The sequence below is a fragment of the Bacillus sp. URHA0034 genome, assembly GCF_056280405.1.
In genome coordinates, this window is the sequence record NZ_JBWCDK010000002.1 from 3,513,624 (window position 1) to 3,571,294 (window position 57,671).

53 protein-coding genes (1 of these 53 only partly in view) are annotated in these 57,671 nt (G+C 42.4%); 45 read left to right on the forward strand and 8 right to left on the reverse strand.

Translation table 11 applies throughout. From position 1 onward, the window contains the following. Positions 1–8: 8 nt before the first annotated feature. The 11 genes from ACZ9EE_RS18910 (at position 9) to ACZ9EE_RS18960 (ending at position 10,927) form a co-directional block, all read left to right on the forward strand. A complete protein-coding gene (locus ACZ9EE_RS18910) occupies positions 9–800 on the forward strand; it encodes an SDR family oxidoreductase (RefSeq protein WP_476029465.1) in 792 nt (263 codons plus the stop codon). A 25-nt stretch (positions 801–825) separates the two neighbouring features. Further along, on the forward strand, positions 826–2,514 hold the full coding sequence (locus tag ACZ9EE_RS18915) for a thiamine pyrophosphate-binding protein (RefSeq protein ID WP_476033010.1): 1,689 nt from the start codon (positions 826–828) through the stop codon (positions 2,512–2,514). Between the two features lie 12 nt (positions 2,515–2,526). After that, a complete protein-coding gene (locus tag ACZ9EE_RS18920; protein WP_476029467.1) occupies positions 2,527–3,972 on the forward strand; it encodes an aldehyde dehydrogenase family protein in 1,446 nt (481 codons plus the stop codon). A 15-nt stretch (positions 3,973–3,987) separates the two neighbouring features. Then, positions 3,988–4,773, forward strand: a complete 786-nt coding sequence (gene nadX / locus ACZ9EE_RS18925; protein WP_476029469.1) for an aspartate dehydrogenase — start codon at positions 3,988–3,990, stop codon at positions 4,771–4,773. Positions 4,774–4,902: 129 nt separating this feature from the next. Then, positions 4,903–6,207, forward strand: coding sequence for an aromatic ring-hydroxylating oxygenase subunit alpha (locus ACZ9EE_RS18930; RefSeq protein WP_476029471.1), 1,305 nt, complete (start codon positions 4,903–4,905; stop codon positions 6,205–6,207). A 49-nt stretch (positions 6,208–6,256) separates the two neighbouring features. After that, positions 6,257–6,766 (forward strand): aromatic-ring-hydroxylating dioxygenase subunit beta, encoded by a 510-nt coding sequence (locus ACZ9EE_RS18935; protein WP_476029472.1) that lies wholly within the window; start codon positions 6,257–6,259, stop codon positions 6,764–6,766. Further along, complete coding sequence (locus ACZ9EE_RS18940; protein WP_476029474.1) at positions 6,766–7,578, forward strand: SDR family NAD(P)-dependent oxidoreductase; 813 nt, start codon at positions 6,766–6,768, stop codon at positions 7,576–7,578. The genes ACZ9EE_RS18935 and ACZ9EE_RS18940 overlap by 1 nt, the downstream gene beginning before the upstream one ends. A 32-nt stretch (positions 7,579–7,610) precedes the next feature. Next, positions 7,611–8,429 carry a VOC family protein gene (locus tag ACZ9EE_RS18945; RefSeq protein WP_476029476.1) on the forward strand — a complete coding sequence of 273 codons (819 nt, stop codon included), beginning with the start codon at positions 7,611–7,613 and terminating at the stop codon, positions 8,427–8,429. Beyond that, a complete protein-coding gene (locus ACZ9EE_RS18950; RefSeq protein ID WP_476033011.1) occupies positions 8,410–8,574 on the forward strand; it encodes a VOC family protein in 165 nt (54 codons plus the stop codon). Before ACZ9EE_RS18945 ends, ACZ9EE_RS18950 begins: the two co-directional genes overlap by 20 nt. A 102-nt stretch (positions 8,575–8,676) precedes the next feature. Beyond that, on the forward strand, positions 8,677–9,945 hold the full coding sequence (locus ACZ9EE_RS18955) for a LysM peptidoglycan-binding domain-containing protein (protein ID WP_476029478.1): 1,269 nt from the start codon (positions 8,677–8,679) through the stop codon (positions 9,943–9,945). 184 nt (positions 9,946–10,129) lie between these two features. After that, positions 10,130–10,927 (forward strand): EcsC family protein, encoded by a 798-nt coding sequence (locus ACZ9EE_RS18960; RefSeq protein ID WP_476029480.1) that lies wholly within the window; start codon positions 10,130–10,132, stop codon positions 10,925–10,927. 52 nt (positions 10,928–10,979) lie between these two features. On the opposite strand, the gene ACZ9EE_RS18965 is transcribed toward ACZ9EE_RS18960, so the two are convergent. Further along, entirely contained in the window at positions 10,980–11,183 is a 204-nt protein-coding gene (locus ACZ9EE_RS18965; protein WP_476029481.1) for a hypothetical protein, read from the reverse strand. Between the two features lie 229 nt (positions 11,184–11,412). Here ACZ9EE_RS18965 and ACZ9EE_RS18970 point away from each other — a divergent pair, with 229 nt between their 5' ends. Continuing rightward, complete coding sequence (locus tag ACZ9EE_RS18970) at positions 11,413–11,832, forward strand: hypothetical protein (RefSeq protein WP_476029483.1); 420 nt, start codon at positions 11,413–11,415, stop codon at positions 11,830–11,832. 65 nt (positions 11,833–11,897) lie between these two features. On the opposite strand, the gene ACZ9EE_RS18975 is transcribed toward ACZ9EE_RS18970, so the two are convergent. Then, complete coding sequence (locus ACZ9EE_RS18975; protein WP_476029485.1) at positions 11,898–13,340, reverse strand: L,D-transpeptidase family protein; 1,443 nt, start codon at positions 13,338–13,340, stop codon at positions 11,898–11,900. Positions 13,341–13,835: 495 nt separating this feature from the next. Between ACZ9EE_RS18975 and ACZ9EE_RS18980 the strand changes: the two genes are divergently transcribed. From ACZ9EE_RS18980 to ACZ9EE_RS18990, 3 genes are all read left to right on the forward strand, one after another. Beyond that, complete coding sequence (locus tag ACZ9EE_RS18980) at positions 13,836–16,169, forward strand: YhgE/Pip family protein (protein WP_476029487.1); 2,334 nt, start codon at positions 13,836–13,838, stop codon at positions 16,167–16,169. A gap of 113 nt (positions 16,170–16,282) precedes the next feature. After that, positions 16,283–17,344, forward strand: coding sequence for a tellurite resistance/C4-dicarboxylate transporter family protein (locus ACZ9EE_RS18985; protein WP_476029489.1), 1,062 nt, complete (start codon positions 16,283–16,285; stop codon positions 17,342–17,344). Positions 17,345–18,004: 660 nt separating this feature from the next. Then, a complete protein-coding gene (locus ACZ9EE_RS18990; protein ID WP_476029491.1) occupies positions 18,005–18,337 on the forward strand; it encodes a hypothetical protein in 333 nt (110 codons plus the stop codon). Between the two features lie 228 nt (positions 18,338–18,565). Here the strand turns inward: ACZ9EE_RS18990 and ACZ9EE_RS18995 are convergent, their stop codons facing one another. After that, complete coding sequence (locus tag ACZ9EE_RS18995) at positions 18,566–19,888, reverse strand: gluconate:H+ symporter (RefSeq protein WP_476029493.1); 1,323 nt, start codon at positions 19,886–19,888, stop codon at positions 18,566–18,568. Between the two features lie 514 nt (positions 19,889–20,402). On the opposite strand from ACZ9EE_RS18995, the gene ACZ9EE_RS19000 reads away from it, so the two are divergent. The 8 genes from ACZ9EE_RS19000 (at position 20,403) to ACZ9EE_RS19035 (ending at position 29,152) form a co-directional block, all read left to right on the forward strand. Further along, positions 20,403–21,734 carry a GH25 family lysozyme gene (locus ACZ9EE_RS19000; protein WP_476029495.1) on the forward strand — a complete coding sequence of 444 codons (1,332 nt, stop codon included), beginning with the start codon at positions 20,403–20,405 and terminating at the stop codon, positions 21,732–21,734. Between the two features lie 406 nt (positions 21,735–22,140). Continuing rightward, positions 22,141–23,397, forward strand: a complete 1,257-nt coding sequence (locus ACZ9EE_RS19005) for an MFS transporter (protein WP_476029497.1) — start codon at positions 22,141–22,143, stop codon at positions 23,395–23,397. A gap of 206 nt (positions 23,398–23,603) precedes the next feature. Further along, entirely contained in the window at positions 23,604–24,626 is a 1,023-nt protein-coding gene (locus ACZ9EE_RS19010; RefSeq protein WP_476029499.1) for a zinc-binding alcohol dehydrogenase family protein, read from the forward strand. A 19-nt stretch (positions 24,627–24,645) separates the two neighbouring features. Then, positions 24,646–25,755, forward strand: coding sequence for a mannonate dehydratase (uxuA, locus tag ACZ9EE_RS19015; protein ID WP_476029501.1), 1,110 nt, complete (start codon positions 24,646–24,648; stop codon positions 25,753–25,755). Beyond that, entirely contained in the window at positions 25,724–27,361 is a 1,638-nt protein-coding gene (locus ACZ9EE_RS19020) for a mannitol dehydrogenase family protein (RefSeq protein ID WP_476029503.1), read from the forward strand. Before uxuA ends, ACZ9EE_RS19020 begins: the two co-directional genes overlap by 32 nt. A 105-nt stretch (positions 27,362–27,466) precedes the next feature. After that, on the forward strand, positions 27,467–28,117 hold the full coding sequence (locus tag ACZ9EE_RS19025) for a bifunctional 4-hydroxy-2-oxoglutarate aldolase/2-dehydro-3-deoxy-phosphogluconate aldolase (RefSeq protein WP_476029505.1): 651 nt from the start codon (positions 27,467–27,469) through the stop codon (positions 28,115–28,117). Between the two features lie 51 nt (positions 28,118–28,168). After that, the gene (locus tag ACZ9EE_RS19030; RefSeq protein ID WP_476029506.1) at positions 28,169–28,354 is read left to right on the forward strand and encodes a hypothetical protein; all 186 of its coding nucleotides are present in this window, start codon (positions 28,169–28,171) and stop codon (positions 28,352–28,354) included. Between the two features lie 93 nt (positions 28,355–28,447). Continuing rightward, positions 28,448–29,152, forward strand: coding sequence for a GntR family transcriptional regulator (locus tag ACZ9EE_RS19035; protein ID WP_476029509.1), 705 nt, complete (start codon positions 28,448–28,450; stop codon positions 29,150–29,152). 89 nt (positions 29,153–29,241) lie between these two features. Here ACZ9EE_RS19035 and ACZ9EE_RS19040 read toward each other — a convergent pair whose 3' ends face one another. Further along, on the reverse strand, positions 29,242–30,507 hold the full coding sequence (locus ACZ9EE_RS19040) for an MFS transporter (RefSeq protein ID WP_476033012.1): 1,266 nt from the start codon (positions 30,505–30,507) through the stop codon (positions 29,242–29,244). 109 nt (positions 30,508–30,616) lie between these two features. Then, positions 30,617–31,630, reverse strand: a complete 1,014-nt coding sequence (locus ACZ9EE_RS19045) for a zinc-binding alcohol dehydrogenase family protein (protein ID WP_476029511.1) — start codon at positions 31,628–31,630, stop codon at positions 30,617–30,619. A gap of 274 nt (positions 31,631–31,904) precedes the next feature. On the opposite strand from ACZ9EE_RS19045, the gene ACZ9EE_RS19050 reads away from it, so the two are divergent. Then, a complete protein-coding gene (locus tag ACZ9EE_RS19050; RefSeq protein ID WP_476029513.1) occupies positions 31,905–32,771 on the forward strand; it encodes a helix-turn-helix domain-containing protein in 867 nt (288 codons plus the stop codon). 6 nt (positions 32,772–32,777) lie between these two features. On the opposite strand, the gene ACZ9EE_RS19055 is transcribed toward ACZ9EE_RS19050, so the two are convergent. After that, entirely contained in the window at positions 32,778–34,208 is a 1,431-nt protein-coding gene (locus ACZ9EE_RS19055; RefSeq protein ID WP_476029514.1) for a sigma-54 interaction domain-containing protein, read from the reverse strand. A gap of 202 nt (positions 34,209–34,410) precedes the next feature. Between ACZ9EE_RS19055 and ACZ9EE_RS19060 the strand changes: the two genes are divergently transcribed. The 18 genes from ACZ9EE_RS19060 to ACZ9EE_RS19145 all read left to right on the forward strand — a co-directional run bounded on the left by ACZ9EE_RS19060 (position 34,411) and on the right by ACZ9EE_RS19145 (position 53,373). Next, a complete protein-coding gene (locus ACZ9EE_RS19060; protein WP_476029516.1) occupies positions 34,411–35,196 on the forward strand; it encodes an SDR family NAD(P)-dependent oxidoreductase in 786 nt (261 codons plus the stop codon). Then, a complete protein-coding gene (locus ACZ9EE_RS19065; protein ID WP_476029518.1) occupies positions 35,189–35,968 on the forward strand; it encodes an SDR family NAD(P)-dependent oxidoreductase in 780 nt (259 codons plus the stop codon). Before ACZ9EE_RS19060 ends, ACZ9EE_RS19065 begins: the two co-directional genes overlap by 8 nt. Before the next feature lie 13 nt (positions 35,969–35,981). Beyond that, positions 35,982–36,452 carry a PPC domain-containing DNA-binding protein gene (locus tag ACZ9EE_RS19070; RefSeq protein ID WP_476029520.1) on the forward strand — a complete coding sequence of 157 codons (471 nt, stop codon included), beginning with the start codon at positions 35,982–35,984 and terminating at the stop codon, positions 36,450–36,452. Between the two features lie 7 nt (positions 36,453–36,459). After that, positions 36,460–37,938 carry a class I adenylate-forming enzyme family protein gene (locus ACZ9EE_RS19075; protein ID WP_476029522.1) on the forward strand — a complete coding sequence of 493 codons (1,479 nt, stop codon included), beginning with the start codon at positions 36,460–36,462 and terminating at the stop codon, positions 37,936–37,938. Then, a complete protein-coding gene (locus ACZ9EE_RS19080; protein WP_476029524.1) occupies positions 37,935–39,071 on the forward strand; it encodes a thiolase C-terminal domain-containing protein in 1,137 nt (378 codons plus the stop codon). Before ACZ9EE_RS19075 ends, ACZ9EE_RS19080 begins: the two co-directional genes overlap by 4 nt. Positions 39,072–39,074: 3 nt before the next feature. After that, positions 39,075–39,380 (forward strand): Zn-ribbon domain-containing OB-fold protein, encoded by a 306-nt coding sequence (locus ACZ9EE_RS19085; protein WP_476029526.1) that lies wholly within the window; start codon positions 39,075–39,077, stop codon positions 39,378–39,380. A gap of 105 nt (positions 39,381–39,485) precedes the next feature. Continuing rightward, positions 39,486–40,463, forward strand: coding sequence for a bile acid:sodium symporter family protein (locus ACZ9EE_RS19090; RefSeq protein ID WP_476029528.1), 978 nt, complete (start codon positions 39,486–39,488; stop codon positions 40,461–40,463). Between the two features lie 18 nt (positions 40,464–40,481). Further along, complete coding sequence (locus ACZ9EE_RS19095) at positions 40,482–41,756, forward strand: MFS transporter (RefSeq protein WP_476029530.1); 1,275 nt, start codon at positions 40,482–40,484, stop codon at positions 41,754–41,756. Between the two features lie 53 nt (positions 41,757–41,809). After that, positions 41,810–42,655 carry a hypothetical protein gene (locus ACZ9EE_RS19100; protein WP_476029532.1) on the forward strand — a complete coding sequence of 282 codons (846 nt, stop codon included), beginning with the start codon at positions 41,810–41,812 and terminating at the stop codon, positions 42,653–42,655. 466 nt (positions 42,656–43,121) lie between these two features. Then, the gene (locus tag ACZ9EE_RS19105) at positions 43,122–44,867 is read left to right on the forward strand and encodes a DUF4153 domain-containing protein (protein ID WP_476029534.1); all 1,746 of its coding nucleotides are present in this window, start codon (positions 43,122–43,124) and stop codon (positions 44,865–44,867) included. 189 nt (positions 44,868–45,056) lie between these two features. Continuing rightward, the gene (locus ACZ9EE_RS19110) at positions 45,057–45,482 is read left to right on the forward strand and encodes an OsmC family protein (RefSeq protein WP_476029536.1); all 426 of its coding nucleotides are present in this window, start codon (positions 45,057–45,059) and stop codon (positions 45,480–45,482) included. 589 nt (positions 45,483–46,071) lie between these two features. Next, on the forward strand, positions 46,072–47,040 hold the full coding sequence (locus ACZ9EE_RS19115) for an SIS domain-containing protein (protein ID WP_476029538.1): 969 nt from the start codon (positions 46,072–46,074) through the stop codon (positions 47,038–47,040). Positions 47,041–47,056: 16 nt separating this feature from the next. Next, a complete protein-coding gene (locus ACZ9EE_RS19120) occupies positions 47,057–47,875 on the forward strand; it encodes a fructoselysine 6-kinase (RefSeq protein ID WP_476029539.1) in 819 nt (272 codons plus the stop codon). 86 nt (positions 47,876–47,961) lie between these two features. Then, positions 47,962–48,675, forward strand: coding sequence for a GntR family transcriptional regulator (locus ACZ9EE_RS19125; protein WP_476029541.1), 714 nt, complete (start codon positions 47,962–47,964; stop codon positions 48,673–48,675). A gap of 233 nt (positions 48,676–48,908) precedes the next feature. Then, positions 48,909–50,489, forward strand: coding sequence for an amidohydrolase (locus ACZ9EE_RS19130; protein WP_476029543.1), 1,581 nt, complete (start codon positions 48,909–48,911; stop codon positions 50,487–50,489). Positions 50,490–50,558: 69 nt separating this feature from the next. Next, entirely contained in the window at positions 50,559–52,010 is a 1,452-nt protein-coding gene (locus ACZ9EE_RS19135; RefSeq protein ID WP_476029545.1) for a YfcC family protein, read from the forward strand. A gap of 145 nt (positions 52,011–52,155) precedes the next feature. Continuing rightward, complete coding sequence (locus ACZ9EE_RS19140) at positions 52,156–52,785, forward strand: FMN-dependent NADH-azoreductase (RefSeq protein WP_476029547.1); 630 nt, start codon at positions 52,156–52,158, stop codon at positions 52,783–52,785. Positions 52,786–52,938: 153 nt separating this feature from the next. Beyond that, on the forward strand, positions 52,939–53,373 hold the full coding sequence (locus tag ACZ9EE_RS19145; protein WP_476029548.1) for a hypothetical protein: 435 nt from the start codon (positions 52,939–52,941) through the stop codon (positions 53,371–53,373). Between the two features lie 94 nt (positions 53,374–53,467). On the opposite strand, the gene glpX is transcribed toward ACZ9EE_RS19145, so the two are convergent. Then, entirely contained in the window at positions 53,468–54,430 is a 963-nt protein-coding gene (gene glpX / locus ACZ9EE_RS19150; protein WP_476029550.1) for a class II fructose-bisphosphatase, read from the reverse strand. 54 nt (positions 54,431–54,484) lie between these two features. Beyond that, entirely contained in the window at positions 54,485–54,949 is a 465-nt protein-coding gene (gene rpiB, locus ACZ9EE_RS19155) for a ribose 5-phosphate isomerase B (RefSeq protein WP_476029552.1), read from the reverse strand. Positions 54,950–55,326: 377 nt separating this feature from the next. Here rpiB and ACZ9EE_RS19160 point away from each other — a divergent pair, with 377 nt between their 5' ends. The 3 genes from ACZ9EE_RS19160 to ACZ9EE_RS19170 form a co-directional block, all read left to right on the forward strand. Further along, on the forward strand, positions 55,327–56,157 hold the full coding sequence (locus ACZ9EE_RS19160; protein WP_476029554.1) for a sugar phosphate isomerase/epimerase family protein: 831 nt from the start codon (positions 55,327–55,329) through the stop codon (positions 56,155–56,157). Beyond that, complete coding sequence (locus ACZ9EE_RS19165) at positions 56,154–57,050, forward strand: sugar phosphate isomerase/epimerase family protein (protein ID WP_476029556.1); 897 nt, start codon at positions 56,154–56,156, stop codon at positions 57,048–57,050. The genes ACZ9EE_RS19160 and ACZ9EE_RS19165 overlap by 4 nt, the downstream gene beginning before the upstream one ends. A gap of 137 nt (positions 57,051–57,187) precedes the next feature. Beyond that, a protein-coding gene (locus tag ACZ9EE_RS19170; RefSeq protein ID WP_476029558.1) for an MFS transporter crosses the window boundary here: on the forward strand, positions 57,188–57,671 show its 5' portion. The gene runs 827 nt beyond the window's last position; only the first 484 of its 1,311 coding nucleotides appear in the window; it begins with the start codon at positions 57,188–57,190; the stop codon falls past the right edge of the window.

A 57,671-nucleotide genomic window follows, 5' to 3' on the forward strand; every position in this document is an offset into this window, starting at 1 on the left:
GTGCCACGATGGATTTAGGATTAAAAGATAAGGTAGCTGTTATTATGGGCGGCACATCTGGCGTTGGGTTAAAAACAGCTGAGATGTTTCTTCAGGAAGGTGCCAGAGTAGCAGTTTGTGGAAGAGATCGGGAAAGAAAAGAAAAAGCTTACGCTCATCTGCTGAAATTTGGAACAGAAGATTCCATTTTTGCAGCGACATGTGACGTAACGAGTAAGGACGATGTGAACACTTTTATAAACGGAGCAGCTGCTAACTTTGGCGGAATAGATATCCTTGTGAATGCTGCCGGACAAAGTGTGATGGGCTACTTTTTTGATGTGACGGACGAACAATGGGAACAGCAGATTCAGTTAAAATACTTTGCGATTATTTATGCCGTCAAGGCGGTTCATCCTTATTTTATCAAGCGGGGCGGCGGCAGAATCATTAATATTAATGCGACATTAGCAAAAGAGCCGGAACGGCATATGATTGCGACAGCTGCTACCAGAGCGGGATTATTGAATTTAAGTAAGACTCTGTCACAAGAGCTTGCAGCAGATAATATTTTAGTCAACTCTGTAAGCCTCGGGTTGATTCGAACAGATCAATGGGAGCGGCGCAGGCTAAAAAAAGCCCCCGACATGAAACCGGACGAATATTATGCCGATTTGGCTAAAAAGAGAAATATCCCATTAGGCAGAGTAGGGGAAGCAGAAGAAGTAGCCAGTGTGATTTTGTTCTTAGCCTCAAGCCAAGCAAGCTATGTCTCGGGATCAACAATAGAAACAGCTGGAGCGTTAGGGAAAGCGCTTTAATTATAGAAGAAGGCAGGAATGAATGATGAGTGAACAAAATCAAATGCAATTTACGACTGCTGATGCAGTAGTGAAAGAACTTGTTCGTGCTGGAGTGGAGGTAGCCTTTGGAATTGTTAGTATCCATAATATGCCGATTTATGATGCGATTCTTCGTGAAGGAAGTATTCATTTAGTCTGTTCCCGCGGGGAGAGCGGCGCGGTCAATATGGCAGATGGATATGCCAGAGCGACAGGTAAATTAGGAGTTGTCATTACGAGCACTGGGACAGGAGCTGGAAATGCCGCAGGCTCCTTAATTGAGGCATGGGCAGCTGGAGTTCCTGTTCTTCATCTTACCGGTGAGGTAGCTTCTTCATACTTAGGAACTGGCAGAGGGTATATTCATGAATGCAAAGACCAGCTCGCCATGATGGAAGGTTCATGTAAAAAAGCAGTCCGCTTAAGAAGACCGGCACAAGCTGCCGCAGTTGTGAGACAAGCCATACAAGACGCGTTTGCTTATCCAGCAGGACCAGTAACACTTGAAATCCCCATTGATTTCCAATCTGCGATTATCCCTAATCATCCGATTGAAGAAATCATAACAACGGCTCCAACTAATAAAACTATTCCATCCTTGCCTGAAGAGGCAATAACTAAAATTTGTCATGCCCGCCGGCCGGTGATTTGGGCAGGAGGAGGAGTGATTTCCTCTGGCGCATCCAAAGAGGTTGAGGCATTAGCTGAAATGATTGGGGCTGCTGTCATTACAAGCCAATCTGGAAAAGGAAGTATACCTGAAAATCATCCACAATGCATCGGGCACTTTGCCGCATCTGAATTAACAAAAAACCTGCTGCAAAACGCTGACCTGTTGATCAGTATCGGTGTTCGATTCAGAGGGAATGAAACATCTAATTGGAAAGTTCCTGTTCCAAAAGAACATATAGCTATCGATGCCGACTGGCTGGCGATTAATCGTAACTATGAAGCTACCTGTGGACTCGTAGGAGATGCTAAGCAGATTTTACAAGCTTTAAACGAAGAATTATCCCATAAGTCCATTACTCCGGATCCTTCCTATCTTGATGAAGTGCAATCAGTCCGGGAAGAATTGCGGACTCAGTTAAGAGCGACACTTGGTCCCTATGAACAGATTCTTGATGGCATGAGAGAAGTGCTTCCAAAAAACACTATTTTAGTCCGTGATGTAACCGTTCAAGCAAATGTGTGGGGCAGCCGCCTGTTTGAAATCTATGAACCAAGAACCTCGATACACGCGTCGGGCGGCGGGATTGGTCAAGGACTGCCAACAGCCATTGGTGCGCAAATGAGTGATAAAAATCGTCCTGTCGTACTAATGGCGGGAGATGGAGGGTTCATGGTCAATGTCGGTGAAATGGCGACCGCCGCGCAGGAAAACCTGCCCTTGATTGTTGTGTTGTTTGATGATGCCGGTTATGGTGTACTCCGAAATATTCAAAGTGCCGCATATGGCCGTCAGGTAGCAGTTGATTTATTGAGCCCTGACTTTGTGTTGCTAGCAAAGTCGATGGGATTCGATGCCTCACGAATCGGTTCTCCAACAGACTTTGTTACAGAGCTTGAGAAGGCTGTTGATAACAAAAGACCAACGATGATTGTTGTAGACATGGAAGCGGTCGGCCCAATGGCAAAACCATTTGGAGGGCCTCCGGGAGCAGCAGATGCCTTTAAACCGAAAAAATTATAAGGAGGGAAAGATATGATTTCAACGTATCCATTTGTTTCAGGCAAATATCTGATCGGCGGAAAGTGGATCCAAGCAGAACAAACAGCAGCTGTAACCAACCCGGCTAATACGAGTGAAGTTGTTGGTGAGGTGGCTTTATGTTCAAAAAAGGATGTAGAGCAAGCCGTGTTCACTGCTGCTAAGGCTTATGAAGGCTGGTCGCAAAGTGATATTGGTGACCGGGCAAACCGGATGAGGCTTGCAGCCGAGGAAATTAAAGCAATCGTTGAAGAGAATGTCACTTTACTAGTCCGCGAGAATGGTAAGGTACTAGTTGAAGCGAAGAAGGATTTGCTCAGGTGTGTAGATATTATGAAACAAGGGGCGGAAGAATTATTAGAGTGGTGGCAGCCTGAAAGTTTACCAGGCAGTCAAAAAGTGCAAATCAGAAAGCGGCCGCGCGGTGTGGCAGCGATTATTTCTCCTTGGAATTCTCCACTGATTCTTACCTTTAAGCGGGTTATACCAGCAGTATTGGCTGGAAACACAGTAGTCGTAAAGCCAGCAACCAGCTGTCCATTAACGATTATGACGTTCTTAAAGGTGGTAGCGTCCTATTTTCCGGATGGAGTTATTAATGTGGTATCAGGTTCCGGTAGTGTGATTGGTGATGCTCTTTGCTCTGATCCAAGGGTTCGTACGATTGCGTTCGTTGGCAGTACGGAAACCGGTAAAGAAATCATGCGCCGAGCAGCCGGTACCGTAAAAAAACTGTACATGGAACTGGGCGGAAATGATGCGGCGATTGTTCTGGCTGATGCCAAATTGGATGAAGAAGCGATCAAACGCCTTCGCTTCGGAATCCTTCGTGCAGCAGGGCAAGTATGCTCAGCGATTAAAAGAATCTACGTTCATGAATCAAAGTATGAGGAAGTCATTGAAAAATTAAAAAAGGAATTCGGTCGAATTCGAGTTGGAAATGGGATTCAGCCTGATGTTGAAATGGGGCCGTTAAATAATAAATCCCAATATGAGTATGTTAACGGTCTGATCAAACGGGCAGCAGAATCAGGGGCAACTGTATGGACTGGAGGAATTCAACTCGATCCTGAATCGTGGGATCAAGGCTATTTTATTATGCCAACCATCATTACCGGAGTAGACCAAACAAGTGAAATCGTACGTACAGAACAATTTGGTCCGGTTATCCCAGTATTGCCGTTTTCAGATATGGATGAAGTCGTAAGGCTTGCAAATGATAGTGAATTTGGTTTACGGGCGTCTGTTTGGACAGAGGATGAAACACTTGCGATGAAATTAGCTGACCGCTTGGAGGCCGGGGCCGTATTTCATAATAACCATACGGTTTTCCAGGACCTTCACCTTGATTTCCCTGGATTAAAAGAAAGCGGCCTGTCCCGTGAAACGAGACATTGCGGGCTTGAGTATTTCGCAGATTCATATGGTCTGGCCAACTAAAAAGGGGGTTGCCTGATGAGAATAGGGTTGATTGGCGGAGGAAATATTGGAAAGTTCCTTCTTCAAAGCATCAATTTGGATGGTCTTCTTCCAGATGGAAAAATTGTTGGCCTTTATACCCGCAACCAGCAAAGTGCCGAACAGCTTGCCAGGGAATTTGATACAGAAAACTATTTAGATATTCAATCACTACTAGAATCTGCTGCGATTGATTTAGTCATAGAAGCGGCGAATATTCAAGTAGTAAAAGACTACGCAGCTACTATTTTAAAAAGTGGAAAAGATTTAGTCGTAAGCAGTGTGGGTGCTCTAGCTGATGGCCATTTTTATCAGCAGCTAGAAAGAATATGCCAAGAAGCCCGCTCGAAAATTTATTTACCGGCAGGGGCCATTGGTGGACTGGATATATTGAAAGCAGCAAAATCGATTGGCGAACTTGAGTCTGTTTCCCTTATTACAAGGAAACCTCCGCGGGCTTTGCCCGGCGCTCCTTCCGATCGAGAACAAGTAATGTTCGAAGGAACTGCAAAGGAAGCGATTGAATTATTCCCTAAAAATATAAATGTATCGATTATTTTGTCCTTGGCAGGGCTGGGACCGGATAAAACAGGTGTGAAAATAATTTCTGATCCTGCCGTGATAAAAAATAGTCACTTGATAGAGGCAACAGGGTCTTTCGGAGCGTTATCACTTCAAGTAGAAAATGATCCGATGCCCAATAATCCTAAAACAAGCTACTTGGCAGCCTTAAGTGTATTGTCTGTATTGAAAAATAAAGATGCAGTCGTTAAGGTGGGTTAGATGGTAGAATGAAGATAGGGATAGACATTCTAGTATTCTAGTGAAGAAAACAGGGGAAACCCCAATCTTTTTAGACAATATTCTCCTGTAAATAGGAAACACCATTTAATAGTAAGGGGGAATAGGCATATGATGAAAACGAACATCAAGCTTGAAGAAATGTCGCAGACAGACATGATTGACTATTTAAAAGAATCCGTGCAGCCTGAAAGTGGCGCAATTCCTGCTTTTCTTTTAGGTGATCCAAAGGTCTATGACATCGAACACAAAAAAGTATTTTTAAAAACCTGGCTGTTCATTGGCCACGAATCAGAAATCCCCAACAAAAATGACTTTATTACAAGAGACCTAGCAGGCTATTCCGTCATTATTTCCAGAGGTACAGATGGTGAAATCCGCGGTTTTTATAACATGTGTACCCATCGTGGCATGAAATTGTGCCGGGCAGACGCAGGAAATAAATCATCATTTACATGTCCGTATCATGGCTTTAATTTTAAAAATACCGGAGATTGTATTGGAGTACCGCTTCAAAAGGATCTTTATGGGGAGGGGTTCGATAAATCTGGGTTAGGGCTCCATAAAATCAGAATCGAATCTTACAAAGGTCTTATGTTTGGCACGTGGAATGACGAAGCCGAGCCTTTAGTAGATTTTTTAGGTGACTTTAAATGGTATCTTGATATTTTAGCAGGCCGGGCGGAAATGGAAGTCATCGGGCCGCCGCAAAGATTTATCATCCAATCAAACTGGAAAATTGGTGCCGATAATTTTGTAGGTGACTCCTATCATACCATGGTTACTCATGGTTCCATTGTTAAATTGGGAATGGTCCCAAGTTCGACTTATTCGAAAAAAGGCTATCAAATCTATACAAAAAACGGGCATGGGCTAAATCTTGGCACACCGAATCCTGATTTTGCTTTTCCGGAAGAACTTAAAGACGAGTACAAGTCTAATTTAACAGAAGAACAGTATGACGTATTAGCTAATCTAAAAAATATGATTGGCAATATCTTTCCTAATCTATCATTCTTAATTTCTCATACGAAAGTAAAAGGTCAGTTGATCTCAAATACCTCAGTCCGCCTTTGGAGACCGGTTGATGTGGATAAGATGGAGGTCATTACTTGGTTTTTAGTAGAGAAAAACGCTTCAGATGATTGGAAAAGACGTTCTCGAGAGTCGTTTATTTTAACGTTCAGTCCTTCAGGAATCTTTGAACAGGATGACACAGAGGTATTTACGGATATTACCGCTGCAGCCGCTGGTCGGATGCCATTCGTGAAAGGGCTTACCTATAATTATACGATGGGCTTACACCGGAAACCTGTAGCGGATTTTATTGGACCAGGAGTCGTTTTTGATGATAAATTCACAGAGGCCAATCAACGGAACTTTTATCGATACTGGCTCGATCTCATGACTTCTTGATTTTTTGTGAAGCTGGAGAGATTCTATTAAAACGATTGGAGGAGTCATGATGAGTTTAGAGAAGATGCTAGCAACCTATGAATTTGAACAATGGTTGTATGTAGAAGCTAAGTTGCTCGATGATATTGATTTTGATGGATGGTTTAGCTTGCTTCATCCTGACATTACCTATCAAATGCCGGTTCGAGTCAATAAGGAAGGGGTTGAACGTCCGGATTATTCCTTAGATATGTTTGCGTTTCATGATGATATTGAATTGTTGAAGATCCGCGTAGACCGTTTGAAAACAGATTACGCCTGGGCGGAAATTCCACCTTCACGGACACGTAGATCCGTCAATAATGTCCGGCTAATTGACTACATTCCAAATGAAAAAGCCGTTGTAAATAGTTATTTGACGATTTATCGAAGCCGAAGTACAGATATCCATCACGATTTAATTTCTGGGGAACGTCAGGATGAATTCACGTATGTGGATGGGGAATGGAAGCTGTCGAAGCGCGTATTCATTGTAGACCAAACCACATTAAATACAAGAAATCTCGCTATTTTTGTTTAATGGTTAAAGAGAAAGGGGCAGACTTGATGGCTCAGCTTAGCGGCAAATCTATTTATTTGACCGGAGGTGCCTCCGGTATTGGAAGGGCTGTCACCGAAGCATTTATCAAAGAAGGTGCAGCTGTTACGATCCTTGATAAGTCGGCAGAAGGATTACATGAATTGAAACAGCAATTTGGTGAAAAGGTTCAATGTATCGAAGGGGACGTAACGGTATATGAAGACCATGTTCGTGCAGTTGAAACTGCAGTAGAATCCTTTGGGAAGTTAGATGTTTTTGTTGCCAATGCAGGTGTTTTTGATGGATTTGCCAAGTTTGAACATGTTACCGCGGAAGCGATGTCAGCCGCATATGACCTGCTGATGGATATCAATGTGAAGGGTTATTTTAATGGGGCAAAAGCTTCGGTTGCGGAGCTTAAGAAAACATCCGGGAATATGATTTTTACTGTTTCTGGGGCAGGATTCTATCCAGATGGAGGCGGAGTCTGGTACACCGCGAGCAAACATGCTCAAATTGGTTTAATGCGTCAGCTTGCGTTTGAATTAGCTCCTGAAGTTCGAGTAAATGCGGTGGCCCCAGGTGGTACATTAACGGCATTACATGTTATTCCACCACTGCAGCCATTCGTAAAGATCGTTGATAATGAAACGAAAGAGAAGAGCATTAAAAAACGGAATCCACTGCAAATTGCGATGAAATCTGAAGATCATGTGGGAGCCTATATCCTGCTTGCTTCAGAACAGGCGCGTGCTATCACGGGTGAAGTGATTTCTAGCGACGGAGGATTGGCTGTTCGCGGGCTTGGTTAATTAGTGAAATAACTAACTGAGGGGATGGTTAAATGACTGAATCATTGACCGAAAAAAAACCGTTAGCTGGAAATAACGTCATTAATCAAATTGCATTTGTTGTTCGGGATATTGAGCTGGCATCAGAAGCATTTGCTCACCTTCTGGGTATACCGAAACCAAACTGGTTCTTAACGGGTAATCGTGAAATTTCAAAAGTCACTTTTCGCGGTCAGCCAAGTGATTCCCGCAGTAAGCTCGTATTCATGAATACACCCACAGTGCAAATTGAATTGATTGAACCAGATCAAGAACCTGGGGTCATGCGTGAATTTTTGGATACGGTAGGTGAAGGAATTCATCATTTCGCCTTTGACGTGGATTCCATTAAAGATAAACTTCCTGTTTTTGAGGAAAATGGTTATCCATTGCTCCAAAGCGCAGAATTTACTTCCAGTGATGGAAGATATGTATATGTCGATACCTTAAAGAGTCATAAGACACTAATGGAGCTCTTAGAAAGTGCTGAGCCGAGAGACACGGCTCCTAAAACTGGTGTCTTCTCCCCGTTATTAGGAACGAATAAAATAGAGCAGCTTGCTATTGTCGTAAAGGATCTTGATGCTGCTGCAGAAGAGTACTGTAAGTTATTAGGTGTAAAAAAACCTCCTGTTATTAAGTCGGGTCCAAGTGAGCTTACTCAAGTTGTTTTTGAAGGAAAACCAACTGAGGGTAAGTCCAAATATATGTTTATTCATACCCCTTTACTTCAACTTGAATTAATCGAGCCAGGGGATTCACCAAGTACGTGGAAGAAGCACCTGGAAACACAAGGAGAAGGGGTTCCACCATATTTCATTTTTGGTAAATGATCTGGATGAAAAAGTGAAGTTAATGGAAGATATGGGCTATCCAATTATTCAAAGGGGAAATTTCTGGAATGGCAAAGGAAGGTACGCTTATATGGATACCACCTCTACATATAAAGTAATTATTGAACTGCTTGAAAGATTTTGATTGGCAAGAAAAACGGACTTGTGACAAAAGTCCGTTTTTCTTTTACATCCACCAGTATAATAATTGCACTCGCTAATATGATGTTAGGGAAGAGGTGATTGAATGACGGTACATGTCGTTGGTACTGGTGAAAATCTATGGTCTATTTCCCAAAGATATAATGTGTCACTTCATACCATCCTAAGTGTAAACGGGTTACCATCTCCCACAGCCCTTGTTCCCGGTCTGGCTCTTTATCTTCCGGATAATTCTCTGCCAACCAGAGCTTATCAAATAAAAGCTGGTGATTCCCTGTGGGAAATAGCCCAGCGATTTAATTCGAATCTTTCCTTGATTGGTACAGCTAATCCGGGTATGAATCTAAATCAACTTCACATCGGCCAGATTATTAACATTCCTTCCCCGGTCAAATTAGCCGTCCGGACGATTGGTTTTTTTGTTCCTTCGGGGCCTAACCTTTCCCTATTGGATTCATTATCCAATCAACTCTCTTACGTCGCGGTCGTGAACTATGCGTTTACCAATGAGGGATACGCTTTTTCTCAAATAGATGATACTGCCATTGTAACAAAGTGCAGGCAATTAAATATGACCCCATTATTAATGATCCGGAACTATATTGCCAGTGGCTTTAGTGCTGAGTTGGCAGGAGGGGTTCTTGGAAATCCAGCCTATCGACAGAATTTAGTTGCTAGCATCGTCAATCTTACAATTAGTAGAGGGTTTGGAGGGGTAAGCCTTGACCTTGAATTTATTCCTCCGGCAAGACGAGATGATTTTACTATGTTTTTACAAGAATTAAAGAAACAATTAGGAGATTTACTATTAAATGTTAACGTCCACGCCAAAGCAGCCGATTTACCGACCAATCGGATTGTGGGGGCTTATGATTACGGGGCAATTGGAACTGTGACAGATCTTATGTCGGTCATGACAATCGATTATGGCTACCCTGGAGGCCCGCCTGATCCAATCTCACCCTACGGATGGGTAGAACAAGTGATTAAGTATGCCCTTACGCAAGTTAGCCCGAAAAAATTGTTAATGGCTCTTCCGTTGTATGCCTATGACAAAGTGGTTACTACCCATGCCACGCAAGGATTGTCTGTACTTAGTGCGCAAAATAAAGCCATTTCAGTCGGAGAATCAATTCAGTTTGACGAAAAAGCGAAATCACCATGGTTTCGTTATTGGTCCGGCAACGAGGAGCACGTTGTTTGGTTTGAGGACATCCGCAGTTATTTGGAAAAGTATAAGCTGCTCGATATATACGGCTTATCTGGAACAACTTTCTGGCAAATCAGTTTGCCGGCACCTCAGAATTGGGCATACCTAAATAGGAATCTAACAATTATAAAAAGTACGATTTAGTTTTACGTTTTCATAAAAGTGGTATACAGCTAACTAAATAAAAAGTTAGTTATAGTAAACAATAAACAAAATAGATGCGAGAATCTGTTCCCGCTGCCCGCCCATTTTTCCATTTTGAAACCAAACATGTTCGAGTTCGTATATAAATCAACTATCGATAAGAAATAAAGGTGATGTAGTAGTAATGGAAACAAGAGATGAATTATTGAATCAACTATCCGTCATAGAAAAATGGGAAAAAGACCAAAGTGGTTTGTGGATTTGGGAGCGGCTGGGACGGCTTCCGTTTAAGCTGCTGGATAAAATCACTCCGACATTCATTCACAATAAAGTGGGGAGCTTGCTTGAAGAAATCGGTTCCTATATCCAAACGGGCGGCAGCTACCTAATTAAAAAAGAGACGATTTTCAAAAAAGTAGAAGAAGAAATAGGGAAGCCGATCAACGATGTAGCAGATATCAAAGATATCCCTATAACGACTATGTCTAAGTTGAGCCAAGAGCTTACAAAGCAGAGGAAGAAGTTTGCTGCCATTCAAGGAGCGAGCACAGGTATCGGAGGGATTTTTACACTTGCTATTGATATCCCGGCTTTAATCGCTATTTCCTTAAAAACACTGCAGGAAATTGCCATTATTCATGGTTATGACCCAAACGATCAAAGTGAGCGGGTGTTTATGGTGAAATGCCTGCAGTTTTCTTCAGCTGATATTGTTGGAAAACGCGCCATCCTGAATGAGCTCTCCAGCTATTCTGGGCAAGGAAGCAGATCGGATGAAACGATTTCTCAGCTCCAAGGCTGGCGGGAGGTTGTCTATACGTACAGAGATCAGTTTGGCTGGAAGAAGCTGTTTCAAATGGTCCCGATTGCAGGGATCATTTTCGGAGCGTTTACAAACAGATCGATGATTCATGATTTAGGGGAAACAGGGATGATGCTGTATGGGAAAAGAAGAATTCTTGAGAGGTTAGACCAGGTTTGAGACAGTAATAGAGAGGTGCCCCATAAAGTTGATACTTTAGGGACACCTTTTGTTATTTTTGATTGTCCCGGTCGTTGTTGTTCCCAGTTACACTGTTGACCGCGTTGCTCGTAGCATCGACTGCTTTCATGGCAACATTCTCAGTTGTTTCTAAGGCATTATGAACCGTTTCAAATGCAGAACCGGCGGTATTCTTTAGGCTGTCCGCAATACTATTGTTGTTTTGTTGATTTTCTTTATTATTTTGATTCGTCATGATTCTTCACCCCCTAAACAGAAATAGGATGTGTAGGATTTGATTATTTATTCAAAACTAATTAAACGAAAAAATCGATGGATGTGGTTCGGTTGCATCGTATTTTTATGCAAGGAAATAAAGGTTAGTAGAATAAGTAGTGTTGTTTTACAAATAATAACAAATCCAATGAGCATATTTGCCTAAGGTGTGGCGTAGCTATCTGAGAAAAAAAGAAAAGGAAAATTGGATGAGGACTATCGCAGCTTTATTTTCATTACTTATGCCAGGGTTTGGTCAAATCTATAATCGGCAATTTATAAAGGGAGTTATTTTTGTTATCATTGAACATTTTGATAATATGACCGGGAAAATAAACAAAGCCATTCAGCTTGATTTAAATGGCTTTCACCATCAAGCACTAGAGACGGTTATATATGATGGTATGTTATTTTATCCAGGCTTTTATGTATATGCCATATGGGATGCTTGGTATTATGCAAAAAATGGTGCCGATAAAACCAAAACCTCGATTCCCTTTATTATTGGCGGGTTTTTAGGAGAATTCGGTGCTCTATTTGCTTCTAAACTGGCATATCCTGCTTTAACAGTAGGATTGCTAATGATTATCCCGAGCCTGATCGGGATAATCCTTTTTTGGAAGGAATAGATGCAAAGGGACGGTTCTTCTGCTTCTAAGAAGCAAAAGAACCGTCCCCGTGATTCCGTTATTCGTTAATAAATGACAACCGGCTCATGTGTGCTGAGATTGTTATAGACGGTTTTCATGATACTAGATGGTGTATTGACGCAGCCGCCTGAACCTGCATTTAGGTAGGCTTTGCTTGACCAGTTTGTCCGCCAGCTGGCATCGTGGAACCCTTGTCCGCTGTTGGTGAAAGGCGCCCAATATTGGACTTCCACTTCATATGAGCCACTGCCTACGTGGGAGCCCCTGAGTGTAGATGGTGTTCGTTTGTAAAGAATGTACCATACTCCTTTTGATGTATCTTCACCCGTGCTGTGTTTGCCGGTCACGACATTGGTTGTAACGACTAATTTTCCATTTTTGTAAATCCAAATCTTCTGTTCGGCAATCGATACTTCAGCGTAGGTATCGCCAATGCCATTGTTTGAGGTCGTATTATAACCATAGCCTTCACCACTCCAGCCATGCCCAATAATATTAGAAGCAGAAATGGATTTCTCTCCCTTTTCGAAAGCATCCTTAAGCCGGGCCGCTTCCTTGTCCTCATCTAATGCCCAGCCATAGCCTTCTCCTTTAACCGAAATGACTGAACCTGAATGGGTCTTGAATTGGAAATTTTTATCTAATGTCGATTGAGTATTATTAATGTCGGAAATCTTGTTTTTGATATCAGATGCATCAATGGAAACCTGCAAATCTTTTGTCACCGCAGCGGTTTTAATTAAATCGCTCGCTTTTAAGGAATAAACCTGGCCTTGTACCTTATAATCCACGTTTCGCTGCAGAAGTTCCTTGAGCTTGTTCTCTTCATTTTTTATAACTTGACTGTCTTCTTTGATTGGCTCCTTAAAGACAGGATTCAAATGGATATCACGCTTATATTCCTGTTTTTCATAGTCCTTTAATAGACTAGCAATCTCATATTGCTCTCCACTCATGCTTTTAGAGACGACAATTTTACCTTGCTGTAAATGAACTTCGGCATCTTGTGGTGCTTTTAAACTTTTGTTCATGGATATAAGCTTTTCTTCGACTTGTTTCTTCATTGTCTGGCTGCGATACTGATCCATTTTGCTGGGCATTAATGAATAATTTTTGGCCTTTGAAGAAGGAAATAGCGTCTTCTGGTTTGCTAATATTTTTTTGACAGCTGGCAAATCTTTTTCTGTAAATTCCATTTTCGTATCTTGTCCATCTAAAATTTGCTGCTGTCCAACGTATACTTCATTGGTTAATACAGAAGTTTTTAATGTTTTTAATGCTTCGTCTGCCGTTAGTCCACTGACTTTTATGTCATTAATCTTTATATTTGCATTAAAGTGGTTTGCCTGATAATAGCTGATTCCGCCCAAAATAATCGCCATGATTACGATGACACCTGGTGTGATAAACTTCCAGTTTTTATACCATTTAACTGGTTTTAACCGTTGCCTATCAATTTCCACTGTTTCGCTTACTGAACTTTCCATAAAGATTCCCCCTCAACCGGTGACCCAGCAATCAACGTCAACCGACTTTACTTTTCGCATTAAATCAAACATTACAATTATATTACAACTTTCTTAAAATAACCTTAAATATTTATTACTAACATTCTACAAAATTTTTTTGTGTAAAATTGTCGTAATTTGTAAATTTCGTCAAATTTTTCTGTTTTTTTATAAAAACACCTATAAATATGCAGTAACTCCTTGTTTTATGACTAAAAAATAGTCCGACTTACCATATTTGTGACATAGGAGATTATAGTTGAATCTGACCATAAGCCGTGGTATAGTAATACAGTCAAATAAATGACCATAATACTAAAACAGTCAGTCAGATGTAATGTTTATAGCAACGACCGTCTTTTACAATGTTTCTATCGGTCTATCAGAAGATGTTTTCTTTTTTTATTCCAAATTGACCGAATGGTGATTTTGGTCAGAATGATTTAAAAAAATACTATCAATGAGGTGAATACGATGAAATCTTTCACATCGGTGAAAAGTGAATTTATGAGGATCCTTCGCACGCGCAAATTGCTAATCGCTATTATCGGTGTGATGACGATTCCGGTGCTTTACAGCGGAACCTATTTATGGGCCTTTTGGGATCCATACGCTCATTTAGACCGAATGCCTGTGGCGATTGTCAATAACGACCAAGGTGCGGACTATAATGGGGAGAAGTTAACGATTGGTAAGGATTTAGTTCAAAATTTAAAGGAGAAAAAAAGCTTTAATTGGGAGTTTGTCAGTGCAAGCAAGGCAAAACAAGGCCTGGAAAAGCAAGATTATTATTTAGAAATCGAAATTCCTAAAGATTTTTCAAAAAATGCGACCACCCTGCAAAGTGATCATCCTGAAAAATTAAATCTGATTTATACGGTTAATGAAGGGAATAACTATTTATCATCGAAAATTGGTGATTCCGCGATTGAAAAAATAAAAGAGGAAGTGTCGAGCTCTGTCACGAAAACCTATGCCGAGTCCGTTTTTGACAGTTTAAAAGATGTCGCTAATGGGTTGAACAAGGCGAGTGATGGTGCTGGAAAGCTTTATAATGGTATTTCCGATGCTAAAGATGGTGCCGGAACTTTAAGGGATGGAATTACCACTGCCGGCAGCGGTACTGCAAAATTAACGGATGGAGCAAAATCCGTCGATGATGGGGCCAAAACCATTAAGGGAAACCTTGAAGTTTTAGCAGAGAAGTCGGTTGCTTTTTCAAATGGAGTGGCTTCAGCTTCGGCTGGCTCTAAACAGGTTCAAACCGGATTAGAGCAATTTAGTACTGGTCTCACACAAATGAAGGATGCCAACACCAAGTTATTGACAGGTGCGACTCAAGCAGAAGCGGGCACGAAGCAATTATCGGATGGGTTAGCGTCAGCCGCTGCCAATCTGCCTAGTCTGCAAACTGGTTCAAAGCAGCTGCAAGATGGTTCTTCGCAACTCGCTGCATCCATCGATAAATGGAAGACCGGGGCAGACCAAACAAAGGCTGGCGCAGATACTGTAAGCCAAGGACTGGAGCAGCTGCTCGGTCAAGTAAGCAGCATGGAAGCTAGTACGACTGACCCAACTGAAAAGGCACAATTGACTGCTTTAAAGGACAGCTTGACACAACTGTCACAAGGCAGCCAGCAGGTGGCTGCGGGTGTAGGCGGTTTGTCTAGCAGTGCTGAGCAAATTAAGCAAGGCGCAGGTTCCTTAGCAGCCGGTGCAACCCAGTTGAATCAAGGACAGGGCCAATTAGCTGATGGGATTAACCAATTGTCCGTTGGAGCCAAACAGGTACTAGACGGCCAAGGACAGTTAAAGCAAGGTTTGGCTCAGTTTGGCTCTAAGCTTGATGAAGCGCAAACAGGCTTCGGCCAAATTGTGAATGGCTCAAGCAGCCTGACATCTGGTTTAGGACAATTAGCATCAGGCTCTACACTTTTGAAAAATGGAACAAGTCAGCTGGCCCAAGGGGCGAATCAATTAGCTGCCGGTACCACATCGCTTTATACCGGTCAAAAAGACTTAAATACCGGAATGACCAAGCTTGCGGATGGTTCATCAGATTTAACGAGCGGTATGGCTAAACTGGCGGATGGCTCAAAAGAATTGAGCAATCAATTGGATAACGGGGCAAAGGATGCCAGTGATGTTAAAGCGAATAACCGTGTGTATGATATGTTTGCTAAACCCGTTAGTCTGAAGGATACGAAGATGAATCACGTTCCAAACTACGGCAGCGGCTTGGCACCATATTTCTTGTCACTAAGCTTGTTTGTCGGTGCGCTAATGTTGTCGGTTATTTTCCCAATGTTTGATCCGGCTACCGAACCGAAGAGTGGATTTGGCTGGTTCATCGGAAAAGCAGGGGTTATTTTAGCTGTGGGGATTGGCCAGGCGCTGTTAGCGGATGCCGTGTTATTGATGGGTCTAGGGCTCGAAGTTAAGAGTGTTCCCTACTTTATTATGTTAAGTATCATTACAAGCTGGACCTTTATGGCAATTATCCAGTTCCTTGTTACAGCACTTGATAATCCTGGACGTTTCTTAGCGGTTATTTTCTTGATCCTGCAGTTAACAGGCAGTGCGGGAACGTATCCAATCGAACTTAGTCCGAATTTCTTACAACATATCAATCATTACTTGCCAATGACCTACTCCATTTCTGGTTTTAGGGCGGTCATTTCAACCGGCGACTATGGATTTATGTGGACTAATATCGGGCATCTTGCCGTATTCTTTGTTTTATTCCTAGCAGCTACATTGACATTCTTTATCGTGAAATTCAAACGTCAGCCTCAAAGTGCAGTGTGATGCATGGGGACGCATGGGGACGGTTCTTCTGCTTCGGAAGCAGAAGAACCGTCCCTTTGTTTTTTCATTTTTATGATAAAATGATAGAAGAAATACGAAATGGGGGTGGGGAAGTGTTTTCGTTTTTAAAACAAAAAGCAGTTCATCTTTTTCCGGGTTATTTTGCACTGGTTATGGCTACGGGGGCACTCTCTATCGGAACCTATCTGCTTGGTATGGATTTGATTGCGAAGATTTTACTTTATTTTAATGTGGCCGCTTATATTAGTTTATGGGTCCTAACGCTTACTCGGCTAGTTTGCTATTTTCCTAGGATGGCTGCCGATTTGATGAGCCATTCGGTTGGCCCTGGCTTTTTTACGTTAGTCGCAGGAACCAGTATGTTTGGCTGCCAGCTTATTATGATGACGAATCTTTATACGGTTGCCATGTATTTATGGGGGCTCGCGATTCTTTTATGGGTCGTGATTATGTATACTTTTTTCTCAGCGGTTACGATTCGCAAGGATAAACCAGCGTTAGCTGAAGGAATTAATGGGGCTTGGTTGATTGTTGCAGTTGCAACTCACTCAATTTCCATTCTGGGTACGCTGCTGGTACCCCATTTGGAGCGTGGCCATGATGTTGTCTTGTTTTTTACGTTATGTATGTATTTTCTTGGTTGTATGTTGTATCTAAATATTATTACGTTGATTTTTTACCGCTTTACCTTTTTAAAGCTTGATCATTCAGCCCTGACACCTCCCTATTGGATTAATATGGGGGCGGTTGCGATTACTACGTTAGCAGGTTCTTCGCTCATTTTGAATGCCAAGTATTGGCCATTGCTAGTTGAAATTACTCCTTTTTTAAAAGGGTTCACGTTGTTTTTCTGGATTATGGGTACCTGGTGGATTCCGTTGATGTTTATTTTGATGATCTGGCGTCATCTTTATCATCGTTATCCTTTATCGTATGATCCACAGTTTTGGGGAATGGCGTTTCCGCTGGCGATGTATACGACGAGTACCTATCAGTTGTCTAAGGCACTGGGGGTTCCATTTTTAACGGTGATTCCTCGGTTTATGGTTTATATTGCACTGGCTGCCTGGGTATTCGTGTTTTTGGGCATGATATATCATTTGTTTTTTCGTAGTATTCATTACTCCAAGTCAGTGGAGGAGAAAAGCTTGTAGAGCGGTGCTTCTACGAGCTTTTTTCAATGGAATAGATTCATTCTCATTTACTTTAAGATACGGTGAACCGTCGCATAAATAACGGCAGCTTAAAATATCAGTTCAACATCGGACAAGGCAAAGCCAAAAGAGCGAGGTATTGTCCGAAGTGGAGCCAACTTCAGACAGGGAAGAGCCAAAAGAGCGAGGTGGTGTCCGAAGTGGAGCCAACTTCTGACAGGGAAGAGCCAAAAGAGCGAGGTGGTGTCCGAAGTCGAGCCAACTTCTGACAGGGAAGAGCGAAAAGAGCGAGGCGTTGTCCGAAGTCGAGCCAACTTCAGGCAGGGAAGAGCCAAAAGAGCGAGGTGGTGTCCGAAGTCGAGCCAACTTCAGACAAGGAAAGAGCCAAAAGAGCGAGGTGGTGTCAAAAGTTGAGCCAACTTCAGACAGGGAAGAGCCAAAAGAGCGAGGTGTTGTCCGAAGTGGAGCCAACTTCAGACAGGGAAGAGCCAAAAGAGCAAGGTAGTGTCCAAAGTGGAGCCAACTTCAGACAGGGAAGAGCCAAAAGAGAGAGGCGTTGTCCGAAGTCGAGCCAACTTCAGACAGGGAAGAGCCAAAAGGGCAAGGTGGTGTCCGAAGTCGAACCAACTTCAGACAGGGAAGAGCCAAAAGAGCGAGGCGTTGTCCGAAGTCGAGCCAACTTCAGACAGGGAAGAGCCAAAAGGGCAAGGTAGTGTCCGAAGTCGAGCCAACTTCAGACAAGGAAAGAGCCAAAAGAGCAAGGTGGTGTCCGAAGTTGAGCCAACTTCAGACAGGGAAGCGCTAAAAAAGCAAGGTGGTGTCCGAAGTCGAGCCAACATCGGACAAGGAAGCCAAAAAAGCGAAGTGTTGTCCGAAGTTGAGCCAACATCGGACAAGGCAAAGCCAAAAGAGCGAGGGGTGTCCGAAGTCGAACCAGCATCGGACAAGGGCAAACCAAAAAAGTGCGATGTTGTCCGAAAAAATACCAAATAAGCAAATACTCCGTTAAAAGTTGCCCCGTATTTTTTATGAAAAACTGCCGGTTAAATAGGTGCGGTGAACCTTACCACAAGAGAATGAGGTTTTTGGGAGCTAAGCTGGTTCCCAACTAGCATGATTGAACAGCAGTTTCTTAGAGCAAGTAAATGAATAAAATAAAAGACTGTCGAAGGTTTTTCGACAGCCTGGCAAGAGAACGTCTCTTGTCTTTTTTTGGTTTTTTTAGTGGATAAAGATACTTAAGATTAACACAATGATTAATCCGACAACAGAGTTGGTTAATTCAGATAATCCCCATGTTTTAAATGTATCCTTAATTGATAGATTAAATGTTTCCTTGAACAGCCAGAAAGCTGCATCGTTAACATGTGTAATCGTATTACTTGCAGATGCCGTTGCCAGTACCATTAATTCAGGACTTACATGGAAGGTTGGGATAAGGGGCCCAACGATACCTGCCGCTGTAATGGCGGACACTGTTCCTGCTCCGGTAGCTAGCCGTAAAATAACGGTAATAATCCATGCAAGGATAAACGGAGAAAGTGATGAATGACTCATCAAATCTGCAATATAAGCACCGATTCCTGTATCTGCAATAACTTGTTTAAAAGCACCACCTGCGCCGATGATAAAGACAATCATTGCAACCGACGAAATAGCAGATGAGAAGGAACCCATTATTTCATTCATGGTGCGTTTACGCTTAATACCAAAAACGTAGACTCCTACAAATACAGCAATCAACATACTAATAATGGCACTGCCAAAGAAACTAATAAGGCTGAAAGCAAAAGTATCCGGTTTCACCCAAATTTTCAAGATTGTTGCAATAATCATAATGAATGCTGGAATCAAAGGAACAAAAATACTAATTCCAAAGCTAGGCATTTCTTCTTCAGTAAACACCTTTGATTTTCCTAGTAAAGTTGGGATAGGCGCATTTTTTATTCCTTTAAGGAGCTTAGGCAAAATAACACCGGAACAAATAATCGTTGGAATAGCTACAATAAATCCATAGATATAGGTCAAACCTACATCTGCATTATAGGCTTGTACTAATGCTGTAGGTCCAGGTTGCGGAACAAATAGACTATGTGCCGTGGTTGTGGCAGCAATCATCGACATTGCTAATGGCAGAAACGGAATTTCTGCTTCTTTTGCAATACTAATGATTAATGGAGCTAGAATGATGAAGGCGACTTCGTAAAACATGGAAATACCAAAAATAACTCCTGCAACCATGATTGCCCACTGGATGTTTTTCTTACCAAACTTTTTGATAAGTGTTTGAGCAACTCGTTGAGCAGCTCCTGAATCTTCCATGAGCTTTCCAAGCACGACCCCGAATCCGACAATTAGTGCCAAACTGCCGAGCGTACCCCCAAACCCAGTTTGGATGGATGTAACTAATTTGTCTAAAGGTTCTCTTTCTAATATACCGAGAACTAGTGCCGCAATAAGCAATGCTAACATACTATTAATCTTAAACTTAATATTTAAGAGCAGCATTAATGCTATTGCAACTCCGACCCATACTAGTGACATGCTGTACTGCCTCCCGTTGTCTGAATTTATTTTATACTGTGAAAATTATACAAATATAGTTGGGTTTTGTAAACGCTCTTTTTACAAAAGTTCGAAAGCTGGTCCGGCTGTCAAGCACCAAGCTATCAAGTTAAGTAAGAAATTCCACCCACAATTTAAGGGATTTTTCAAATAGCTGTGTGATATAACATCATTCTTTAGTCCTAAACAATATCTCATAATGATTTAGATATTATACTGCAGTGGTTCTAGGCGAAATTTTAAAAATGTATGGAACAAGTGAATGAATAAATAGAGAATAAACATTCATTCATTACCTCTTAGATATGTACAAGGTTTTCAAATGAGATATAAACACTAATTTTGTGTTGATTATTTCCAATTTATTCAGTATTTACGCCCAAGCTATCTCTTATTATGATAGAACTATATAACTAGTAGATTTTCCTTAAAAAAAGAGAATGCTAGCACACTAGTTTTATATTCAGATATAAGGGAGAGGAAATAAACTATCATGAAACATGCAGCAAAGTGGGCTCGCTCGTTTTTTTCTGTTGTTGTGCTGATCAGCGTTCTTGCAACGGGCCATTCGACGGCTTGGGCGTATGGACTTATGCAGCCAGCGACCAGCGCAAATTTAAAAGGAATTGATGTATCACATTGGCAAGGAACCATTGACTGGAATAAGGTTAAAAACTCAGGAATAGCCTTCGTATATGCAAAGGCATCTAAAGGTGCAACCGGTACCGACGAGATGTTTTCTGCTAATGTGCAGGGAGCACGGGCAGTATCACTGCCAATCGGTGCATACCACTACGCAACTCCGAGTGCACCATATAACCCTGACCAAGCAAAGGCTGAAGCGCAAAATTTTGTTAACGTGATGAAAAATGGAGGAATGGGCGATTTTGGGGATATCATGCCTATTCTTGATTTAGAAGAACCTGCCGCAACTGGAACACTAACATCGGATGAAATAGCCAGTTGGGCCAGAGTTTTTATCGATACGGTGAAGTCACTGACGAATCGTCAGGTAATGATCTACTCTGGTGATTGGTTTGTAGAGCAGTACAACGATTTTGGAGGTAAGCTTTCAGATATTCCCGTGTGGATTGCCGCATGGACACGGTATGGGAATACTCAGCCGCCAGCAGTTGGAGGGTGGACCGAATGGACGGCTTGGCAGTATAGCGACCAAGGTATAGTACCAGGAATATCGGGATATGTGGATTTAGATTATGGTCCAACATCGATTGACGCTTTGCGGGGATACCTAACAAATACTCCTTCAGTGCCGGCTGCTCCGAGTAACTTTAGCGCTAATCAATCTGCAAATTCTGTCCAATTAAACTGGAGCCCATCCATTAACGCGACTTCTTATCAGTTGCAGCGTAATGGAAATATAGAATACCAAGGTACAGCAACAAACTTTACAGATACAGCACTCTCGGAGAATACTACTTATGCTTACACCCTTACCGCAGTGAATGATCAAGGGCAAAGTACTCCGGTAAATCTATCCGTAACAACGAAAACTACTGCACAAACCGAGACAACTGTGACGGCTGGCAGCAGCCAATATAACACCGGCAGTTATGCGAAACTAACCACGACAGTAAAAGACGGTAACGGTAATCCTTTGAGTGGTGCCACGGTAGCATTGACCGTGAAAAATCCAAGAGGCAGCGTTACATCGGTTTCTGGTAAAACGGATGCTAATGGTACGTATTCCTATAGTTACTTCATAGCCAAAAATTTACGTGGAACATTTAATGTTACTGCAACTACTACCTTAGCAAATTACAATTCAAGCAGTGCGAGCACTGCGTTCAACGTTGTAAAGTAAAGGGTAACAGGATCAGGTAATAAACATAATAAACATGACGACAGGGCTTGGGTAAACTGGTACCCAATCAAGGGCACAGAAAAAAAAGAGTTAAGAAGCACTTAAGAGATGATTCCTATTTTGAATAGGGGTCATCTTTTTTAAATTCCATTGATAACGGTAATTGTTAGAGTAAACCATATATTTTGAGAAAAGACAAAAAAAATTTAAATAATACTAGTATACTAGTATGTAAATATGGTAATATCTCTGTGTAGACGTTTTATGTAAGAAAATGAAGGTGCTTACATTTAATAACTTAAGGGAGTGATAAAAAAATTATTAGAGATCTGACAATCATAATATTTTTTTACACTAATAAGTAAGCGATTTCAATTTACTAACTACAATAATAAGGAGGAAAAACATGTTTACAAAAGGAAGAACGATTGTATTAGTATTACTTTTCTTAGCTGGTGTTGTAAACTATCTGGACCGATCGGCCCTGTCGATTGCGGCCCCTTTTATTACTGAAGATTTACATTTATCCCCTACACAACTGGGTATCGTTTTTAGTAGTTTTTCTGTGGGATATGCTATTTTCAATTTTATTGGCGGAATGGCGTCTGATAAATACGGTGCAAAACTCACTTTGTTCGTTGCCATGGTTGTTTGGTCCTTATTCAGCGGTTCAATTGCATTGGCATTCAGCCTTACCAGCTTGATTGTTATCCGTGTTCTTTTTGGAATGGGGGAAGGGCCGTTATCGGCAACCATCAATAAAATGGTCAATAACTGGTTCCCTTCTGATAAACGAGCAAGTGCAATTGGTCTTGCGAATAGCGGTACACCACTAGGGGGAGCGATTTCCGGCCCTATCGTTGGAATTATTGCCGTGAATTATGGCTGGAAAATCTCTTTCATCCTCATTATGGTGATCGGATTATTGTGGGCAGCTGGCTGGTGGATTTTTATTAAAGATAAGCCTGCCGGGGAAAGCAAGCAAACTAATGGCTCCGCAAAGCCGGGACAAGATCTATCAGGTGAAAAAATACCTTTGACTTTCTATTTAAAACAAAAAACAGTGTTATTTACTGCCTTTGCATTCTTCGCTTATAACTATATTCTATTTTTCTTCTTAACTTGGTTCCCAAGTTACTTAACCGATGCTCGCGGTCTAAGTATTAAAGAAATGAGTGTCGTAACCGTTATTCCTTGGGTGTTGGGTTTCATTGGTCTGGCTTCAGGCGGCTTAGTCTCAGATTTTGTGTATAAAAAAGTAGGGAAAGCATTATTTGCCCGTAAAGTGGTATTGGTAACTTGCTTGTTTTTATCCGCCGTTTGTATCGGTATTGCCGGTCTCGTTACGACAACGGTATCTGCTGTAAGTTTAGTAGCATTATCTGTATTCTTCTTATATTTGACAGGTGCCATTTACTGGGCCATCGTCCAGGACGTTGTTGACCAAAAGAACGTAGGATCTGTCGGTGGGTTTATGCACTTCTTGGCTAATACCGCTGGAATTATTGGACCTACATTAACTGGTTTCCTTGTTGAGAAGTCTGGTACCTATACAGCAGCCTTTTTATTGGCTGGAGGATTAGCCGTTTTTGCTTCATTGGCTGTCATTAAGTTCGTTAAACCTATTACTAAAAAATATGAGTTGACAAAGAAAGCGATGTAAAACTGTAATAAATTGACTTGTATACAAGTATGCAAGTATAATGTAATTGAGATATACGAATCGAAATTAATTTTATGCCCATCTTTGTATACTAGTATCCTATAAAAAGAATTTATGAGAATGGAAGCTAATTTTTTTTCTTCTTTCTTTTTTTCTTACTTGTATACTAGTATTTAAAGAGAGAAGGGTATGGAGGAGTATTAGTGATGAAAGCGATCCAAGTCGTTAAACCAGGGCAGCTGGAAATAATAGAGAAAGAAATGCCACAGATTCAACACGAATATGAGGTTCTGATTCAAGTGAAGATGGCTGGTATCTGTGGTTCAGATGTCCATATCTATCATGGAACCTCACCAGTCGCTACCTATCCGCGAGTAATCGGACATGAAGTCACAGGCCAAGTAGTAAAGATTGGCGCAGACGTTACCTCCCTTAAGGTAGATGATCATGTTGTCATCGAACCGATTCTCACTTGTGGGGAATGCTATGCATGCCGATCTGGACGGCAAAATGTCTGTCAGAATTTAAAGGTTTTTGGGGTGCACATTGATGGTGGTTATCAGGAGTATGTCGTTGTCCCTGAAAAAATGGCTCACAAAGTTGACCCAACATTAGCTTGGAAGGAATCAGTCTTAGTGGAGCCCTTTACAATTGGGGCACAAGCAAATTGGCGTGGGGATGTCAGGCAGGGGGATATTGTATTTATCATGGGAGCCGGCCCCATTGGAATTTGTGCCTTGCAAATTGCCAAGTATAGAGGGGCGACCTGTATCATTTCAGATTTAAGTGAAGAAAAGCTGACCTATGCCGAAAGCCTTGGTGCAGATTTTATGATCAACCCGTTGAAAGAAGATATTTTTCAAAAAGTAAATGAATTAACCGAGGGAATGGGAGCGAATGTTGTCATTGATGCCGTATGTACACCAAAAACATTCGAACAAGCTGTCCAACTTGCATCGGTTGCTGGAAGAATTGTTGTGTTAGGATTTAGTGAAGAAAAGTCAGGGATTCCGCAGCTGGAGATTACGAAAAAAGAACTGACAGTCAGCGGATCCAGATTGCAAACGAACCAGTTTCCAGAAGTCATCGATCTTTTTAATCATAGAAAAATAGATACAAATAGCTTTGTTACACATACTTTTCCTTTCGAGCAAGTGAAAGAAGCGATTCAATTAATCGAAACTAATCCAGATGCAGTTAGAAAAGTTCATTTAGATTTTTCACGATAAAATGAGAAGGAGTGGCATCATGCAAATGACATGGAGATGGTATGGTGAAGGGAACGACTCGATTACACTTGACCATATTCGGCAAATTCCGGGTGTAATGGGAGCGGTTTGGTCTCTTCATGATAAGGCTGCAGGAGAAGAATGGGAAATGGAAAGAATCCAGGAGGTTGCGGACCAAATTCGCAGCAAAGGATTCAGCCCGGCTGTAGTAGAAAGCGTAAACATTCATGATGATATCAAAATCGGATTGCCTACCAGGGATAAGTATATTGATATTTATATCGATACCATTAAGAAGCTTTCTAAAGTCGGTGTGAAAGTGATTTGCTATAATTTTATGCCGGTTTTTGACTGGACAAGAACGGATCTATATAAGGAGTTGCCTGACGGATCCAACGCCCTGTTTTATGAAAAAGCTGCGATTACCGATGATCCAAAAGATATGGTTGAAAAAATCCTGGGCGGCGCCGGTGACTTTACAATGCCTGGCTGGGAACCGGAACGTATGGCTAAGTTGGACGAATTGTTTAAAGCGTATGAGGGAGTGACCGAAGACATTCTTTTCGACAACTTGAAATACTTCCTTGAACGAGTAATCCCTGTATGTGAAGAAGTTGATGTGAAAATGGCGATCCATCCGGATGATCCCGCTTGGCCGATTTTCGGATTGCCGCGTATTATTCGCAATCGGGATTATATCAGAAGATTCCTAGATTTAGTGGACAGCCCTTACAATGGCTTAACATTCTGCACAGGGTCATTAGGAACCAATCCTGAAAACGATTTACCGGCGATGATTCGCGAATTTCATGATCGGATCCATTTTGCACATATCCGAAATGTAAAGGTTTTTGAAAATGGCGACTTTATTGAAGTCTCTCACCGCGGCCAGGATGGAAGCGTCGATGTAGCCGAAGTTATCAAAGCCTACCATGAAAATGGATTTACAGGTTATGTCCGCCCGGATCACGGCCGTCACCTTTGGGGCGAGGAGAAACACTGCAGACCTGGTTATGGGCTGTATGACAGAGCGCTCGGAATTATGTACATGCTAGGTGTTTGGGACAGCCTGGAAAAAGAGAAAGGAAGAGAGCTAGGTGCTACAGTTAAACAGAAACAGCATAGTTAATGAAGCTGAGGCATGGAAAGAAATCGGAGTCGAACTTCCGCAATTTGATTTTAACCAGATTGCCAAAAACACAATAGAGAAGCCGCAGTGGGTACACTTTGGTGCCGGAAATATTTTTAGGGCCTTTGTTGCCAATGCTCATCAAAAACTGTTAAACCAGGGACAAGCGGAGACCGGAATTATCGCTGTAAAAACGTATGATTTTGACATGATCGACCGTTTAAATAAGCCGTATGATAACCTGACCCTGCTTGTGTCCATGAAAGCAAACGGCTCTTTTGAGAAGACCGTCATTAACAGCATTGTCGACACGATTGCAGCTGATTATAACAGGAAAGATGAATTCAACCGACTTGTCGGGATATTCGAAAATCCAAGTCTGCAGATGGCCAGCTTTACAATTACGGAAAAAGGCTATACCTTGACGAATCCATCCGGGGAGTTCATAGGCAGGGTTGAGAAAGATTTTGAAACTGGATTGAATCACCCGGTCCATGCCATGAGCATTGTCACATCGCTTGTCTACCGCAGATATTTGAAAGGCCAATATCCCATGACTTTCGTCAGCATGGATAACTGTTCGCATAATGGCGACAAGCTCAAAGCTGCCGTCTTGACGATTGCAAAGGAATGGCTCGAGAGGGGACATGTGGAGGAAGGATTTATTGCTTATCTCGAAGATGAAGGCAAGATCACCTTCCCTTTCACCATGATTGATAAAATTACACCAAGGCCATCTGAAAAGGTGAAAGAAGCTCTTGTTGACCAAGGGATTTCCGGCATGGACATTATAGTCACACCAAAAAATACGTATACGGCACCTTTCGTCAATGCAGAAGTAAGTGAATATCTTGTCATAGAAGATAAATTCACAAATGACCGTCCGGCTCTGGAGCAGGCGGGAATTATTTTTACAGACAGGGAAACGGTGAACAACATTGAAACGATGAAGGTAACCACTTGCCTGAATCCGCTTCATACAGCATTGGCTGTTTCCGGCTGTCTGCTTGGCTATACCTTGATTGCAGATGAAATGAAAGACGAAACACTGAGAAAATTTGTAGAAATGATTGGTTACCAAGAAGGATTGAAGGTAGTGGTCGACCCTGAGATTATCAGCCCGAAGGCATTCCTGGATGAAGTTTTGAACGAACGCTTTTCCAATCCTTATATCCCGGATACCCCGCAGCGCATCGCCTGCGACACTTCCCTAAAAGTAGGAATCCGCTTCGGTGAAACGTTGAAGTCTTATGTAAAAAGAGAGGACCTGAATCCAGCCGATTTGAACGCGATCCCGCTTGCCATTGCAACGTGGTGCCGCTATCTACTCGGCATTAATGATGAAGGAAAGCCATTTACTCTAAGTCCGGATCCTCAGCTTGAGACACTTCAAGCAGCTCTGGAGGGTGTTGCTTTGGGGAGTCCAACATCTAACATAAGATTGATCCTGTCCAATGAAGCCATCTTCGGAGTCAATTTATATGAGATTGGGCTGGGTGAGAAGATTGAGTCCATGTTCTATGAAATGCTTGCTGGTACAGGTGCGGTCCGCCGCACTTTGGAGAAGTATATCATAATGGAAAAGGAAAAAGTTAGCGGTAGATAGGAGCAGCTGGGCCATGAAGAGTTCATCATGGCCCCTTTCCTATTAATAAGTATCGGCCGTTTGAAGAGGAGTAAATAAACAAAACAGTCACAGGTGGGGAATATAATGAAAAAATTAAATGTATTGAAGAGAATATCCGAATGTGGTGTAGTCGCGGTTGTAAGAGCGGATTCCAAGGAAGAAGCCATTAAAATATCAGAAGCATGTGTAGAAGGCGGCATTCTAGGAATTGAAGTTACCTTCACTGTACAAGGTGCAGATCAAGTCATCAAAGAATTAGCATCAATTTATGGAGAAAATCCAGATGTCGTCATTGGAGCCGGGACAGTTCTTGATGCAACAACAGCAAGGGTCGCGATTCTTGCCGGTGCACAGTTTGTGGTTAGTCCGGCATTTGATGAAGATACGGCAAAACTATGTAATCTTTATCAAATTCCTTTTATGCCAGGATGCATGACTATCACTGAAATGAAGCATGCGTTAAAAGCAGGAGTCGATATTGTTAAACTGTTTCCAGGAAATGCATTTGGCCCTGATTTTGTAAAGGCAGTAAAGGCTCCTCTTCCACAAGTGAACATTATGCCAACTGGCGGAGTCAGCCTGGATAATGTGGATCAATGGATAAAAAATGGCTGTGTAGCTGTCGGAGTGGGTGGAAATTTAGTGGCACCGGCCAAGCAAGGGCATTATGACAAAATTACAGAATATGCAAAGCAGTATGTTCAAAAAGTACAGGAAGCAAGAGGGAACTACTGATGAATAAAATTGTTACTCTTGGAGAAATCATGTTTCGCCTGTCCGCAGATAATGGTGTCCGGCTTTTTCAGGCTGAGCCAAAAAGAGGCTGCAGATACGTTTAAAACATTACTTCCATTTGTTGATATATGCTCTTGCGGTGTATTGGATGCCGTTTATATTCTCGGCATTGATCAAGCAGACCATTCCTTATCTAAAGAGGATAAATTGAAGCTGCGTTTGCGAATAATGGACTAGGAAAAGTAGTCCGTTGGTTGACTTAAATTATACGCAGAAGTAGAATTTGGTATACAAGTATACTAAAAAACACAAAGCAAAGAGGTGTCCATTTTGGGCCTAAATAGTATCTCTTCTCCCAACAGAAATACACTTGGGAAGGCAGCTTATGCCAAAATCAGAGAAGAAATTATTACTTTAAACTTCAAGCCTGGACAAATGTTATCAGAAAGCGAACTAGCAGCTGCTTTAGGAGTAAGTCGTACTCCCATTCGTGAGGCTTTTCTAAATCTTCTGCAGGAAGAGTTGCTTGAAATCCTTCCACAACGGGGGGCACGTGTTGCTTTGATATCGGTAAAGAAAGTGGAAGAAGCCAGATTTGTAAGAGAAAGTTTGGAAATAAGTGCTTTTAAATCAGTAGCGAGAAACTGGGATGCTGATGATTTACGTTATAAGGAGATTCAAGCAAAAGCGTTGGAATTAATTGAAAAACAACATAAAGCCGCTTTAAAGGGAGAAAGTATTGAATTCATGCAGCATGATGAGACATTCCATCAACTTTTTCTGGAACTAGTGGAAAACCAAACATTAATTTCTGTTGTTTCACAAATGAGAGGCCATTTGAACCGGATGCGATATTTAGAGTTAAAGACTCCAAACCATATGGAAAATGTGGTAAGTCAGCACCAAACTATTCTTAAGGCCGTTTCTTCTAAAAATGAGGAGAAAACAGAGAAATTATTGCTGCACCATTTTAGCCATAAACAAGACGAATTACCAGAAGTAATAGAAAAGTATTCAGAGTATTTTAGCTTTTAACTAGGAGAGAGGTAAAATCTGATCTAATATGTTAAATAGAAAAATCGACAGGCAGATCTGCCTGTCGATTTTTTTATTTAAATTTAAATTTAAACTGTCATTTTTACGGATCTCGTCTTCGTGCTTGGATATTTAATAGGACGTACAAAACGAATTACGGATAAGGAAGCAAAGATAGCCAATCCGCCTGCAAGTAAAAAGGCTGATGTGAATGAACCAGATTTATCAACTAGGAACCCGGTTAAAGCTGGTCCGATGATTCCAGCCGTATTTGCCAAGAAGTGCATGAATCCACCAACTGATCCAACACTGCTTTGCTCCACAACGTCCTGGACGATGGCCCAGTAAATCGCTCCAGTTAAATATAGGAAGAATACCGAAAATGCAACCAAGGTTACTGCGCTGACGGTTGTTGTGACAAGGCCAGCACCTCCGATACAAACAGCTGAAATAAATAGACAAGTGACTAGCACAACTTTTCTTGAGAATAATACACCTTTTTTTGTGAATTTTTTGAAAACAAGGTCTGAAACAAATCCGCCGGATGCAAGTCCGATGAATCCCACAATCCAAGGTATCATTGTAATGATACTCATATCCTTAACATCCATATGACGGGCATCTACCAAATAACTAGGAAACCAAGTTAAGAAGAAGAACAAAATATAGTTATAGGAAAAAAACGCAAATGCTGTAAATAAAACTGTTTTTTGTTTTAAGTAAAAGGTTAATGGGCGTTTTTCTTGTGGGACCTGCTTGTCGTTTACAACAGTTGTTTTTTCTTCTGATGCAGCTGGTTTTTCTTTAACAAATTTCCACCAAAAAACAGTCCAAACCAGACCAATCACCATAATCAGAAGAAATGAAATTTTCCAGCTGGAAGTAATGGCAATAAACCCTACAATCGGACCTGAAATGGCACCGCCAAGTGGTGTTCCGCTATTGGTTAACCCCACTGCTGACGCACGCTGATCAGCGGGAAACCAGTTATTGACCATTTTACTGATTGTTGCTGAAAGCGGGCCTTCGCCCATCCCAAATAAAATACGAATGACAATTAAACTAGCGAATCCAACCGCTAATGCAATAGCACCACTAAATAATGACCAAACGACCATGGCAACGAACAAAGTGAGTTTTGCTCCGTATTTATCAGACGCCATTCCGCCAATAAAGTTGAAAATGGCATATCCAACAGAGAAACTGCTAAAGATTAGTCCCATCTGTGTTGCTGATAATGATAGATCTTCTTTTATAAATGGAGCACCAATGGATAATGCAGAACGATCCAAATAGTTAATTACGCCTGCTAAGAATAATAGAACTAGCACAGGCAGTTTATCTTTTGTGAACATTTTTGATAACATTGATTTACCTCCCCAAAGTTTGTTAGCGCTTTCTCTTAATTGAAAGAGGAATTCCTCTTTAATCATAAATGAAACTTCTATTCAAAATCTTAAGCTATTATACTTCGACAACAGCCTTAATTACCTTGGCCTCAGGGGTTAACCATTCTTCAAATTGATTGATCATCTCATCAAAGCTTGTACGATGTGTAATATACGATTCGATATTTACTCCGCCATGATGTACGGCATTCACTACATATTCAAAATCTTCCCGTGTAGCATTCCTACTTCCCATTAAGGTAAGTTCTTTTTTATGGAAATCAGGATCATCGAATGAAATATTCCCTTTGGTTAACCCAACATAGATTAATTTTCCTCCATGGGCAGGATAGTTGAAAGCATCCGCCATAGATTTAATATTTCCTGTTGCATCAAATACAACAGTAGGCATTTCACCTTTTGTGATTTCTACCAATTTCTCCACAGGGTTATCCAATGCGTTCACAGTGTAATCCACACGGGCCCATTTCCGACAAAACTCCAAACGTTCTTCGTTAACGTCCATTGCGATCACTTTTGCCCCTTCATGCTTAGCAAAAGCCATGACCCCTAAACCAATAGGGCCTGCACCGATGACTAGAACGTACTCCCCCTGCTTGAGTTCAGAACGTCTAATGGCATGTGCCCCTATGCTTAAAGGTTCTATCATCGCTGATTGGTCCAATGTCAGCCCCTCTGTTGTAACTAAATGATTGTAAGGGACTGTAATCCATTCACTCATGCCGCCTTCAATATGGACACCCAATACTTTCATATCTGTGCAGCAATTTGTTTTTCCATTTCTGCAAGCAATACATTCGCCACAATTCATATAGGGAATGACTGATACTTGATCTCCTGGCTTTAAATCAGCAGGGTTTTCACCAATGGACTCAATTTCACCCGAAAGTTCGTGACCGAGTGTACGAGGATAGCTGAAAAAAGGTTGATTTCCTCTGTACGCATGGTAATCAGTTCCGCATAAACCAATGCGGCGGATACGGACTAAAGCTTCTCCCGTTTTAAGCTCAGGTCGTTCAACTTCAACCATTTTAAATTCATTAGGCTTTTCACAGATAATACTCTTCATTTGGAATTACACTCCTTTTTTTATGTATAATGTCAATCATGAAACATCCAATTTTGATAATCTTTTATTTTTATAGAATTACACCGTCTTTGAGCAAGCAGTAGTAGTCTCATTTATAATAAATAAATCGAGAAAACCCTTTCATTTTGAGGGGTAATTATTTCTACCATTTGCCTCCTTTTATCTTAATCAACAAGAAACGAAATATAAATTACATATTTTGCTTTATTTGTACCATTTTTTGATATACCATAAAGTTGGGTGATGAGCTGAAATGAGAACCATTCAAAAAATTTCCAACAACAACTTACTGTTTCCTTTTTCTTTTATTTACCGAGATACGAAAAGCCCTCAAAATGAACTGCCCGATCATATTCACGACTACTATGAAATTGTGTTTGTCTATAGCGGAAAAGGGACATTTTTTATTGATGATCATTTTTATGACATGCAAAAGGGTGATGTATTTCTTATCCCAAACGATACCATTCACCGTGCAATGCCTGATAAGGATGAACCTGTTACATCTACCATCATCTTTTTCAGCCCTACGTTACTTTATAATATTTTAATAGATGATGTTTTTTCTTTTTTAAATTTGTTTGAGATGGCAAAAAAAGTGGGAAATTATAAAATGGCTCTGCCATTAGAGAATCAACAAAAGATGAAAGAACAACTTTTAACCATTTATCAAGAAATGCAAAAAAGGGAGCTCGGTCATAAGCATGCTTCTTTGTTGATTGTTCATCAGATCATCCTGGACTTATATCGTGCCCACATGGATAATAAGCAGCACTTAATGGAACCAAACACCTATGGACCGGATTGGGTCAAAGAAATATTAGTTTATATTAATAACAATTTAAGCCAACCCCTAAGCCTGACCGAACTAGCAGGCCAGGCTCTTGTCAGTACCTCTCATTTCAGCAGAGTATTTAAACAAACAACTGGGATGGGATTGACAGTGTATTTGAATTCCAAAAGAGTTATTAAAGCTAAAGAACTTTTAATAGAAACAAATTATTCAGTTTCATACATCGCAGAAATATGCGGCTTTGAAAGCATGACCCATTTTCATAGAATCTTTAAAAAATATATTGATATTACACCAGCTAGTTTTCGAAAAGCACATAAAAAATGAGGCTAGTTACAGCCCAAACTTCTTTTTCTTGCGGACAAGGGTAGCGAGGTCGATTTGAAGTATCTCCGCACACCGTTTCATGGGACGATAAGTAGATAAATAGGAAGCTAATACGGTCTTTTCATACTCATCAACCATCCCTTTTAGGTTCATCCTTGGATCCCTTGCAGCCTCCATGTCCTGGGATACAGGAGATGGCTTAACCGACTTGTGCTGATCAATAGCAGGTGGAAGTAAGGATTCAGGGATGAGATCTTCATCAGATAAGATGACAAGCCGCTCCACTAAATTCTTTAGCTCACGAACGTTTCCGGGCCATGGATAAGCAAGAAGCTGATCGATGAAATGAGGGGGAAAGGCTTTTTCCCTGCCATGTTTTTCGTTAAACATCTGAAGAAAATGCATAAGCAATACAAAAATATCCTCCGTCCGCTCCCTTAGCGGCGGGACGTTGATGGGCAGCACGTTGATTCGGAAGAAAAGATCCTCGCGGAATTTTTTCGCTCGGATCAGTTCTTCCAGGTTTGCGTTCGTGGCCGCGATAATCCGGACATCGATGGGAATCGATTTCGTTCCTCCCACTCTTTGAATCTTCATATCTTGCAAAACCCCCAGCAATTTCACCTGCAAGGAGAGGGGCATCTCGCCAATTTCATCCAAAAAAAGCGTCCCATTATTGGCAACCTCGAAAAGCCCCGCTTTCCCCTGTCGTGCCGCGCCTGTAAAGGCACCTGGCTCATAGCCAAATAGTTCGGACTCGAGCAGATTCTCCGGAATGGCTCCACAGTTAACTTTTACGAAGGTGCCAGAGTCAAGCCGGTCACTGTGAAAGTGAATATAGTTGGCCAGGACATCTTTTCCCACCCCAGATTCTCCCAAAATAAGGACCGGCGTATCGATGGCAGAAACTTTTTGGGCGAGGGAAACGATTTTTTCCATTTCCTGGCTTCGGTAGATGATTTGCGTCCCATCCATACTCGGCACCTGCATTTCCTGCAGCGTTTTCCTGTAGCTTTCGGTTAGGCTGTTCGTTTCATCAAGCTGTCTTTTTAATCGATTCAGCTCGGTTAAATCTCGTATATTGCTGATTACAAAAAGTAAATTTCCCTCTTCATCCAGGACAGGAGTAGACGTAACCAAGGCTTCAATCCCTGTAGAATATTGGTTCAGCTTCGTAATCGTCTTATTTTGGATGATCGCTTCCTTCGATACCGACAGCTTGACGAAACCTCTTTCTAACACTTCATCGACCGTTAAAGTATCCAATAAATGGGGGGCCAATCCCGATATACGCAAATAGGCTTTATTGTACCAAATGATTCTTCCGGACGGATCCATGATCGTGATGCCATCATAGGAACTGTCAATTAAATGTGTAAGTAGTAATTGTGACTGGTAAAGCTTCTCAGTGATTCGAGTTTTTTCGATGTTTGTCATGAAAATCCCCCTTCTTTCTATGTCTGAATATATTTTATATTTCGAAAATTAAATAGGCAAGTATGCGCATTTATTGAAAAATATGCGCATACTTGCATATGCGGAAATGCATATATTTTTGAAAGCGCTTCATTCTCTGCGTGTGAACTTTTGGCATGATATTTGCATAGTTAATTCAGTAATTTAGAAGGGAGTTTTGCAGATGTGGGAGATAAGCCATAACCAAAGCTTGAGAGGTCAAGTGGCCATCATTACAGGAGCGGCACGGGGAATCGGTGCTGCCTGCGCAAGAGCCCTGGCTAAAAGCGGATGCGATATTGTGATCATCGACATTTTATCCAGTGAAGAAACTGTACAATCGATCCAATCGGAAATTCCTGATATCAGGGTCCTTTCGATGCAGGTTGACATACGCAAGAAGGAGGAAGTGCAAAAGGCAGTCACCGAAACGGTTGAACGCTTGGGCAGAGTCGATATCCTGGTCAATAACGCCGGGACGGCATCACGTCTGGGATTGGAGGAAATGACGGTCGAGGATTGGCAGCGCGATATCGATACGAACCTCCTCGGGACTTTTTTGTTTACGCAAGCGGTGATTTATCCTCATATGAAGAATCAAGGCTACGGCAAAATTATCAACATCAGTTCGATTTCTGGAATCATTGGGGGGGTTACGTCTGCCTTGCCTGGGAGCAATGGAGGAAGATCAGGCCCGGCTTATGCTGCTTCCAAAGGAGGCATTATTGCCCTGACGAAGTGGGTGGCCAAGGAAGTAGGGGAGCTGGGCATTTACTGTAATAGCATTGCCCCAGGATCGGTTGTCACGGAATTGACCAGAGGAGTGGACTATCCTTTGGACGGGCAGCCGATCAAGCGGATGGGCGATCCGGCCGACATTGCTGAGGCCGTTGTCTATTTGGCTTCACCTGCTTCTAACTATGTGACCGGTCAAGTTTTGAAGGTATGCGGAGGGTTGGCCATTGGATAATTTACTAGGAAAATTCATCATGATTACCGGTGCTGCCAGAGGCATCGGACTAGATCTGGCGCGCACCGCTGCCGAAAAAGGAGCGAAACTGATTCTGGTCGACCGAGATGAAGCGGCCTTAGTAGCGGCGAAGCGGGAATGTCTGAAGCTGACCGATTATGTGAAAAGTGTGGTCATGGATATTACCAATGTTCAAAAAATGAGGGAAACGGTAGACCATGTGATTGTAGAAACGGGGCAAATCGATGTTCTGATTAATAATGCAGGGATCATGCAGACAAAACCTTTTTTTGAAATGGAGGAAGAGGATTGGGACCGAGTGCTTTCCGTCAATTTAAAAGGGCTGTTCTTCCTTTCTCAAGAGGTCGGGAAGCATATGATCACAAGGCGCCAGGGGGTTATCATCCATATTTCTTCGATCGCGGCCCGCTTTCCCCGGCCGCTGGCCATGCATTATGGGGCTTCAAAAGCAGCGGTTCTCAGCTTAACAAAATCGATGGCTGATTTTTTTGGAGAATATGGAGTTCGGGTCAATGCCGTTTGTCCTGGTCCAATGGAAACGGAAATGCTGCAGGCCATTGGCCGTGACCGGGCGTCCCTATTTGGCGGTTCCGCGGAAAAGGCCATTCTTGATTATGTGGGTCCGATTCCCCTACAGCGAGTAGGGCAGCCGCGGGAAGTAGCTGAAGCTGCTTTATTCCTTGCTTCTGATCAAGCAGCCTACATTACTGGCCAGGCGCTCAATGTATGCGGCGGCGTGCAAATGTTGTAAGGGGGAGAATCATATGTCGGCCAAAAGGCAGTCGGTATTTAACCGCGATCAAGGCGTCATTTGGGGAACTCTTGAAAAAGGGCAGGATTTGATGCAAGGGCTGCTCGAGGAATGCGAGTACCATGGAATTGATACCGGCATGGTGACCTGTATCGGATCCCTTGAGCAGGCCCATTATGTATACGGGATTAAAGGCCCTGATGGACAGCCTGCCTACAGCGATTCCGTGACCGTCCAAGGCGTCATGGAAATCCTTCAAGGCACGGGAATGATCTGCCGCAATCAGGAAGGGGAACTTGACTTGCACTTTCATGGAATGTTTATTGACCAGGACGGCCAGATTCGAGGAGGTCATTTTCTCAAGGGAAAGAACATCATCTTGGTTACGCTCGAATATACGATTCTTGTTGGCCAGGAAATAGAGGCTATACGTGCGTACCGCCCTCACCTGGGCTTTCAAACCATTCAATACCGAAGGAAGTGATGACGGAATGGAAACGATAGCGAGCCTTGCTAGAAAGACCTGCCTTAGATGTGCAAATAAGGAGGCACTGACGGATGGGGGGACTACCTATTTATACAGGGAGCTGTCTGAGCGGTCAGCCCGCTTGGCCCATGCACTGCTTGACCGCGGCTTGAAGAAGGGGGATCGGGTCGCGATTCTGATGCCCAACCGCTTGGAGCATATCGAATTAGACGTAGCCATCGCTTGGGCGGGGCTGATTAAGGTTCCCCTCAATTACAGAATGCATCCGAAAGAGCATGAATACATTCTGGAGCATTCGCAGGCCAGCCTGTTGATCGCTGAACCCCAGTTGCTGCAGGGGATTGAGACACTGAGTCCTATTGTGACCACAGTGGAATACGAGGAATGGATTTCGCCCTATCCCGATGCCATCCCGGATATTGAGGTGGATGAGGACGATACATATGCCATTATGTATACATCTGGAACAACTGGAAGACCTAAAGGGGTCATGCTTACGCATCGCAACTTCATTTCAGGCGCGCTTTCTCTGATAATGGGCTGCGGGATGACTCAGCAAGATGTGATTGGGCATGTCGCCCCGCTCACCCACGGCAGCAACTTCCTGGCTCAATGCGCACTTTTATTGGGGTGCAAGCAGGTAGTATTCAATAAGTTTGAACCGAAGGATTTTCTTGAGTCTATTGAAAAAGAAAAAATCACCACCGTCTTTCTGGTGCCGACGATGGTCAATCTGATGATTCATGAAGCGAGCTTCCCTTCAAGGGATCTTTCCTCCCTAAGGACGATCAATATGGCAGGTGCCCCGATGGCCGCGGAAAAAATCAAAGACGCCTTAGAGTGGCTAGGTCCTAAAATTGTTGAAACGTATGGACAGGTCGAGGCTCCTATGACCATCACAATGATGCCGAGAGAAGAATTGGCCAATAAGCCCGATTCCTGCGGGGCCATCGGTCCTTTTGTGGACGTGAGAATTGTCGATGATCAGGGGAAGCCGTTGTCCGCTGGAGAGATAGGCGAGGTCATTTGCCGGGGATCACTCGTGATGAAGGGTTACTGGAATCAGCCTGAGGCCACAGCCGAAACGCTAAAGGATGGCTGGCTCCATACCGGTGACCTCGGGTGGCTGGATCCTCAAGGGTTTCTGCATCTTGTCGACCGCAAGAAGGATGTGATTATCAGCGGAGGAGCGAATGTGTATCCTCGGGAAGTGGAAGAAGTCCTGAATCTTCATCCGGCTGTCAAGGAAACCTGTGTATTTGGTATCCCGGATGAGAAATGGGGAGAGGCAGTTTATGCCCATGTCGTCCTGAAAGAGGGCCAAAAGGTGACAGATCAGGAACTGATTGAGCTATGCCGAAATCACTTGGCTGGATATAAAAAACCAAAAGTCATTCTCATCGTGGATACTCTGCCGAAAAGCTCGTACGGAAAAATCATGCGCAAGGAAATCCGTGCAGCGTATTGGGGGGTATCCCAATGAGAAAGGTTTCCGTAACAGGCCTCGGCATGACGAAATTCGGCAAGCATGACAAGAGCATCAAATCGCTTGCCGTGGAAGCAGGCCGGGAAGCGCTGCGAGACGCGGGCCAGCCGAAAATCGATGCGATTTTTGTGGGCAATTTTATGGGAGGAAGCTTGGCCGGACAAGAAATACTGGGCTCGATGCTGGCGAGCGAGCTGGGATTGGGTGCGATTCCTGCAGCCAAAATTGAAGGAGCCTGTGCTTCTGGTGGGATTGCCTTCCGGCAGGCCTACCAGCTGATTGCGGGAGGAATTTATGACCGGGTCCTAGTTTTGGGGGTTGAAAAGATGACGCATGCTGGAACGGTGTCAGTGACACACGCTATTAACGCGGCGATGGACAATGACTCCAATGAGGGACCGGCCGGATTAACGTTCCCTGGATTTTTCGGCATTGTGGCCAATCGCTACTTCTATGAAACTGGTGCACGCAAAGAACATTTAGCGATGGTTGCTATGAAAAACCGCCAATATGCACTGAATAACCCAAAAGCCCAATTCCAAAAAGGGACCTCTACAGAGGAGATCCTAAAGGCCCGAATGATTTGTGACCCGCTCGGATTATTTGATTGTTCCCCGATTACAGACGGCGCTGCTGCGGTGGTTCTTTCAGCAAAAGAGCCTGGTGTCCAGGTGCTTGCCTCCGGTCAAGCTTCGGGTCCGCCGCTCATGCAGGAGATTCCAGAGCTGCTGACGATATCCGCTACGGTCGAAGCGGCACGGCAAGCATATGCCCAAGCGGGATTGGGCCCTGATGATATCGATGTGCTTGAACTTCATGATTGCTTCTCGATGACAGAGCTGCTCGCCATTGAAGATCTCGGCTTTTTCGAAAAGGGGACCGGCTGGCAGGCAGCCTGGCAAGGGCTGACACAGCATGGCGGAAAGATTCCAGTCAATACGAGCGGAGGTCTCCTTTCCCGCGGCCATCCGATCGGTGCCACCGGTGTTGCCCAAATCATTCAGATTGTCTCCCAGCTTAGAGGAACAGCAGCCAACCAAGTTCAAGGAGCCAGGATCGGCATGGCGCAAAATCTGGGCGGTACGGGAGCCTATTCCGTCGTTCATCTCTTTGCCGGAAAGGGGGTTTAGCGGATGGAAATCATGGTGGTAGTTTGCCAGGAATGCGGCCATCAGGCGATTCCTCCTAAATACGGCTGTCCAAAATGCACCTCAGATGATCTTGTTGAAATGAAACAAACAGGCACAGGCATTATTTATTCCTTCACCACTATTCGCGTGGCATCAGGGAAGTATGAATCACAGCTGCCTTATATCGTCGCCTTGGTCGAATTGGACGGGGGATTGAGGGTCACGGCCCGCTTGGAAGGAGAGCAAGTTTCTATCGGACAGCGTGTGAAGTTGAACCGGGTAGAGGAATCGATTTATTGGTTTGATTAAAGGATAGGATGATTATAAGGACATTGTACTATTTAAAATAATTGGACAATTTGGAATAATTATTTTAATAAACTATCCTTGGAAATGTTTGGAGGCCCCATAACAATGAAAATCGCAACATTTGTGATCGCACGCTTAATGCCAATTTGGATCATAGCATTTGCTGGATGGGCTGTGTTTTCACCGGAGTTATTCTCTCCACTTAGTGCCCTTAGCAGTTTTGCCCTTGGTTTTGTCCTGTTGATAATGGGACTGACGCTGGATCTAGAACGTCTGAAGGTCCTGATCCAAAAGCCAAAAGCCCCTCTTGTGGGTTCAGCCGGAAAATGGGTGATAGCTCCACTTGTTTCGCTGCTTGTGGCTTATCTGTTTTTTTCATCTACACAGTTTTTTGCAGGGGTTGTCATGGCGGGTATTGTACCGAGCGGCACCTCGGCTAATCTGAACTCTTTGATTGCCAAAGGGGATCTTGCTTTGAGTATCACCATGTCTGCGGTGGACACGTTGATCGGCCCTTTAATTACGCCGGCTTTAGCCAAGCTTTTTATAGGTTCCAGTGTGCATTTTGCCTATCTGCCCTTTCTCTGGAAAATGACAAAGATTGTTTTTTTACCATTAATTATCGGAATATTTATACAATATAAATTTCCGAAGATCCAGCAGCATGTGAAACCGGCAGCACCCATTTTTTCTTCAGTTGCCTTGTATATTGTGGTTTTGGGCATTGCTTCCCAGGCCAGCAAGCCGCTGCTGGGTCATCCGGCCATTTTACCTTCATTATTTCTATGTGTCATTTTGCAAATTGTCCTGCAGATGCTCCTGGGCTATCTTTTTGCGAAATTTCTCCGCTATGACAAAGTGGAATGCCGTTCGATTGTGTTTGAAGTGGGGATATGCAATTCCGCTTTGGCGACTGTACTGGCGAATGATACGTTTGGGCCTTTGGCAGGTTTGGCCGCAATGGCGAATATGGTTTGTAATTTGACGCTGGGAAGCCTGTTGGCGGCAATCCTTGCATCCATTCCTGTCAGGAATAGCTTGAAAAAGGTAATCATCAAGGAAATACCATACAATAAATTTTAAATTGGGAGAGTGAAAAATATGAAAAAGATTCCAAAAGCCCGCTGGTACCGTATTGGACTTTTACTATTTTTAATTTATCTGACGGCTTTTGTGGACCGTTCCAATATTGGGATGGCCGCTCCTTTAATGGTTAAATCACTTGGACTTTCCACCGCTAGTGTAGGAGTTTTGCTTTCCGGTTTCTTCTGGGGATATGTGCTTACCCAAATACCGGGAGGATGGGTTGCCGGCAAATTCAGTGCCAAGTCGATGATTGTCTTTGCCTTAGTTGTTTGGGGAGCAGCTGCAATGCTTACCGGTATGGTTCATAGCTTTGCTGCCCTGATGGCTGTTCGTTTTATCATGGGATTGGCTGAGGGTGTTGTATGGCCAGCTTTTTCTATCTATTTTGTCAACTGGTATCCGGACGAAGAAAGGGCTCGGGCGATCAACTTTTCGGAAATGTCGCTTCCTATTTCTTCTATTATCATGTCCCCTTTGGCGGGCTGGATGATCCATACATGGAATTACGAGATGATGTTTATTTTACAAGGAATTCCTCCATTGATTTTAGCGGTTGTCTTCTATTTCTTGGGTGCAGATTCTCCTGCCAAAGATCGCCTGCTGTCCAAGGAAGAGCGGGATTATCTGGAGAAAAATAAGTCAACGGCCATTAAAGAGAAAGGTTCTCTTCTAGAGGTCATTGCGAATCCGAAAATATGGGTGTTTTGTGTCATTTACTTCCTATGGATTACTGGATTGTATAGCTTCGGCCTGTGGATGCCAAGCTTGATGAAACAGTTAAGCAGTTCTGGAATCCAGGCAATCGGTTTTCTATCTGCAATTCCATTTATCCTCGCCGCCATCGCTATGTACGTAACTGCGACTTTGTCAGATCGCCGCGGCGGGAAACGGAGCACGTTTGTCGCGGTTGCTTTAGCTATCGGAGGACTTGCTCTCATTGTGGAACATTTTATTGGTTTGAGTCTTGTTGCTAACATGATTGTGTTGATTGTAGCTGGTATCGGCATTTACGCTGCCATGGGTCCATGGTGGGCATGGGCGATGTCCTTCGTGCCGCGCGATCAAGCGGGGACGGCAAATGGTCTCATTAATCTGTGCGGGAATTTCGGCGGAATTGTAGGTCCTATCGTTGTTGGTGCGGTGGCACATGACGGTAATTTGATCAATGGTTTTTACGTATTAGGTTTTGCGATGGTCGCGGGTTCCCTCATTGCCGCCTTTGTCGCAGGGCGCTTTAAAGTAGCCGATTCAGCAGAACATGAAGCAAGCGGGAAGCCAGTTCAAGTGTAATTACTAAATGAAAGATCTTAGAAAAAGCGTGTCTTTAGGCACGCTTTTTTTTATTGTTACTTACAAAGGTTAGACAGCTTCGGCTTTACCGTGATGGGCTACAATTCCTTATTATTTTGCCGCTTTCCGGGTTCAACTTTACCGTGAGAGGCACAATTCCTTATTATTTTGCCCATTCCGGCTTTTGCTTTACCGTGACAGGCACAAATGCTTTTTATTGTGCCCATTCCGGCTCTCGCTTTACGGTGATGGGCACAATTGCTTTTTATTGTGCCCATTCCGGCTTCCGCTTTACGGTGATGGGCACAATTCCATATTATTTTGCCCGTTCCGGCTTTTGCTTTACCGTGACGGGCACAAATGCTTTTGATTTTGCCCATTCCGGCTCTCGCTTTACGGTGATGGGCACAAATACTTTTTATTTTACCCATTCCGGCTTTCGCTTTACCGTGACGGGCACAAATGCTTTTTATTTTACCCATTCCGGCTTTCGCTTTACGGTGATGGGCACAATTCCATATTATTTTGCCCGTTCCGGCTTTTGCTTTACCGTGACAGGCACAAATGCTTTTTATTTTACCCATTCCGGCTTACGCTCTACGGTGATGGGCACAATTCCATATTATTTTGCCCATTCCGGCTTTTGCTTTACCGTGACGGGCACAAATGCTTTTTATTGTGCCCATTCCGGCTCTCGCTTTACGGTGATGGGCACAATTGCTTTTTATTGTGCCCATTCCGGCTTTTGCTTTACCGTGACGGGCACAAATGCTTTTTATTGTGCCCATTCCGGCTTTTGCTTTACCGTGACGGGCACAAATGCTTTCTATTGTGCCCATTCCGGCTCGCGCTTTACGGTGATGGGAACAATTTCCTTTTATTTTGACAGTTGGAACTGAAACCACTTTTAATGTGTTGAACAGAAACGTTTATGCGAAAAACCTGCCTCGAGATTGGAAGTTTTTGTTAGTTTAAGATTTACACTCAAAAGAAGTGTTATTGGAGTGTTCCTTTGTTTTTATACTATATACTCACATGAATGAAAGAATTTTATCGGTCCACAAGATAATTCAAGTTTAGCAGACTCTTACTTTAAAAATATGATATAAGATGATTTAAGGATATCAGAAATTGATAGTTTTTGGAGTAAACTAGATTATCTTGTTAATTACCCGGGAAATGTGAAAGTTTTTAAAGAAGTTTGTCGAACTTCTCTTGGGAATTGATAAAGTTGGTTTGAAGAAATAGAAGTTGTCAGTTTTTGAAGGCAATCAAATAGCAGAATATACCCATATCGGGTAGCGATACATGGTATAATCTTATTAGAAAAAAATGGAATTATTTAAAAGGGGAGGGTTGAAAAGGATGAATTGGTTGAACAAGTTTAAAGTTCGGCTTACTGGGGTGACTGACGCCATTAGCCGTTTCCCTTTAACTACATTATTCTTGTTAGCTGCAGCCCTAGTTAATGCCAAATCGATTAGCCTTGAAAAGGATGATACGAAGTTACTATTAACCTTTCTATTGGGGGCGTTCCTTAGTGCAGTTGCTCAGGTTGGTTATGAACGATTCTTTTCAAAATTTTCGTCTCGACTGTCGCTTATGGGCGCGGCAGTTATCCTTACAGGAGGATACTTCTTGATTGTTAGGCCAGCTCCAACTTTAAGTACAGAGATTGAAATTCGAACCGTTGTGGCCATGTTTGCGCTGCTTTGGGCTTTTATCTGGCTGCCCGTCATCAATAGCAACATTAGTTTTAATAAAAGCTTCATGATTACCTTTAAGTCATTTTTTATTTCCCTCTTTTTTTCTGGAATTATCTTCGTCGGTATCGATATCATCCTGGTTGCTTTTAATGGGCTGATTTTTCAGATGGGTTATACCGCTTATCCGCATGCGGCTAATATTATCTTTGTTCTTTTCACACCTATTTACTTTCTTTCCCTCATTCCTATTTACTTGATAGAACAGGTTAAGAAGATTGAACAAACTGCACATTGTCCGAAGTTTCTAGAAGTCCTGTTATCTTATATCCTCATCCCATTGATAGGTGTGTTTACGCTCATCTTAGTGGTCTATATTTTCAAAACAATCGGCGGGGCCTTTTGGGATGATAACCTGCTTGAACCAATGCTTGTTTCCTATACAATAACCGTGATCTTACTATATATATTAGTTAGTGAGATTGAGAATAAGTTTACGAGATTTTTTAGAAAAGTCTTCCCCAAGGTATTAATCCCGATTGTTCTCTTTCAGATTGCCTCATCGGTCATAAGTTTAACAGATAGTGGCATTACCCATACCCGATACTATGTTATTTTATTTGGTATATTTGCTATTATCGCAGGCGTTTTATTAAGCTCTTTACCTGTTCGAAAAAATGGCATGATTGCCGCCTTGTTGATTGTTTTTTCTGCCATATCGATTATTCCTCCGGTTGATGCATTTACCATCAGCCGAAACAGTCAGAATTCCACGCTTGAAAATGAACTCTTAAAATATGATATGCTCGAAAATAAACGGATTAAACCAAACGAGACTGTCTCTGAAAAGGATAGAGAGATTATTACTGATACGGTTCATTACTTAGACCAAATGGGATATCTAAAGGAAATTGACTGGATACCGAAAAGTTTTGATGTTTATAACGACTTTGAGGATACGTTTGGCTTTCGTGAGTATCAAGCGTCGGGGGTGGAAAACCAATCTGTCTACCTGACGATGGAGCCGCCTATGTCGATAAATATTGCAGGTTTCGATCGATTTATTCAAATGGATCTTTATCCATTTGATAATGATGGTGTGAAGGAAATCAGTCATTTTGAAAAACAGGGTAAGACTTTTACCCTGCTAGAAGATACAAAAGAGAAACGTATCGATATGAAATTAGCCGATGAAAATGGTAAAGAGCTTATCAGCTTCAATACACAGGAGATCTTTGATAAGTTTGATAATTACAATGCTGAAAAGGGGACGATCAAAGCGGCCGAAGCCACATTCACAAAGGAAAATGGGCGTGCTAAACTGACTATCGTGGTGCAAAATGTTAGCATTGAGAAGCAAACTAAGCAGAACAATGCAGGGATATTTGTGTTTATTCAAATCAAATAGCGTTTAGCCCCTCTCAGTGAAGAGGGGTTTTAGTTTTTTGTATAAAGGGAATAGGGGGAAGTATGAAGGAAAGTGTCCTTCGGAAATAATCATCATACATTAACTTAATAATGAAATGCCGATTTAAATAAAATAAAACTAAGGTACGGCCCAAATGGCAAGAATAATCAAGTAGAAAGGAGAATGACGATGGATTTAACAATTAATTGGAATGGAAAAATGGCTTTTGCAGGCACAACTCCGTCAGGCCATGAAACCAAATTGGATGCCGATCCGGAGGTCGGGGGAGAAAATACGGGAGCAAGACCGACCGAGCTCCTCCTCCAGGCCGTTGCAGGCTGCACCGGAATGGATATTATCTCAATCTTGCATAAAATGCGTCTCGAGCCCAGTTCCTTTCAAATAGATGTGGAAGGCCGGCGGGCAGAGGAGCATCCAAAACGATTTACAAACATCAATCTCCATTATGCTCTAGACGGGGACTTACCTGAAGATAAAGTCATCCGTGCGATTCAGCTGTCAAAGGACAAATATTGCTCCGTTTCCCATACATTAAATGCTGAAATCACGGTTAGCTACTCGATTAATGGGGTTAAAGGGGAAAAGGCGATATAAGGTTTAAAGGTAACTGCCTTAGTAAGGGCAGTTATTTTTATAAACACTTAATTCATAACCCCCGAAGGAGAACTCCAAATTGATTTTAGATAGATAAGAAGGGTTCATAACCCCCGAAGGAGAACCACAAATTGACTTTCGACAGATAAGAAGGGTTCATAACCCCTGAAGGAGAACCCCAATTTGATTTTCGACAGATAAGAAGGGTTCATAACCCCCGAAAGAGAACCCCGAATTGACTTTCGACAGATAAGAAGGGTTCATAACCCCCGAAGGAGAACCCCAAATTGATTTTCGACAGATAAGAAGAGTTCATAACCCCCGAAGGAGAACCCCAAATTGATTTTCGACAGATAAGAAGGGTTCATAACCCCCGAGGGAGAACCCCGAATTGATTTTCGACATATAAGAAGCCATCATAACCCTCCAGGAAAAACAAATTGTATCCGACAACAGATAACCCGCAAACCACACAAACTTTTTTATATTAAAATATAAAAAATAGTCATTGACGCCCCGCATGAAAGCGGTTATATTTAAAACATAACAATAACGTCATATAACGTTATAACATAAAGGAGAGACTAAAATGAATCCAGTAAACGTCATTAACACCATCCATTCTCAAACAAAACAAGGGATTACAGAAGTATACTTAGTAGCTTGCGGAGGATCGTTGGTTGATATGTATCCGGCAAAATACTTCCTTGAAAGCGAAGCTAGAAAAATTGTAACAGGACTTTACACAGCTAATGAGTTTGTCCATGCGACACCAAAAAGACTCAACAAAGATTCCCTTGTAATTGTGTGCTCACACGGCGGAAATACACCAGAATCTGTTGAAGCAGCAAAAGCAGCAAAAGAGCACGGCGCCCATACCATCGGGTTAACCCATAACAATGAAGCAGCATTATTAAGCTATTCCGACCATGCCTTTGTCTACGAATGGGGCGCAGACACAGATGTGAAAAATAACCCAATGGCAATCATCTTAGAACTGGTAGTGGAAACTCTTCATGTTACAGAAGGATATGCCCACTATGAGGCTTTCCAAAACGGAATCGAAAAAATCAACGGGATCATTAAGAAAGGTGAGCAGCAAGTAGCTGAAAGAACAAAGGAGTTTGCGAAAAAGTACAAAGATGAAGAGTTATTTTATATCTTATCAAGCGGTGCTTCCTACGGACATGCTTACGGATTTGCCATTTGTTCTTTAATGGAAATGCAATGGCTGAATGCATCATCGATCCACTCAGGTGAGTACTTCCACGGACCATTTGAAGTAACCGATAAAGAAACGCCATTTATCTTATTAATGAATGAAGGCCGCACACGTGCATTAGATGAAAGAGCGAAAACCTTCCTCGGGCAGTATGCGGAAAAAGTAGAAGTAGTCGATGCGAAAGAATTAGGAATCAATACCATCGCGGATGAAGTCGTAGAATTCTTTAACCCCATCCTGTTCTATAGCATTATGTGTGTCTATCGTTCCGCTTTAGCTGATGTTCGGAATCATCCATTAGAAACTCGCCGTTATATGGGAAAAGTATCTTACTAAATCGAGGGTGAATAATATGATGAAGGTTTTAGGTATTGGTGATAATGTCGTTGATAAATATGTTCATATTAAAACGATGTATCCAGGAGGGAATGCAGTTAACTTTAGTGTATTTTCCAAAAAATTAGGTGTGGAAGCAGCCTTTATCGGAACCTTCGGTGACGATCCAGAAGGGGAACACGTCGAAAAGGTTTTAAAAGAACTGGAAATCGATTTATCCCATTGCCGGCACTTCAGCGGTGAAAACGGCTGTGCCCGCGTCACCTTAGAGGATGGGGACCGTGTCTTTTTAGGAAGCAACGCAGGCGGAGTGACACGAGAAAACCCACTCCAGCTAACGGAAGAGGATATCGAGTATATCAAAGGATTCTCCATCATGCATACCGGATTGTACAGCCATACCGGGCATTTCTTAGAACAATTAAGCACCCTCGGTGTACCGCTGTCCTTTGATTTTTCGGATGATTTTCAGCAGGAGGAAATCAACCAGAATATTCCGTATGTCGATTTTGCTTTCTTTTCCTGCAGCCACCTCTCACATGAGGAGACGGAACGATTTTTACAAGCAAACCGTAAGAAGGACGGGCAAATTCTCGTTGCCACACGCGGCAGTGATCCGGCAATTGCATTTGATGGTGAAAACTACTATTATCAAGCACCAGATTATGTAAAGGCAGTCGATACTATGGGAGCGGGGGATTCGTTTATCACAGCCTTTTTACTGCACTTTTTAAAAAGTAAGGATATCTCCGGATCGATGAAAGAAGCCGCCGCATTTGCTGCAAAAAGCTGTCTTGTGGAAGGGTCGTTCGGATACGGTGTTCCTTATCTTTAATCGTTATTCCTCCTTGTGATCTAGCAAAACCTTTGGTACTCTTCTCTTATAGAGGACATAACGTTTTAAACAAGCGGGGGGAAACCATGTTAAACGCGGACCATCAAGAACCATTATATATACAATTAAAAAAGGCAATTCAGGCTGCTATTTTAAATGATACTTATCGGCAGGGCGAGAAAATTCCAACTGAACCGGAATTAAGTGAGCAGTATAATGTCAGCCGAATCACGGTTAGGAAGGCCGTTGAAGAGCTGGTTAAGGAAGGGTATTTAATCAAGCAGCAGGGAAAAGGTACATTTGTAAGCCTTCCCAAAATAGACCGTAAAATTGAGCACGTCATGGGGTTTACGGCGGCTTGTCAGGCCAATGGTTTTACTTCCCACAGTGAGGTAACGAAAAAAGAAGTGATTAAAGGTGACGCTGACCTTCGGAAGGCTTTACAGCTGGAGAAGGAGGATAAAGTACTTTATATCCAAAGGAAAAGGTTTTCTGGCGATAGCCCATTGATGCTGGAAAATAACTATTATCCCTATAATCACTATTCATTTTTAGAGGATGAAACCTTGGATGGTTCACTTTATGATTTATTACGGGAAAAGTATGATATCTATCCCAATCAATCTGGTAAAACCACACTTGAAATTGTGTTAGCAGATGAGGAACAAGCTCAGTTGCTCAAAACAAGTATTGGTAAACCGTTATTCTATATGAATGCCGTTATTTATGATCAGCATGGCCGACCAGTCCACGCAGGCAAGCAGTATATTATCGGAGATCGCTATCAATTTACTTTATAGTAAATTGGATAGATTCCCCTTAAGTTATAACGTTCTATATCGTTACAATTTAAGGGGATATTATATACAGAGGATGACAGCGCTTTTATTATTATCGCCGATAAATGGTTGACAACCGCCGATTTATTTGTAAAAACCGCCGATAAAATTCAAAAACTGCCGATATCGCCAAGAAAACCGCTGATATGCTGTCACTTTCTACAAAAAAACAAACGTAGGATGAAGGTGCTCTGATGAAAGGTAGCCAAAATACTGCAGACATTGTACTCGTTTCGAATGTTATTTTTTCAAGCAAAGAGGACGAACCGTTCGCAGGATTTATTGCCATCCAGGATAACAAAATTATTGCTGTTGGAACTCAAGGCCAACAGCATCAATGGATTGGCCCGGAAACAAACGTTTACGAGCTCGGTGATCAGCTTGTAATGCCTGGAATTCATGACAATCATGTCTTTTTCACAGGGTATATGTCCATGAACAGAGGGGTGGATTTATCTAAAACTTCTAACGTAGAGGAAGCGTTAGCTCTATTAGTTAATCATGCTAACAGTCTAGATGCCTCGCAAAATGTAAATGCATTTGGCTGGGACCAACAAGTCTGGGGACGCCTGCCTGAGCAGCATTTACTGGATGAGGCATTTCCAGACAGACCTGTGATTGCCATTAACCGTAATAAAAGCTATTGCTGGATGAATCAGACAGCAATCGATAAATATCAATTTACTCCTGATGCGTGCAGTGCGGAAGCAAGGGCATATTTATTAAACGAAATGCTCCAGGACCGCCAAAAGGTGAAAGAAGAGTTTTTAAACTTCTGTCAGCTATTAGCCTCCAGAGGGGTAACATCGATCAAAGATATTGGCTTTGATCAGTATGAACTGCTGCCGGTTTTAACAGAATTAAATCATGAGGGCCTATTGCCTTTACGCGTTCACTTTATCTTAGAGCCTGTATTGGAATCTCTTAATCTAGCTGCCGGCCTTGCTTACCAAAAGAACTATCAGGATGATCACCTCCGCTTCCAGGGCTATAAGATTATGGTAGATGGAGTAGTTGCCGATCATACAGGAGATATGCTCGAACCTTATGCTGACATGCCGGGGATAAAAAACTTACAGAAAGTGGATTATGAAAATATCGAAAATTCTGTTTTAGAAGCGGACCGGCATGGGTTAAAATGTTGTTTAACGGCAGAAGGGGATGCGGCGATTCGACAAGCGGTGACTATTTTAGAAAAATGCCGTGAAGTCAACGGACCGCGTGATGCCAGGCATTCAATTAGTGATTTAGAGTATCCTCATCCAGATGACCTGAAACGGATGGGCGAACTCGGGATTTTCGCGGAAGTATATGCGCAAATCCTGCTGCTCAATTCTTCTTATTCAGAGGCCTATATGGGTGAAGTGGTCGATAAGAAAGACGAACACCGCTTTTATGACTATAAAACCATGCTTGAAGCAGGGATTACGGTTACCGCGGGAACGGATCTGCCTTTATTTATAACAAGCGTACCTGATTCGATTTATGCAGCATCGAAACGGCTGTTCCCCGATGGTTCTCCTTTAGAAGGCTGGTTTCCGGAACGGGGAATGCCCATCCCGGACATGTTGAAGGCATGTACGATCAACGGGGCGAAGCATCAATTCATGGAGGACAAGACCGGTTCGATTGAAGTGGGGAAATATGCTGACATTGCCGTGTTTGACCGAAATCTTTTTGAAACGGAAGCCGAAGAAATGCGCGATGCAGCTGTGGTCTTAACGATCGCTGATGGAAAAATTGTTTTTGATAGGATCAAAGTAAAAGTTTCATAACTTCATTGTTTCTTAGTTTCGAGTAATACGTTATAAAACGTCACTTTAAAAAGGAAATGGGGAACCACCATGGAAGCAAAAGCATTGCAGCCAAAGGTCGTCAAAATGCGGAAAAAGTGGGCATTGCCTCACAGTTACACCCTTATTTTTATTATCATAGTTGCTGTAGCCCTTTTAACATGGATTATTCCGAGCGGGCAATTTGACCGTAAAGAAGTAAAAGTAGACGGATCAACGCGAAGTGTCATTGTTCCTGGCACCTTCCACATCATCTCTAAGGTTGGGGAAAATGGGGATTTACGACAAGGATTATCCGGAATATTAAGTGCACCAATGGCCGGAGTGATTAATGCAGCAGATGTTGTCGCGTTTGTCCTTATTGTCGGAGGGGCCTTCGGGATCATCTTGGAAACAGGAGCGATCGACCGGGGACTGATTGCTCTCGCAAGGCGGATGAGTAATAAAGGAATCTTTGTGATCCCCATCTCCATGCTTATCTTTAGTTTAGGCGGATCCACCTTTGGAATGAGTGAAGAAACTATTCCACTCTACGCCATCTTTATTTCCTTGATGTTTGTCTTAAAATTTGACTCGATAACGGCTATTTTAATCTTATTTTTAGGAACTCAAATTGGTTACGTTGGATCCACTTTAAATCCATTTTCGGTGCTTATCGCCCAGGGTGTTTCCGGAGTCGAAGGCAATCCGCAATTATGGCTTCGCTTTATTGAATGGATTGTCTTCACGGGCGTATCGATTGCCTTCACGATGTGGTATGCAAACAGAGTAAGGAAGGATCCTAAAAAATCGGTTGTGTATAAGAATGATTTAGAAAACCGCGAACGTTTTATTAGAGAGGACGACGGTAAAAACATTGCTTTCTCTGGACGCGATCAATTAATCCTATCTGGATTCGTGGTGGCGCTTGGGTTAATTGTTTGGGGGATTCTTTCTAAAGGCTGGTACATGACGGAAATTGGTGCGGTTTTTGTCGGATTAGGTCTGTATGCTGGTATTGTCGCTAAAATGACGCAAAAGGAGTTAGCGGAGAACTTTGTTAAGGGCTGTGGGGAGTTTGTTTATGCTGCCGTCATTATTGGGCTTTCCCGCGGTATTTTAGTCCTTGCTGAAAATGGAATGATCATTGATACGATCTTAAATTCACTTGCCAACATGATGGAAGGGCTGCCGAAGTTTGCTTTTACGACAATCATGCTGCTCGTTCATAATGTGATTACCTTCTTTGTACCGTCCTCATCCGGTGAGGCCGCTTTAACGATGCCGGTTATGGCGCCGTTAGCGGAGCTGGTCGGGATTAATCGGGAAGCAGCTGTTACCGCCTATCAATTTGGTAATGGACTAACCAACCTCATTTCCCCAACTGGAGGAGTGCTGTTAGCAGGGCTGGCGATTGCGCGGATTAGCTTTGGCCAATGGATTAAATTAATCATGAAGCTGTTCCCAGTCTTATGGGTAATTGCCGCGGTATTTGGAGCAATTTCAGCTTATGTTGGGATGTAAAAGCATGGGGACGGTTCTTCTGCTTCCGAAGCAGAAGAACCGTCCCCATGCTTCTGAGCGTTTTTATTGCTATGTATACTACATTTATATATTATTAATTCGAGATACTCGTATCCAAGACTATCAAAAAGGGGATTTTATATAAATGAACGTATTAGTAGTAAAAGCAAACAACCGTCCGGCTTCTGAAGCAGTTTCTAGTAAAATGTATGAGACTTTCATGGAGAACCTTGAAGGTGTGAACGTAACTACTTATGATGTCTTTGCTGAAGACATGCCATACTTTGGCCAAGATCTTTTTAATGCTTTTGGCAAATTACAAGCTGGCGAAGAGTTAACAGATGTAGAACAACGCATTTTGGCTGCAAAACAAAAAGCGATGGACGCTCTTTCAGCAGCAGACTTAGTAGTATTCGCCTTCCCACTATGGAACTTAACAATCCCAGCGAAATTGCATACATTCATTGATTATGTAGCTGGAGCAGGTTTCACTTTCAAATACACTGAAGCGGGCGTAGTCGGCTTGATGTCTGACAAAAAGGCTGTTATTCTAACTGCACGCGGTGGTATTTACTCAACACCTGAAGCAGCTCCGATGGAAATGGCAGCCACTTATATTAAAAATATGGTAGGCGGCTTATTCGGAATGGAGATCGTTGATGAGGTCATCATCGAAGGACACAATGCTGTACCAGCTCAAGCAGAAACCATTATTGCTGAAGGTTTAGCAAAAGTTGCCGAAGTAGCGAAACGAATTTCTGCAGTTAAAGCATAATTTTTCAGAGACTTACACTATAAAAAAACATACGAAGCCCTCCTTGTTTACCAAAGCAAGGGGGCGTGCTAAACCTACCTTTGTTAAACAGAGGTAGGTTTTTTTGTATAAATGGAAATAATTTAGAAAAAGAGGGTTCGGAGGATTTTCTCTATGGCTGATTTAAAATATTTAGAACCAACAGAGCTGCTTGAAAAAATCTACGCAACGCTGTGTTCAGAGTATGAGGACGCCCAACATTATAAAAGTGAACAGGACCAAAGTGAAATAGAGGTTACGAAGAGCCGGTTAACGAAAAAGATTTTTAATGAATTTGTCGTTGATGAAGAGTATTTTTTAACGATGGATTCGGAGGTATTTAATGAGCGGTACCATTTATATGAGGATGATTTTTTAAGGTTGATCAAGCAATGCAGTGAAAACAGGGTGGAGTATGAGACCTTTGTGCAGATTATTGATGACCTGATTGCGAGTGCCAAGTTTCGACTGCATGCGTTTGAACAGTTGACAGAGGAGATTCAGAAAATACAAGAAGTGGATGAGCAGGAGGAGACGGAGGAGGAAGATGGGGAAGATGAGGAGGAATAAATAGTGTTGAAGAATGTCCTTTGAAAATAAGGGCCACACCCAGTTTTAGTGGGGCGCCCATTGTTGTTAATTAAGAGAACTCTAGGAATTAGACCTAATAAAAGGTTGCATTAACATATTGCGAGTTTTTCATTTCTCCGCCAATTGTGACGAGAGAGTGGGTCATCAAGGCACCATTTTCTCGCTTCTTTACCCCGTCTAACAGCATCCCGCCGGTAATTCCAGTGGCGATAAAGAAACAGTCATTGGTGTTAACAATATCATCTATTTTTAAGGGCATTTCGGGATGTAAAATTCCCATTTGGACACAACGATTAAACTCTGTCTCATCTTGTGGAAGAAGAACAGCCTGGAAGTCCCCGCCCATGCATTTTAATGCCGTGGCCGCAATAACCCCTTCTGGCGCTCCGCCGATTCCTACTAATAAATCAACATCAATATCATCAATGGCGGTTGCTACTGCACCGGTAATATCCACATCGGAAAATAGCTTCACACGGGCACCTGCTTCAATGACCTCGTTGATTAACTCATCATGACGGGGGCGATCCTGTATCATGACCGTTAAATCTTTTATACTTTTTCCAAGTGCCTTGGCCACAGCTTTCATGTTTTCAGTCAAAGACAGCTGGATATCAATCCACCCTTTTGCTTTTGGGCCAACAGCGATCTTTTTCATATACATGTCAGGGGCATGCAGCAGAGTTCCTTGCTGGGCTACAGCGATAACAGCCAGTGAATTTTCCTGGCCCTTCGCCATTAAGGTTGTGCCCTCAACAGGGTCAACAGCGATATCGACGCAGGGACCGGTTCCCGTTCCGAGTATCTCATTAATGTACAGCATGGGAGCTTCATCCATTTCCCCTTCACCAATGACTACTCTGCCTTGCATATCAATTAGATTCAAACGATTCCTCATTGCCTCAGTGCCAGCCCCATCTGCCTCCATCTTTTTTCCCTTTCCAATCCAAGGGTAGGCAGCAATCGCTGCTTGTTGAGAGACATCGAGAAAATCCATCACCAAGCTCTGTGTGCAGACCCTGCTTTTTGTAGGCATATTGTTAACCTCCTCGTATTCATTATTTAAAACCTTTTAATAAAGTGTTAACAATTAACAGGATGAACTATTGAGCAGAAATTGTTTTTCTTTATCGATGATTTGATTGATTTTTCTTGCGGAGTTACCTCCTTGGAAAGAAACACTTAAGTAGGTTTCGACTACTTTTTTAGCAAGCTCCACACCAATTACTTTTGCACCGGCCGTGATGATTTGGGCATTGTTGCTTAGTTGAGCGCGTTCTGCAGAAAATACATCATGGCATTGGGCCGAGCGAATACCAGGAACCTTATTGGCTGCAATCGACATACCGATTCCCGTTCCGCAAAATAAAATCCCTCTTTCAAGCTTTTCTTCTGTAATATCATTGGCTACTTGAAAAGCAACACCTGGATAATCCACTTCGTCTTCAGAATAGCAGCCATAGTCGATCACCTCATGGCCTAAGCTAGCAATATATGACTTTATTTCTTCTTTCATTTGAAACGCGTTATGATCTGAACCGATTCCAATTTTCATTCTTATCACTCCTGTTTGGCTTATTTATCCATATCTTTTCATTTTCTTTCGTTTTTGTCAATAAAAATATTAAATAACGAAAATAAACGAAAATAATTGAAGGGTTTACTAAACTTTTAAACTGGAACAAAAACTAGTTATATATGAAGGTAAATGAGGGATTATCACTAAAAGCATGATTAATTACTTGATATTAAACTCTTAACTTTCGTTTATTATCGAATTTAAATTATTTTTTTCGAAAACGATTGACAAAACAAAAACAAATGATAATATTCTAAATAGAATAACAAATTGGTTACCGGTTGATTTTGCAAACGCTTGCTAGGATTTGAGGGACTGTGTAATCGCAACAAATTTAAAGGGGGAAATGGCGGATGACGATTAAGTTTGGTTGTCACGGTTCAACATGGGTACTCGATTATGATGAGAAGGTAGACTGCTTAGATCATCTTATGGATACCGTTAAGAAGGCTGGATTCAAAGGGATTGATGTTCAGTATGCTTTATTGGGTGAATATAATGACGCCCCAGAAAAACTGAAAGAGAAATTGGATAGTATGGGTCTTGAGTTAGCTGCTATTACCTTACCGTTCAGCTGGGAAAGTGAACAAGAATCAGAAGAAGAGAAAGCGCGGGCAGATTATTATATTAACTTTTTAAAACATTTCCCGAACGCGAAATTAAATCTGCCAGCACGAGTAGGTCCTAATCGCGACAATCTAGTAAAACGCCAAAGAGACATCATTAGCTGTGTCAATGCAGTTGGAAAACGTGCGTACGAAAATGGTGTAACAGCCGTATTCCATCCACATTCTCCATCCACTTCTTACTTTAGAATTGAAAGCGATTATAAACTGCTATTTGACGAACTTGATACAAGATATGTTTGGTATACTCCGGATGTTGGCCATATTGCTGCCGGTGGAATGGACCCAGTTGAAATTGTTAAAAGATATTTACCGATTATCAAGCATGTTCATTTTAAAGACTGCTCTAAAGAGTTTGAATGGAAAAAGATGGGCACGGGTGATATTGACTTCCCAGCGATCGTCCAAGCTCTTGTTGATTATGGTTATGATGGCTGGATTATGGTAGAGGAAGAGACAGAGGAAACGAAAACGAATGCGGATCAATGTATCTTTGATATTAGTAACTATGTAGATGAAAAATTGAAACCAATTGTTAATGGAGTGAAGATTTCATGAGCAAACTAATTCCTTCTTTGCTCGTGACCGAGGTCTTTTTTTCTGTAAAAGATGAAAAGGGGTTCGCTGCGAGTGTTGTTGAGAATTTAGGGTCGCAGGGATTCTATCAATCTTTCGAAATCGGTGATGGATATGACCAAGAGGATCGAAAGAGAATTTTACTTGCAAAAGAAAAAAATAACCTATCGATTTTCCAATGGTTAACCTTTTTAACGTATAAGACGAATTTAAATGTTTCAGCACTTGATGCTGCACTAAGGAAGAAAACCGTAAGTCAGATTAAAGAAAGCTTATATTTGGCTGCTGAGTGCGGTGTATCAACGGTTGGTTTCGTTCCTGGTCCCGATCCAGGCGTCCACTTGCGAAAAGCGGGACTTGAAGCCCTGTATGAAAGCTTCTGCGAAATTTGCGAGGAAGCGGCCACGTTTAATATGCATGTGTCGATTGAAGCAATGGACCGGGAAGTCCACAAAAAGCGGATATTAGGCTTAACGAGTGAGGCTGTACCGCTGATCTCGAAGGTTCGTGAAACCTATTCGAATGCAGGGATTGTTTTTGATACTGCACATGTGACCCTGAACGGTGAAGACATTTTTAAGTCGCTGGAATTGGCTCAATCTGTGATGGATCGACTTCATTTTGCAAATGTGGTAGAGAATCCGAAGAGTGAATTATATGGAGATCACCATATGCCAATCGGTGAGCCAGGTTTCTTAACAATAGAAAAAATGTCTCAAATATTGCAAAAAGCCTCTGAGCTCGGAATCCGATCTGAGAAAGGGCTGCCGGTAGCGGTGGAAGTGCAGGGGAGAAACAAGCATGACTATTTTGCCAATGAAAAAGCGATTCGGGCCGCTTTAGAAAGTGCGATGAATTTAGTTGGGAGTAAATAGTTTCATAGCTATGTAAGTTTCCGGGTTTTATCCTTTTCTTACTCGTTAAGATTGGGATTCCCTTTCTTAACAAAATGTAAGCGTTATCTAATGGGGTTTGGCTGGTATGAACTAAAAAAAGGTATAGGAGGATTTACATGAAAACAGAACAAGCGCTTCGGGCGGACTTACCCGTCAAGGCAACGAAAAAGAATTACCGTTGGACCGTCGTTATTTGGCTGCTAATTGGTGGAATCATTAACTACCTTGACAGAACAAACCTTTCGATTGCGGCCCCAGCCATGATTAAAGAGTTAGATTTAAATATGACGCATATTGGTCTGTTGGGTACCATTTTTTCTTGGACCTATGCGGTCATGCAGCTTCCTTCCGGTTGGTTAATTGATAAATTTGGTGCGAAGCGGGTGTATTCAATCGCGGTTTTGTGGTGGAGTATTGCCACTGCTTTAACAGGCGCATGTAACAAAATGCTGACATTAATTGGTGCAAGGTTCTTACTTGGAGTCGGGGAAGCACCATGTATGCCATCGAATGCCAAGATTACTTCACAATGGTTCCCGAAGAGTGAACGTGGACTTGCAACAGGATTTTGGGATGCTTCCTCCAAAGTAGGTCCTGCCC

What these genes read in the sequence shown, in the direction of transcription:
- ACZ9EE_RS18970 (WP_476029483.1), top strand. Translation starts at nt 11,413, where the DNA reads ATGAGGACTATCGCAGCTTTATTTTCATTACTTATGCCAGGGTTTGGT.
- ACZ9EE_RS19055 (WP_476029514.1), bottom strand. Translation starts at nt 34,208, where the DNA reads ATGACAAACATCGAAAAAACTCGAATCACTGAGAAGCTTTACCAGTCA.
- ACZ9EE_RS18980 (WP_476029487.1), top strand. Translation starts at nt 13,836, where the DNA reads ATGAAATCTTTCACATCGGTGAAAAGTGAATTTATGAGGATCCTTCGC.
- ACZ9EE_RS19010 (WP_476029499.1), top strand. Translation starts at nt 23,604, where the DNA reads ATGAAAGCGATCCAAGTCGTTAAACCAGGGCAGCTGGAAATAATAGAG.
- ACZ9EE_RS19050 (WP_476029513.1), top strand. Translation starts at nt 31,905, where the DNA reads ATGAGAACCATTCAAAAAATTTCCAACAACAACTTACTGTTTCCTTTT.
- ACZ9EE_RS19130 (WP_476029543.1), top strand. Translation starts at nt 48,909, where the DNA reads ATGAAAGGTAGCCAAAATACTGCAGACATTGTACTCGTTTCGAATGTT.
- ACZ9EE_RS19085 (WP_476029526.1), top strand. Translation starts at nt 39,075, where the DNA reads ATGGAAATCATGGTGGTAGTTTGCCAGGAATGCGGCCATCAGGCGATT.
- ACZ9EE_RS19090 (WP_476029528.1), top strand. Translation starts at nt 39,486, where the DNA reads ATGAAAATCGCAACATTTGTGATCGCACGCTTAATGCCAATTTGGATC.
- ACZ9EE_RS18965 (WP_476029481.1), bottom strand. Translation starts at nt 11,183, where the DNA reads ATGACGAATCAAAATAATAAAGAAAATCAACAAAACAACAATAGTATT.
- rpiB (WP_476029552.1), bottom strand. Translation starts at nt 54,949, where the DNA reads ATGAAAATTGGAATCGGTTCAGATCATAACGCGTTTCAAATGAAAGAA.
- ACZ9EE_RS19160 (WP_476029554.1), top strand. Translation starts at nt 55,327, where the DNA reads ATGACGATTAAGTTTGGTTGTCACGGTTCAACATGGGTACTCGATTAT.
- ACZ9EE_RS18940 (WP_476029474.1), top strand. Translation starts at nt 6,766, where the DNA reads ATGGTTAAAGAGAAAGGGGCAGACTTGATGGCTCAGCTTAGCGGCAAA.
- ACZ9EE_RS18930 (WP_476029471.1), top strand. Translation starts at nt 4,903, where the DNA reads ATGATGAAAACGAACATCAAGCTTGAAGAAATGTCGCAGACAGACATG.
- glpX (WP_476029550.1), bottom strand. Translation starts at nt 54,430, where the DNA reads ATGCCTACAAAAAGCAGGGTCTGCACACAGAGCTTGGTGATGGATTTT.
- ACZ9EE_RS18995 (WP_476029493.1), bottom strand. Translation starts at nt 19,888, where the DNA reads ATGTCACTAGTATGGGTCGGAGTTGCAATAGCATTAATGCTGCTCTTA.
- ACZ9EE_RS19135 (WP_476029545.1), top strand. Translation starts at nt 50,559, where the DNA reads ATGGAAGCAAAAGCATTGCAGCCAAAGGTCGTCAAAATGCGGAAAAAG.
- ACZ9EE_RS18920 (WP_476029467.1), top strand. Translation starts at nt 2,527, where the DNA reads ATGATTTCAACGTATCCATTTGTTTCAGGCAAATATCTGATCGGCGGA.
- ACZ9EE_RS19105 (WP_476029534.1), top strand. Translation starts at nt 43,122, where the DNA reads ATGAATTGGTTGAACAAGTTTAAAGTTCGGCTTACTGGGGTGACTGAC.
- ACZ9EE_RS19030 (WP_476029506.1), top strand. Translation starts at nt 28,169, where the DNA reads ATGGTGTCCGGCTTTTTCAGGCTGAGCCAAAAAGAGGCTGCAGATACG.
- ACZ9EE_RS19125 (WP_476029541.1), top strand. Translation starts at nt 47,962, where the DNA reads ATGTTAAACGCGGACCATCAAGAACCATTATATATACAATTAAAAAAG.
- ACZ9EE_RS18935 (WP_476029472.1), top strand. Translation starts at nt 6,257, where the DNA reads ATGAGTTTAGAGAAGATGCTAGCAACCTATGAATTTGAACAATGGTTG.
- ACZ9EE_RS19045 (WP_476029511.1), bottom strand. Translation starts at nt 31,630, where the DNA reads ATGAAGAGTATTATCTGTGAAAAGCCTAATGAATTTAAAATGGTTGAA.
- ACZ9EE_RS19040 (WP_476033012.1), bottom strand. Translation starts at nt 30,507, where the DNA reads ATGTTCACAAAAGATAAACTGCCTGTGCTAGTTCTATTATTCTTAGCA.
- ACZ9EE_RS18945 (WP_476029476.1), top strand. Translation starts at nt 7,611, where the DNA reads ATGACTGAATCATTGACCGAAAAAAAACCGTTAGCTGGAAATAACGTC.
- ACZ9EE_RS19060 (WP_476029516.1), top strand. Translation starts at nt 34,411, where the DNA reads ATGTGGGAGATAAGCCATAACCAAAGCTTGAGAGGTCAAGTGGCCATC.
- ACZ9EE_RS18960 (WP_476029480.1), top strand. Translation starts at nt 10,130, where the DNA reads ATGGAAACAAGAGATGAATTATTGAATCAACTATCCGTCATAGAAAAA.
- ACZ9EE_RS19000 (WP_476029495.1), top strand. Translation starts at nt 20,403, where the DNA reads ATGAAACATGCAGCAAAGTGGGCTCGCTCGTTTTTTTCTGTTGTTGTG.
- ACZ9EE_RS19080 (WP_476029524.1), top strand. Translation starts at nt 37,935, where the DNA reads ATGAGAAAGGTTTCCGTAACAGGCCTCGGCATGACGAAATTCGGCAAG.
- ACZ9EE_RS19005 (WP_476029497.1), top strand. Translation starts at nt 22,141, where the DNA reads ATGTTTACAAAAGGAAGAACGATTGTATTAGTATTACTTTTCTTAGCT.
- ACZ9EE_RS19025 (WP_476029505.1), top strand. Translation starts at nt 27,467, where the DNA reads ATGAAAAAATTAAATGTATTGAAGAGAATATCCGAATGTGGTGTAGTC.
- ACZ9EE_RS19115 (WP_476029538.1), top strand. Translation starts at nt 46,072, where the DNA reads ATGAATCCAGTAAACGTCATTAACACCATCCATTCTCAAACAAAACAA.
- ACZ9EE_RS18915 (WP_476033010.1), top strand. Translation starts at nt 826, where the DNA reads ATGAGTGAACAAAATCAAATGCAATTTACGACTGCTGATGCAGTAGTG.
- ACZ9EE_RS19140 (WP_476029547.1), top strand. Translation starts at nt 52,156, where the DNA reads ATGAACGTATTAGTAGTAAAAGCAAACAACCGTCCGGCTTCTGAAGCA.
- ACZ9EE_RS19120 (WP_476029539.1), top strand. Translation starts at nt 47,057, where the DNA reads ATGATGAAGGTTTTAGGTATTGGTGATAATGTCGTTGATAAATATGTT.
- ACZ9EE_RS19165 (WP_476029556.1), top strand. Translation starts at nt 56,154, where the DNA reads ATGAGCAAACTAATTCCTTCTTTGCTCGTGACCGAGGTCTTTTTTTCT.
- ACZ9EE_RS19095 (WP_476029530.1), top strand. Translation starts at nt 40,482, where the DNA reads ATGAAAAAGATTCCAAAAGCCCGCTGGTACCGTATTGGACTTTTACTA.
- ACZ9EE_RS19110 (WP_476029536.1), top strand. Translation starts at nt 45,057, where the DNA reads ATGGATTTAACAATTAATTGGAATGGAAAAATGGCTTTTGCAGGCACA.
- uxuA (WP_476029501.1), top strand. Translation starts at nt 24,646, where the DNA reads ATGCAAATGACATGGAGATGGTATGGTGAAGGGAACGACTCGATTACA.
- ACZ9EE_RS19075 (WP_476029522.1), top strand. Translation starts at nt 36,460, where the DNA reads ATGGAAACGATAGCGAGCCTTGCTAGAAAGACCTGCCTTAGATGTGCA.
- ACZ9EE_RS18910 (WP_476029465.1), top strand. Translation starts at nt 9, where the DNA reads ATGGATTTAGGATTAAAAGATAAGGTAGCTGTTATTATGGGCGGCACA.
- ACZ9EE_RS18955 (WP_476029478.1), top strand. Translation starts at nt 8,677, where the DNA reads ATGACGGTACATGTCGTTGGTACTGGTGAAAATCTATGGTCTATTTCC.
- ACZ9EE_RS19070 (WP_476029520.1), top strand. Translation starts at nt 35,982, where the DNA reads ATGTCGGCCAAAAGGCAGTCGGTATTTAACCGCGATCAAGGCGTCATT.
- ACZ9EE_RS18975 (WP_476029485.1), bottom strand. Translation starts at nt 13,340, where the DNA reads ATGGAAAGTTCAGTAAGCGAAACAGTGGAAATTGATAGGCAACGGTTA.
- nadX (WP_476029469.1), top strand. Translation starts at nt 3,988, where the DNA reads ATGAGAATAGGGTTGATTGGCGGAGGAAATATTGGAAAGTTCCTTCTT.
- ACZ9EE_RS19145 (WP_476029548.1), top strand. Translation starts at nt 52,939, where the DNA reads ATGGCTGATTTAAAATATTTAGAACCAACAGAGCTGCTTGAAAAAATC.